Annotated in this window: 56 protein-coding genes; 33 read left to right on the plus strand and 23 right to left on the minus strand. The window is 38.9% G+C overall.

The genetic code is table 11. The features are described from left to right. Positions 1 to 43: 43 nt before the first annotated feature. Positions 44 to 220, minus strand: coding sequence for a hypothetical protein (locus IEX12_RS02985; RefSeq protein ID WP_188724631.1), 177 nt, complete (start codon positions 218 to 220; stop codon positions 44 to 46). A 317-nt stretch (positions 221 to 537) separates the two neighbouring features. Between IEX12_RS02985 and dsdA the strand changes: the two genes are divergently transcribed. Continuing rightward, positions 538 to 1,869, plus strand: coding sequence for a D-serine ammonia-lyase (gene dsdA / locus IEX12_RS02990; protein ID WP_088050329.1), 1,332 nt, complete (start codon positions 538 to 540; stop codon positions 1,867 to 1,869). Positions 1,870 to 1,948: 79 nt separating this feature from the next. On the opposite strand, the gene IEX12_RS02995 is transcribed toward dsdA, so the two are convergent. Both IEX12_RS02995 and IEX12_RS03000 read right to left on the minus strand, forming a co-directional pair. Continuing rightward, positions 1,949 to 2,110 (minus strand): hypothetical protein, encoded by a 162-nt coding sequence (locus IEX12_RS02995; RefSeq protein ID WP_188724632.1) that lies wholly within the window; start codon positions 2,108 to 2,110, stop codon positions 1,949 to 1,951. A gap of 221 nt (positions 2,111 to 2,331) precedes the next feature. Then, positions 2,332 to 3,075, minus strand: coding sequence for a hypothetical protein (locus IEX12_RS03000; protein WP_088050330.1), 744 nt, complete (start codon positions 3,073 to 3,075; stop codon positions 2,332 to 2,334). A 168-nt stretch (positions 3,076 to 3,243) separates the two neighbouring features. On the opposite strand from IEX12_RS03000, the gene IEX12_RS03005 reads away from it, so the two are divergent. Further along, a complete protein-coding gene (locus IEX12_RS03005; RefSeq protein ID WP_088050331.1) occupies positions 3,244 to 3,942 on the plus strand; it encodes a DUF421 domain-containing protein in 699 nt (232 codons plus the stop codon). Between the two features lie 93 nt (positions 3,943 to 4,035). Here the strand turns inward: IEX12_RS03005 and IEX12_RS03010 are convergent, their stop codons facing one another. Continuing rightward, the gene (locus tag IEX12_RS03010; RefSeq protein WP_308777255.1) at positions 4,036 to 4,329 is read right to left on the minus strand and encodes a phospholipase; all 294 of its coding nucleotides are present in this window, start codon (positions 4,327 to 4,329) and stop codon (positions 4,036 to 4,038) included. Between the two features lie 189 nt (positions 4,330 to 4,518). Between IEX12_RS03010 and IEX12_RS03015 the strand changes: the two genes are divergently transcribed. Beyond that, a complete protein-coding gene (locus IEX12_RS03015; RefSeq protein ID WP_102415209.1) occupies positions 4,519 to 5,133 on the plus strand; it encodes a YitT family protein in 615 nt (204 codons plus the stop codon). A 2-nt stretch (positions 5,134 to 5,135) separates the two neighbouring features. Here the strand turns inward: IEX12_RS03015 and IEX12_RS03020 are convergent, their stop codons facing one another. Together IEX12_RS03020 and IEX12_RS03025 are read right to left on the minus strand one after the other, a co-directional pair. Beyond that, positions 5,136 to 6,353 (minus strand): MFS transporter, encoded by a 1,218-nt coding sequence (locus IEX12_RS03020; protein ID WP_230856021.1) that lies wholly within the window; start codon positions 6,351 to 6,353, stop codon positions 5,136 to 5,138. Positions 6,354 to 6,524: 171 nt separating this feature from the next. Then, complete coding sequence (locus IEX12_RS03025; protein WP_088050335.1) at positions 6,525 to 7,025, minus strand: DUF3231 family protein; 501 nt, start codon at positions 7,023 to 7,025, stop codon at positions 6,525 to 6,527. A 148-nt stretch (positions 7,026 to 7,173) separates the two neighbouring features. On the opposite strand from IEX12_RS03025, the gene IEX12_RS03030 reads away from it, so the two are divergent. The 3 genes from IEX12_RS03030 to IEX12_RS03040 are packed head-to-tail and all read left to right on the plus strand — an operon-like array spanning position 7,174 to position 9,703. Beyond that, complete coding sequence (locus IEX12_RS03030; protein WP_088050336.1) at positions 7,174 to 8,139, plus strand: aliphatic sulfonate ABC transporter substrate-binding protein; 966 nt, start codon at positions 7,174 to 7,176, stop codon at positions 8,137 to 8,139. Positions 8,140 to 8,151: 12 nt separating this feature from the next. Next, positions 8,152 to 8,922, plus strand: a complete 771-nt coding sequence (locus IEX12_RS03035) for an ABC transporter permease subunit (protein ID WP_088050337.1) — start codon at positions 8,152 to 8,154, stop codon at positions 8,920 to 8,922. Positions 8,923 to 8,947: 25 nt separating this feature from the next. After that, positions 8,948 to 9,703: an ATP-binding cassette domain-containing protein gene (locus IEX12_RS03040; RefSeq protein ID WP_088050338.1), complete on the plus strand. Its 756-nt coding sequence runs from the start codon at positions 8,948 to 8,950 to the stop codon at positions 9,701 to 9,703. A gap of 35 nt (positions 9,704 to 9,738) precedes the next feature. Here IEX12_RS03040 and IEX12_RS03045 read toward each other — a convergent pair whose 3' ends face one another. Beyond that, on the minus strand, positions 9,739 to 10,014 hold the full coding sequence (locus IEX12_RS03045) for a YqhV family protein (protein WP_088050339.1): 276 nt from the start codon (positions 10,012 to 10,014) through the stop codon (positions 9,739 to 9,741). Positions 10,015 to 10,230: 216 nt separating this feature from the next. Between IEX12_RS03045 and IEX12_RS03050 the strand changes: the two genes are divergently transcribed. Both IEX12_RS03050 and IEX12_RS03055 read left to right on the plus strand, forming a co-directional pair. Continuing rightward, positions 10,231 to 10,629 (plus strand): VOC family protein, encoded by a 399-nt coding sequence (locus tag IEX12_RS03050; protein WP_088050340.1) that lies wholly within the window; start codon positions 10,231 to 10,233, stop codon positions 10,627 to 10,629. A gap of 178 nt (positions 10,630 to 10,807) precedes the next feature. Next, positions 10,808 to 10,960, plus strand: a complete 153-nt coding sequence (locus tag IEX12_RS03055; RefSeq protein WP_155554331.1) for a hypothetical protein — start codon at positions 10,808 to 10,810, stop codon at positions 10,958 to 10,960. A gap of 105 nt (positions 10,961 to 11,065) precedes the next feature. On the opposite strand, the gene IEX12_RS03060 is transcribed toward IEX12_RS03055, so the two are convergent. The 3 genes from IEX12_RS03060 to IEX12_RS03065 all read right to left on the minus strand — a co-directional run bounded on the left by IEX12_RS03060 (position 11,066) and on the right by IEX12_RS03065 (position 12,437). Continuing rightward, the gene (locus tag IEX12_RS03060) at positions 11,066 to 11,254 is read right to left on the minus strand and encodes a hypothetical protein (RefSeq protein WP_088050341.1); all 189 of its coding nucleotides are present in this window, start codon (positions 11,252 to 11,254) and stop codon (positions 11,066 to 11,068) included. A 330-nt stretch (positions 11,255 to 11,584) separates the two neighbouring features. Beyond that, positions 11,585 to 11,713: a hypothetical protein gene (locus tag IEX12_RS23240; RefSeq protein WP_268811313.1), complete on the minus strand. Its 129-nt coding sequence runs from the start codon at positions 11,711 to 11,713 to the stop codon at positions 11,585 to 11,587. A 16-nt stretch (positions 11,714 to 11,729) separates the two neighbouring features. Further along, positions 11,730 to 12,437, minus strand: coding sequence for a phosphoadenylyl-sulfate reductase (locus IEX12_RS03065; protein WP_088050342.1), 708 nt, complete (start codon positions 12,435 to 12,437; stop codon positions 11,730 to 11,732). Positions 12,438 to 12,870: 433 nt separating this feature from the next. Here IEX12_RS03065 and IEX12_RS03070 point away from each other — a divergent pair, with 433 nt between their 5' ends. Together IEX12_RS03070 and IEX12_RS03075 are read left to right on the plus strand one after the other, a co-directional pair. Further along, on the plus strand, positions 12,871 to 13,566 hold the full coding sequence (locus IEX12_RS03070) for a 2-phosphosulfolactate phosphatase (RefSeq protein ID WP_088050343.1): 696 nt from the start codon (positions 12,871 to 12,873) through the stop codon (positions 13,564 to 13,566). After that, positions 13,563 to 14,354, plus strand: coding sequence for a phosphosulfolactate synthase (locus IEX12_RS03075; protein ID WP_088050344.1), 792 nt, complete (start codon positions 13,563 to 13,565; stop codon positions 14,352 to 14,354). Before IEX12_RS03070 ends, IEX12_RS03075 begins: the two co-directional genes overlap by 4 nt. A 222-nt stretch (positions 14,355 to 14,576) precedes the next feature. On the opposite strand, the gene IEX12_RS03080 is transcribed toward IEX12_RS03075, so the two are convergent. The 7 genes from IEX12_RS03080 to IEX12_RS03110 all read right to left on the minus strand — a co-directional run bounded on the left by IEX12_RS03080 (position 14,577) and on the right by IEX12_RS03110 (position 19,360). Then, positions 14,577 to 15,086 (minus strand): DUF3231 family protein, encoded by a 510-nt coding sequence (locus IEX12_RS03080; RefSeq protein ID WP_155554330.1) that lies wholly within the window; start codon positions 15,084 to 15,086, stop codon positions 14,577 to 14,579. Between the two features lie 358 nt (positions 15,087 to 15,444). After that, on the minus strand, positions 15,445 to 15,651 hold the full coding sequence (locus IEX12_RS03085; RefSeq protein WP_088050346.1) for a heavy-metal-associated domain-containing protein: 207 nt from the start codon (positions 15,649 to 15,651) through the stop codon (positions 15,445 to 15,447). A 15-nt stretch (positions 15,652 to 15,666) separates the two neighbouring features. After that, entirely contained in the window at positions 15,667 to 16,041 is a 375-nt protein-coding gene (locus tag IEX12_RS03090) for a carboxymuconolactone decarboxylase family protein (RefSeq protein WP_088050347.1), read from the minus strand. 113 nt (positions 16,042 to 16,154) lie between these two features. Further along, a complete protein-coding gene (locus tag IEX12_RS03095; protein WP_188724633.1) occupies positions 16,155 to 17,279 on the minus strand; it encodes an SDR family oxidoreductase in 1,125 nt (374 codons plus the stop codon). A gap of 274 nt (positions 17,280 to 17,553) precedes the next feature. After that, positions 17,554 to 18,234, minus strand: coding sequence for a hypothetical protein (locus IEX12_RS03100; RefSeq protein WP_188724634.1), 681 nt, complete (start codon positions 18,232 to 18,234; stop codon positions 17,554 to 17,556). Between the two features lie 265 nt (positions 18,235 to 18,499). Further along, positions 18,500 to 18,949: a YndM family protein gene (locus IEX12_RS03105; RefSeq protein WP_088050349.1), complete on the minus strand. Its 450-nt coding sequence runs from the start codon at positions 18,947 to 18,949 to the stop codon at positions 18,500 to 18,502. Positions 18,950 to 19,264: 315 nt separating this feature from the next. After that, positions 19,265 to 19,360 (minus strand): YjcZ family sporulation protein, encoded by a 96-nt coding sequence (locus tag IEX12_RS03110; RefSeq protein ID WP_088050350.1) that lies wholly within the window; start codon positions 19,358 to 19,360, stop codon positions 19,265 to 19,267. A 212-nt stretch (positions 19,361 to 19,572) separates the two neighbouring features. Between IEX12_RS03110 and IEX12_RS03115 the strand changes: the two genes are divergently transcribed. From IEX12_RS03115 to IEX12_RS23740, 6 genes are all read left to right on the plus strand, one after another. Continuing rightward, positions 19,573 to 19,749: a YozQ family protein gene (locus IEX12_RS03115; protein WP_088050351.1), complete on the plus strand. Its 177-nt coding sequence runs from the start codon at positions 19,573 to 19,575 to the stop codon at positions 19,747 to 19,749. Between the two features lie 233 nt (positions 19,750 to 19,982). Then, positions 19,983 to 20,792, plus strand: a complete 810-nt coding sequence (locus tag IEX12_RS03120) for an Fpg/Nei family DNA glycosylase (RefSeq protein WP_088050352.1) — start codon at positions 19,983 to 19,985, stop codon at positions 20,790 to 20,792. 11 nt (positions 20,793 to 20,803) lie between these two features. Beyond that, positions 20,804 to 21,655, plus strand: a complete 852-nt coding sequence (locus IEX12_RS03125) for a deoxyribonuclease IV (protein WP_088050353.1) — start codon at positions 20,804 to 20,806, stop codon at positions 21,653 to 21,655. 265 nt (positions 21,656 to 21,920) lie between these two features. Further along, entirely contained in the window at positions 21,921 to 22,700 is a 780-nt protein-coding gene (locus IEX12_RS03130) for a DeoR/GlpR family DNA-binding transcription regulator (protein WP_088050354.1), read from the plus strand. 1 nt (position 22,701) lies between these two features. After that, the gene (locus IEX12_RS03135) at positions 22,702 to 23,595 is read left to right on the plus strand and encodes a Cof-type HAD-IIB family hydrolase (protein WP_188724635.1); all 894 of its coding nucleotides are present in this window, start codon (positions 22,702 to 22,704) and stop codon (positions 23,593 to 23,595) included. 126 nt (positions 23,596 to 23,721) lie between these two features. Next, positions 23,722 to 23,832, plus strand: coding sequence for a hypothetical protein (locus IEX12_RS23740; RefSeq protein ID WP_371871261.1), 111 nt, complete (start codon positions 23,722 to 23,724; stop codon positions 23,830 to 23,832). A 240-nt stretch (positions 23,833 to 24,072) separates the two neighbouring features. Here the strand turns inward: IEX12_RS23740 and IEX12_RS03140 are convergent, their stop codons facing one another. After that, positions 24,073 to 25,512 (minus strand): DDE-type integrase/transposase/recombinase, encoded by a 1,440-nt coding sequence (locus IEX12_RS03140; protein ID WP_188724636.1) that lies wholly within the window; start codon positions 25,510 to 25,512, stop codon positions 24,073 to 24,075. A gap of 174 nt (positions 25,513 to 25,686) precedes the next feature. Here IEX12_RS03140 and IEX12_RS03145 point away from each other — a divergent pair, with 174 nt between their 5' ends. Next, on the plus strand, positions 25,687 to 25,848 hold the full coding sequence (locus IEX12_RS03145) for a hypothetical protein (protein ID WP_188724637.1): 162 nt from the start codon (positions 25,687 to 25,689) through the stop codon (positions 25,846 to 25,848). Positions 25,849 to 25,908: 60 nt separating this feature from the next. On the opposite strand, the gene IEX12_RS03150 is transcribed toward IEX12_RS03145, so the two are convergent. The 4 genes from IEX12_RS03150 to IEX12_RS03165 all read right to left on the minus strand — a co-directional run bounded on the left by IEX12_RS03150 (position 25,909) and on the right by IEX12_RS03165 (position 29,333). Beyond that, positions 25,909 to 26,769 (minus strand): DUF3307 domain-containing protein, encoded by an 861-nt coding sequence (locus IEX12_RS03150; RefSeq protein ID WP_188724638.1) that lies wholly within the window; start codon positions 26,767 to 26,769, stop codon positions 25,909 to 25,911. Next, complete coding sequence (locus IEX12_RS03155) at positions 26,766 to 27,542, minus strand: hypothetical protein (protein ID WP_088050357.1); 777 nt, start codon at positions 27,540 to 27,542, stop codon at positions 26,766 to 26,768. The genes IEX12_RS03150 and IEX12_RS03155 overlap by 4 nt, the downstream gene beginning before the upstream one ends. A 456-nt stretch (positions 27,543 to 27,998) precedes the next feature. Continuing rightward, positions 27,999 to 28,577 carry a Uma2 family endonuclease gene (locus tag IEX12_RS03160; protein ID WP_088050359.1) on the minus strand — a complete coding sequence of 193 codons (579 nt, stop codon included), beginning with the start codon at positions 28,575 to 28,577 and terminating at the stop codon, positions 27,999 to 28,001. Between the two features lie 138 nt (positions 28,578 to 28,715). Then, positions 28,716 to 29,333 carry a LysE/ArgO family amino acid transporter gene (locus IEX12_RS03165; protein ID WP_088050360.1) on the minus strand — a complete coding sequence of 206 codons (618 nt, stop codon included), beginning with the start codon at positions 29,331 to 29,333 and terminating at the stop codon, positions 28,716 to 28,718. A gap of 124 nt (positions 29,334 to 29,457) precedes the next feature. Between IEX12_RS03165 and IEX12_RS03170 the strand changes: the two genes are divergently transcribed. Further along, the gene (locus IEX12_RS03170) at positions 29,458 to 30,915 is read left to right on the plus strand and encodes an aminotransferase-like domain-containing protein (protein WP_102415202.1); all 1,458 of its coding nucleotides are present in this window, start codon (positions 29,458 to 29,460) and stop codon (positions 30,913 to 30,915) included. A 158-nt stretch (positions 30,916 to 31,073) separates the two neighbouring features. Further along, the gene (locus IEX12_RS03175) at positions 31,074 to 31,649 is read left to right on the plus strand and encodes an MOSC domain-containing protein (protein WP_088050362.1); all 576 of its coding nucleotides are present in this window, start codon (positions 31,074 to 31,076) and stop codon (positions 31,647 to 31,649) included. 6 nt (positions 31,650 to 31,655) lie between these two features. Here the strand turns inward: IEX12_RS03175 and IEX12_RS03180 are convergent, their stop codons facing one another. Next, complete coding sequence (locus IEX12_RS03180) at positions 31,656 to 32,240, minus strand: Uma2 family endonuclease (protein ID WP_102415200.1); 585 nt, start codon at positions 32,238 to 32,240, stop codon at positions 31,656 to 31,658. Positions 32,241 to 32,397: 157 nt separating this feature from the next. Between IEX12_RS03180 and IEX12_RS03185 the strand changes: the two genes are divergently transcribed. The 14 genes from IEX12_RS03185 to IEX12_RS03250 all read left to right on the plus strand — a co-directional run bounded on the left by IEX12_RS03185 (position 32,398) and on the right by IEX12_RS03250 (position 43,904). Next, positions 32,398 to 33,333, plus strand: a complete 936-nt coding sequence (locus IEX12_RS03185; RefSeq protein WP_088050363.1) for a WD40/YVTN/BNR-like repeat-containing protein — start codon at positions 32,398 to 32,400, stop codon at positions 33,331 to 33,333. Next, positions 33,317 to 34,189, plus strand: coding sequence for a hypothetical protein (locus IEX12_RS03190; protein WP_088050364.1), 873 nt, complete (start codon positions 33,317 to 33,319; stop codon positions 34,187 to 34,189). The genes IEX12_RS03185 and IEX12_RS03190 overlap by 17 nt, the downstream gene beginning before the upstream one ends. Before the next feature lie 54 nt (positions 34,190 to 34,243). Beyond that, positions 34,244 to 34,657, plus strand: coding sequence for a hypothetical protein (locus IEX12_RS03195; RefSeq protein WP_088050365.1), 414 nt, complete (start codon positions 34,244 to 34,246; stop codon positions 34,655 to 34,657). 455 nt (positions 34,658 to 35,112) lie between these two features. Continuing rightward, complete coding sequence (locus tag IEX12_RS03200) at positions 35,113 to 36,660, plus strand: ABC-F family ATP-binding cassette domain-containing protein (protein WP_155554329.1); 1,548 nt, start codon at positions 35,113 to 35,115, stop codon at positions 36,658 to 36,660. 433 nt (positions 36,661 to 37,093) lie between these two features. Then, positions 37,094 to 37,429: a PadR family transcriptional regulator gene (locus IEX12_RS03205; protein WP_088050367.1), complete on the plus strand. Its 336-nt coding sequence runs from the start codon at positions 37,094 to 37,096 to the stop codon at positions 37,427 to 37,429. A gap of 3 nt (positions 37,430 to 37,432) precedes the next feature. Beyond that, complete coding sequence (locus IEX12_RS03210) at positions 37,433 to 38,305, plus strand: hypothetical protein (protein WP_088050368.1); 873 nt, start codon at positions 37,433 to 37,435, stop codon at positions 38,303 to 38,305. A 21-nt stretch (positions 38,306 to 38,326) separates the two neighbouring features. Continuing rightward, positions 38,327 to 39,298 (plus strand): ATP-binding cassette domain-containing protein, encoded by a 972-nt coding sequence (locus IEX12_RS03215; protein ID WP_088050369.1) that lies wholly within the window; start codon positions 38,327 to 38,329, stop codon positions 39,296 to 39,298. Then, entirely contained in the window at positions 39,295 to 40,056 is a 762-nt protein-coding gene (locus tag IEX12_RS03220) for an ABC transporter permease (RefSeq protein WP_230856015.1), read from the plus strand. The genes IEX12_RS03215 and IEX12_RS03220 overlap by 4 nt, the downstream gene beginning before the upstream one ends. 744 nt (positions 40,057 to 40,800) lie before the next feature. After that, entirely contained in the window at positions 40,801 to 41,277 is a 477-nt protein-coding gene (locus IEX12_RS03225) for a GNAT family N-acetyltransferase (RefSeq protein ID WP_088050370.1), read from the plus strand. A 46-nt stretch (positions 41,278 to 41,323) separates the two neighbouring features. Continuing rightward, complete coding sequence (locus IEX12_RS03230) at positions 41,324 to 42,043, plus strand: serine hydrolase domain-containing protein (RefSeq protein WP_235000395.1); 720 nt, start codon at positions 41,324 to 41,326, stop codon at positions 42,041 to 42,043. A gap of 487 nt (positions 42,044 to 42,530) precedes the next feature. Beyond that, on the plus strand, positions 42,531 to 42,869 hold the full coding sequence (locus tag IEX12_RS03235; RefSeq protein WP_088050371.1) for a PadR family transcriptional regulator: 339 nt from the start codon (positions 42,531 to 42,533) through the stop codon (positions 42,867 to 42,869). A gap of 1 nt (position 42,870) precedes the next feature. Beyond that, positions 42,871 to 43,203 (plus strand): DUF1048 domain-containing protein, encoded by a 333-nt coding sequence (locus IEX12_RS03240; protein WP_088050372.1) that lies wholly within the window; start codon positions 42,871 to 42,873, stop codon positions 43,201 to 43,203. A 42-nt stretch (positions 43,204 to 43,245) separates the two neighbouring features. Then, positions 43,246 to 43,599, plus strand: a complete 354-nt coding sequence (locus IEX12_RS03245) for a DUF1048 domain-containing protein (RefSeq protein WP_088050373.1) — start codon at positions 43,246 to 43,248, stop codon at positions 43,597 to 43,599. After that, a complete protein-coding gene (locus IEX12_RS03250; protein WP_088050374.1) occupies positions 43,596 to 43,904 on the plus strand; it encodes a DUF1048 domain-containing protein in 309 nt (102 codons plus the stop codon). The genes IEX12_RS03245 and IEX12_RS03250 overlap by 4 nt, the downstream gene beginning before the upstream one ends. Positions 43,905 to 43,993 lie beyond the last annotated feature (89 nt).

Raw genomic sequence — 43,993 nt, forward strand, 5'->3', positions numbered from 1 at the left:
GGTGATTCGTTATACAGGTTTCCATAGGAGAAAAACTAACTACCTATTTACGGTTATTTCGTCGGTCGTTATTGCGTTGTCTGTTATTATCGTCAAAGTCTCTCTCATCAAGGAACTCATTTTCATTCGCAAATTCAACATTATTTATATCCTGATTGCGATTGTTATCATTGTTACGGTTCTTTTGACGATCGCGATTGTTATTGTCACGGTTGTTCATTGGAGACCCTCCTGATTTTTTATGTGGTGAGATGTTTTATCTCACATAGGTAATTTGTCCCCTTTTGTAAAATTAACTCTTGATCTTTTTGGTAAAAATCTATTAAAATTTTCCTTTTATCACGTCAGGTTATTTTTAAAAATATGGTATATGTTAACATTAATAATAACAAATGCCCGATCGAACGCACAAAAATCCCGATCGAATGTGCAAAAGCCCCGATCGAGTGCACAAAATCCCGATCGAATGTGCAAAAGACCCGATCGAACTCGCAAAAATCCCGATCGATTGCATTTGAACAGAAAGGTTGAAATATAATGGCATTTACAGAGCAGGAGCTACAGTACTGGAAAAATCATTATCCTTTATTACATGATATTACCGCTTTACATCCAGTTTTTTGGTTAAACCCACAAATAAAACAGGTTCAGAATTTACCATCGTTAGCTGTGAATAAAACTGACATAGAAGAAGCGGAGCAGTTGTGGAGGCGCTTTATCCCCTTTTTGCAACAGGCGTTTCCGGAAACAAATGGTATAATCGAATCACCATTACGTGAAATCTCTTCCATGAAGGAAAAGCTTACCAATGATTTCGCTTTGCCTTTTGCAGGTGAACTATATCTGAAGTGCGATAATCAGCTGCCAATTGCTGGCTCGATTAAAGCTAGAGGTGGTATTTACGAGGTATTACAGCATGCGGAAAAATCGGCATTGGATGCAGGTCTTGTTACGAAAGAAACGAATTATGCGGTGTTTGCCAGTGAAAAATTAAAATCGTTCTTTCAAAAATATTCCATTGGTGTTGGCTCAACCGGAAATTTGGGATTGAGTATCGGGATAATCAGTGCAAAATTGGGGTTTCATGTATCTGTTTATATGTCCCGGGAGGCAAAGCAATGGAAAAAAGACTTGCTTCGGGAAAAAGGTGCAACGGTACTGGAATTTCCCGGTGATTTTAGTGAGGCAATTAGTAAAGGCCGACAAAAAACACAAGAAAATCCACTTGGATATTTTGTTGATGATGAGGATTCCAAACATCTGTTTTTAGGATATAGTGTAGCCGCACTGCATTTACAAAAACAGCTGGATGAAAAACAAATCAAAGTAGATCATGAACATCCGTTATTTGTTTATTTACCATGTGGTGTAGGTGGGTCACCAGGTGGTATTACCTTCGGGTTGAAACAAGTATTTGGTGATCATGTTCACTGTTTTTTTGTTGAACCAACCCATTCTCCATCTGTATTAATTGGGCTCTTAACAGGTGAGAAAGAAAAAGTATCAGTTCAGGACTTTGGAATTGACAACCGAACAGCTGCTGACGGATTAGCGGTTGGCAGGCCTTCCCGCTTTGCTACCTCGATAAGCGAACATTTAATAAGTGGTATTTATACGATAGAGGATGACGAATTGTATAAATTACTATTTACGCTTGCTGCCAGTGAGGACATTTACGTAGAACCGTCAGCCGCCGCAGGGCTGCCGGGTCCTGGTAAAATAGCACAAACAACATACATGGAAAAACATAACCTGAACGCTGAACAAGCAACCCACATTGCGTGGGCAACAGGCGGTGCGCTTGTACCGGAAACAGACCGGAAGCAGTTTTATGAGAAAGGGAGAGATCTTATGGAGAGTAGCCGATAGTTGGTTAATGAGTAATTTCCGTTCCGCAATTAGTATTTTTCCTTTTCAAAAAGCCTCAGGGTATCCCTGGGGCAAATGGTTATGCAGCCTTATTTCCGTCATCTTTGTCGTCATTGCCAATAACAGGATATGTCTGTTTCATTTCCCAATAGTGAATTTGCGGGAGTCCCCAAAAGATCCAATAATCATGGACGAGTGTCACTCCGGTAAAAAAAATCATATGCCAGTCAAGATACTTCATTAGCCAATCTCCTTTCCTTTATAACGCGTACTCAAAAAAATCGAGGTCGAGTAGAACACCACGTCCTGCTCGCCCCAACCCAACGAAGGGAATCGCCGCTTATCGTGATGTTGAACAGCATCTTATATTAGTTATATTAGAAAATTAACTTGTCTCAGAACTGTTTCCCCCATGTATTAAAAGATTTGGATGATTCACAGATGCTAAAAGTTCTGTTCACGTTAGCTAAAATAAACAGCTAATTTCTTTCTCATCCGCTCTTTATTTAGTGCAAATTGTCGGTGACGGTGGCCATTTGCACCTGATGGATGGGGAAATCCGGTAAGCAAGTATGTATCATCGAAAAGGCTTTTTGCAGCAAGATGGGACAAAACCTTTGCAACTGTTACACCCAATGGAATGATTACTGGCTTTTTAAGGCGGGCTGCATCGTTCACAAAACATTCCATCACATAGCGGCTGAGTATGTTATTCGCAAGCAAGTCAGGGGTGGAACCAGTATAATTTTTGTTCTTATAAAAGACAGGGTAAGGGATCAGCCCAGTTGTATGAAGCAAATGATTTGCATCACCAAACAATTCTGCCGCAGATGCTAATCCCAAATAATCAGGCAAACTTAATTCGTCAAGCATTTGAATCAAATTTTTCCGCATCGTGCCTTGATAACTTGAGGCAAGTTTCGCTTGATGAAGTATCGTTTCATTATTCAATCCCTCGACTTTCAGCTGTATCGCTTTCGTGTAAGCCTTTTGCATTTGATGAAAACCCGGTGTAATACCAACAATCAGGATGGCAGCATCATCATTTATATATTCAACCGGTGCGTAATATATTGACAGCTTCGCATCAGGAGATTGCTCCAGTAAAAATTTTTTCGCAACGATTTCTTCTTTTTGTAAAGGTAAGGTCAATGAAAAAACGGCATTCTTGTATAGTGAAAATTTTGCATAACTTGTTATTCCCATGATGTTCTCCTATTTTGACAAATTTTCTCCCATTAGACTTAACTATACCATAATTTCCGGACTGTTTATGATCCCAGCTGCTTACAGGTTGTTCACCTTTTAACAGATTACCGCTTAATAAAAATGGTTATGATCATAGTAGCTAGAAATGTTAGGAGTTGTAAACAAATGAACATTGGTTATTTAACCCTTGAATTAGTTGTAGGATTTGCTCTATTGTTTATTCTTATTAAGATCCTTGGTAAAAAAATTATTAATCAAATTACACCGTTTATGTTTATAGGTTCGATTGTCTTGGGTGAACTGTTGGGAAATGCGTTATACGATCAAAAAATAGGTGTTGGTTACATCATTTTTTCCATGACATTGTGGGCATTGTTGTTGTTCGTGGTAGAAGCATTAGGACAGAAATATTTAAAGATGAGAAAGCTATTTGAAGGGAAACCATCTGTATTAATTCGGAATGGGGTTATCAATCGGGATCAGTTAAAGAAAAACAAGATGAATCTTAATCAGCTTCAAAGTCTTCTGCGCCAGTCCGAGACTTTTTCAATACGTGAAGTGGCATACTGTTATCTGGAAGCTAACGGTTCGATCAGCATATTAAAAAAATCACCAAAACAAAAAGCTCAGCAACAGGATTTGAATCTTCCGGAAAAGCCTGTACATATTCCCATCACACTTATACGTGACGGGGAATTGTTACGAGATGAATTAAAAGAGTTTGGCCGGAACGAGGAATGGTTGAAATTGCAGCTTCAAGCACAAGGAATAAATCATTATCAAGATGTTTTTATTGCCGAATGGCTGGAAGGGGAGGGGTTGTTTGTGCAGTCGATTGAGCAGGTGTCAAATCAATCTACGTAATGTTTAGATTTGTCATACAACAAAAGGTTTGAACACTAACGGTTTAAACAAGCGAGGACACTTGTTAAATGTTCCCGCTTCGCATTACCATATTTAACACGTAAAAAGCGATTGCAGCCTCATGTACCGATAGAGGGTTCGGGCATGGCGTCCTTCTGGTGTATGAGGGTTTATCAGTGGACGCAGGCGATAAAGAAATTCTTGATCACATCCGCATGACGGGCCATATTTCCGGTAGCACAAATCATGCGCTTTACAAGCTGCGTCAACAGCGTTTACCGGTGCTCCCGGACCACTGCAGCCCGGTCCGCACCAATTGTAACCTGGAAACAAGCAAAACCGCGGACGAAATCCCCTATTTCTCCTTTCCACTAGCATGATTACCATCTCCTCCTCTTGTATACAAATCAATTGGAATACTCTTTATTATCATATGTCTGGGTAAAATCCATGGTTTGTTTATATACCCCAAATACGAAAACTTCCCAATCATTTTTCCCGGACTGGCTGAATAAGTATAGGAGGAAGAGTTGTCCACACCACAATCGAAACCTGTTCCTGATAAGGAGGAACCCCATGAAACAATTCATGATAAAAAATGCACTGGTATTAACAGGCGGAGCCATGCAAGGACTGGGGATGGGTCTGTTTTTATTTCCTAATTCGATACCATCAGGTGGGGCTGGCGGAATTGCCATCCTGCTGAACTACTGGTTTGGCATTAGTGACGGATTGGCACTTTGGATTGTCAATTTTTCCATGCTTCTCCTCGGTGTAAATTATTTTGGCAAACGATTCGTATTGTGGACAATTGTCGGTATCACGATGACATCTGTTTCGATCGAGTTTTTCGAGCAAAGTGTTTCCGTCCCAGATCGAAACCTGATGGTCGACCTGATACTTGGTTCTGTTTTCCTGGGAACCGGAATCGGGATGCTGATGCGCCAGGAGGTCTCCAATGGTGGAGTGGGAGTAGTTGCCCTGATTATTGCCTCTGGACGGGAGATCCTGCCTGGAAAGCCGCTATTTTATATCAATTGTCTTGTTTTTCTTATTACCGCAATGATTATTGACTGGAAAATAATTTTACTCGCTTTTGCCAGTCAATGGATTTCGACAAAATTAGTGGATTATGTGTGTAATTTGACGTTTCATCAAGCTTATACACTTGGCTGGAGAAAGAAACCATAACATTACATATAGTCGTAACGAAAGACAGTATTTTTGTTTTCCTTTCCATCTTTACCCTTTACATGAAGCAATGTGAGCACAAGCAAACCAACAAGCAGTGTGAACACTGCGATCGATAGGAACATGCCGGTTCTTGACCAGTCCATTAAACGGGAAAAGATCGGGGGACCTAGCGCGACACCGAGAAAGCGGACAGACCCATACAATGATGTGACAAATCCCCGGCGTTCTTTCCCAACAGCACCGGTAATAATACTGTTCACACATGGCAGAATAAGTCCTGCCCCAACACTGCTGATTGCAAGTACGAGCAGAAATGGGGTTAGTTTTTCCAGAAATACTAGTGATCCATAGGAAATCGTCATCAGGCAAAAGCCGATAACGGACAATTTCTTCATTCGTTCTAGGTTCTTGCCGATTCTATTTCCGGTAATATAAGATGTAGTTACCATAACAAGTAATGGAATTGCCAGGATAAGACCTTTCATAAAGCCGTCAATTTTATATACCTTTTCCAGAACATCCGATAAATAGAACAGGATCCCAAACAAGGTAAATAAACATGTTCCACCTGCAAGATATGTAGTGAAAATCCATCTTCCTTCATGCTTAAACACACTTAATAAACCCCGGACATATTTAGGGAAGGGTGGGGGTGCCTGCCGATTGCTCTTTTCTTTAATAAAAATCCATACAAGTAAAGCGGAAATCAAGCTTATTACCGGAAACACAAAAAAGACGGAAAACCATGTAATCAGGGCAAAGAGCGACCCAAGAACAGGGGATAAAACTTTTCCAAGTCCATTGGATGCTTCGAAAATTCCGAGTACACGGCTTTGTTCGCTCCCTTTAAATAAATCCCCTGTCAAGGCCATTGCGATTGGTGCTGTACCTGCTGCACCAATTCCTTGTATCGTCCTGCCAATCAGAATCCACATATAAGAATTTGCAAAAAAAGCAGCGCCAACTCCAGCAAGTAATCCGCCCAGTCCAAACAGAACGAGGGAAGGAACAATAATAATTTTTCGTGAAAACCGATCGGAAAGATACCCGATAATCGGAATAAGAATAGCTGCTGCGATCGAAAAAACGGTAATAGTCAAACTAACTTGCATTTGCGAAAGCTTTAAGGAAGCTTTCATTTCCGGGAGCATTGGTATTAACATCGAATTGCCCAACGTCATAATAAGTGGGATAGACCCGATGGCTATGATGGTCATGCCCTTATTTTTGGATTGCACTTTTTCGCCAACTCCTTGACATATAGATTTATCCCATCTAAGGCAGGCAGTAAACCCCCACATCAAGATTCAAAAAACATAAATGAGGGATGAACTGCCCGTAATCTGTTCGTTCAACGAACATTTAGCAGGGGAAAATAAAGCTACCCTTTATTTTAAATTGATTGGTGGAGAAACGATCCAGCCTTTTTCCTTGGTAATCCCCATAAGTTTCACTTCATATTCCTCTTTTTGGGTATGGAATTCGCCGAACATGGTCCTGATGTCTTCCCGAAAAGAAATCCCCATGATGTAGCTGCATAATATTTTTCCTGTTGTCAATTCTTTTTGCACAAGGCCAGCAATTTCCGGATCATTAAATCGAGCTCCTGCCGGGATATCCTGTACTTCTACATTGGGACGGTCTGGAGGGGCAGGCGGCAAGCGAATCCCAGTTTCCTTTATGATTGCTTCAACCTGCTGCTCCTCCTGGGTAAAGCCGCTTTCTACAAGATCCTCGAGAAACACCTTTAAATCATGATCACCTGTATGATTAATTAAAACCTGCATTGTCACCAGAACAGCCTTTGATCCGTATAGATATGACCATAGATGAAAAACTTCTCCAGAATGAAGCGGCTCCTCCTGTGGATTACCGTTTAATTTGCTCATTACATTACCCCCTCTATTTTTGTAAATTTAGTTTTCCTAAAAAGGAAAAAATTATCCCGTATCGAATTTATCCGGGACAGGAACCAGCGAATGATTTATACATAGGCTAAAAACAGATATAAATTAAAAAAGGATGAGGTTAAGGGATATGAGAAAGAAGATTTCATTGCTGCTAATTGGCTTATTATGTATGACTGCTGTTACAGGCTGTAGCATGAGTGATGATGCTTCTGCTAATACAGAACAAGATCATGTTATTCGCATTGGTTACCAAAAGAATGGCCCCCTTATCATTCTGAAATCACTTGGAACACTTGAAGAGCGGCTGGATTCGCTTGGATACACGGTGGAATGGAAAGAATTTCAGGCTGGTCCAGCTTTGGTTGAAGCATTAAATGCAGGAAGTATCGATTTTGGCAGAACTGGGAATTCTCCAGTAATTTTTGCTCAGGCGGCAGGTACACCGTTTGTAATTGTTGCTGCTGGAAAATCGAAATTTGCAGGAAGCGGCATCCTGGTTCCAAAGGATTCAGATATTAAAACCGTTGCCGACTTAAAAAATAAAACGGTAAGCTTTGCGAAAGGATCCAGCTCCCATTATTTAATTGCGAAGGCTTTGGAAAATTCAAGTTTACAGTACACAGATATAACGCCAGCCTTTTTAACTCCGGGAGATGCACGAATTGCGTTTGAGCAAGGAGATGTAGATGCCATGGTAGTTTGGGATCCATATACTGCCTCAACGGAACTTTTTTCCAATGCATCCCTGCTTGTTAATGGGGAAGGGATTACAACCGACCGGGATTTTTTTATTACGAATGACCAATTTGCTGAAAATCATGCGGATCTGATCGATGTTGTTATGGAAGAAATAAAAAACTCGTCTGATTGGTCGAACAACAATCATGAGGAATTAGTTGCGATGCTAGCTCCGATTTTAAATATTGAAGAAGAGGCGATCAAAAAAGCGGTCGAGCGACGCATCTATGGTGTTGATCCGATTAGTGAAGAAATCATCCAGGAGCAACAGGAAATTGCCGATACGTTTTATCGTTTGAACATTATTCCGAAAAAAATAAACGTAGCGGATGTCATGCAAGAACAATCGAAGTAAAGAAGGAGGATCATGCTTGTGAGACCCAAAGGAAAGGAAGCGGCTGTGAAAATCATCCCATGGTGTATTCCGCTGGTGTTACTATCGGGATGGCAACTTCTTTCATGGGCAGGAGCCCTTCCAGAAAGGATTTTACCAGCTCCGACAAAGGTATTTCAAGCTGCTATTGGGCTGGTATCAACAGGGGAATTATTCAGCCACGTCTCGATCAGTCTTACGAGAGCACTGGCCGGATTTCTCATTGGCGGGATTATCGGCTTTTTATTTGGTTTATTTAACGGTGTATTTCGATTTGCTGACCTCGTTTTTGATACCTCTATCCAAATGCTCAGAAACATACCGCATTTGGCATTAATCCCACTTGTCATCCTATGGTTTGGAATAGATGAAACATCGAAAATATTTTTAGTGGCTTTAGGGGTATTATTTCCAGTGTATATCAATACCTATCATGGTATTAAATCAGTTGACAAAAGTTTAATCGAAATGGGGAGGGCATATGGACTGAAAGGGGGAGCACTATTTTTCAACGTTATTCTCCCCGGGGCAATGTCCTCCATCCTCGTAGGGATTCGTTTTTCGCTGGGGGTCATGTGGTTAACATTGATTGTAGCGGAAACGATTTCAGCGCATTCCGGAATCGGGTATATGGCTATGAATGCCAGAGAATTTATGCAGATGGATGTCATTGTGCTTAGTATTGTACTATATGCCTTGTTCGGGAAATTATCGGATGTTATCGCCAGATATTTGGAACGGAGGTTACTTCAGTGGAATATGTAATGGCTGGTAAAGGAGATGGAGACAAGTGAAAGTAATTCCGGAACAAAAAGAACATGTACTGCTTAAAGATGTTCAGAAGGGTTACGGCGATCGAACTGTTTTAAATGGATTGGAACTTTCTATTCATAAAGGAGAATTTGTTGCCATTGTCGGGAAAAGCGGATGCGGCAAAAGTACATTGCTCCGATTAATTGCAGGTCTGGAAAGACTGAATGAAGGGGTAATCCGAATTAATGATAAGCCGCTGACACAATTAAATGAACATGCGCGAATCATGTTTCAGGATGGCCGCTTGCTGCCTTGGAAGCGGGTTATTGATAATGTTTGTATCGGCCTGGCAAAGGATGCAAAAGCAAAGGCAAAAATAGCTTTAAGGCAAGTCGGGCTTGAAGATCGGATGAAGGAATATCCGGCGAAACTATCTGGCGGACAAAAACAGCGGGTAGCACTGGCAAGGGCATTGGTTCATGATCCATCACTCCTGCTGCTTGATGAACCACTAGGTGCACTTGATGCACTTACCCGGATCGAAATGCAGGACCTGATTGCATCATTATGGCAAAAAAATAAGTTTACTTCCATTCTCGTAACACATGATGTGGAAGAAGCAGTCGCAATGGCAGATCGGGTTATCTTAATTGAAAACGGAAAGGTCAGTCTCAATCAGGTAATTAATTTACCAAGGCCGCGGCAGCGCACCCACCCAGCATTTTCCATGTATTTGGAAGAAATTCTGGGGCGAATAATGGATCGCCAGCAGAAGAAAAATTTCGTTATGTAGGTAAAGATTGATTTTTTTCACTCGATTAGAAACGATTAGTTGCTTTTTACACCGTAGAGAATGAAACCAACACCGATAATAATCCAAAAAAACTTTCCAAATGATAGCTTGTCGGCAATGCCAAATATGCCAATCGCAGTCGTAATTACCAAAATTAAAGGCCCGATCAAGGCAAGTGAAGTATTAATAATTAGCGCTTTTTCGACTTCATTAAAGCGGATCATCAGATAGGCGGCAAATATTTCGATACATCCTGATAATATCCGTAAAAGCGCCATGCCAATAATTGCTTTTTCCAATATGGTAAACATCTTTTTCCTCCTGTATTGTACTTCATTCATTATATGCACTACTTGTACACATAAGGACGGGAATTGGGAAAAAGATTTATATATTTTTTGACACGAAGCAAAACCGCTCGTATAAGGTTTAGCGAAAAAACAGCCGAATAACAGCCTGCAAAGGTGGAATTATGTAATTGCTGTTATCCAAGTATTTACAACTCAGTTAAAGCGGGAGGAATTAATATGAGAGAAACAAATAAAGTGTTTCATTTGGCGATACCATGTAAGGAGTTAGATGAGACAGTAGAATTTTATGAAAAGTTGGGGTGCAAGCTTGCAAGGAGGTATGCTGATCGCGTAACCTTTGATTTTTTCGGTGACCAGGTGGTATGTCATCTAAGTCCGAATCATGTAGACGAAAATCCGAAAATGTACCCGCGCCACTTTGGTATTACGTTTTTAGCCAAGGAAGAGTACGACAAGGCGTTGCAAATGGCAATTAAGGAAGACCTGCCCTTTTTTAAGGAGCCAATGGTACGGTTTGCAGGCAGACAGGAGGAACATCTGACCTTCTTTTTGCTTGATCCGGCAAATAATTTGTTGGAATTTAAGTATTATCATGATGCTAGCATGGCTTATTAAAGATGTTTAACAAGCTGCCAAATGAGAAGCGGTGAACTCTGGAGATGGCTTGCCGTGACTTTTTGAAAACACAGACCTTTTTAGCATAGAGGGTATAGTTGTTAGCCTTTCCGTTTGAAATGAGAAATTCTGGGTAAATTATACGTGCAATTAGTTTAACAAGAAAGGAATTTATCACATGATAAGGAATCGAAAAAGTAATCGGAACCAGGAAATGAAGTATGATAAAAGAGCTGAGGGACAACAGAATAGAGACGCAAACAATCACGAGGAAGATAGGATTGATTCGGAAAAATTGCGCTATAAAAATGCAGATGAGATATATGAATAGAGGTATAAAGGTACAATAAGGCAAACAAAAAGGATCATAATAAAAAATAGTGTCCATAAGAAATGGGAACAGGTGAATAGTAGAAATCCTGTTCCCTTTTTAGGATTAATTAATTATCAGTTTCAAAGTTGTAATCCGTTTGCCATTTGTTTCAAGTACATTGTCACCGAGAAGAATGGCGCCTAGCGCGACAAACCCGCCAACGAGGTTTCCCTGGTCAATCGTATTAGCCCTGCAGAAAACGTCTCCAAAAAGCCGGTTATGATGCCTAATAGACCCATAAACTTCAACCATTTACCTTTCAATCACTTCTTGTCGATAATTTAGATTACTTTATTTACGGAAAATGCCAGTAAAAGGGAAAGTAAGGGAAAGAGTAACCAATACATAATAATTACGGTCAATGTCTCAACAACAGTACATTAAAAGCAATACCGGCCCTAACCGTAACCAAAGGAATACCACTTAGATTGGCGATAAAAAGAGATATGGAGGCCGAAGTAAGGATGATGAGGTGCGACATGAATGGAGATAACATTCCCAGGGACAATCCCCGACCCCCAGTGTTTTTACAACCCTCTCCACCTCCCAGGATTGCACCGAAAAAGACGTCTACCTCACAAACTAGTAACGCAATTTTTGTTTGTTTATTGCACCAGTTCCATAGGCAATTCCCATGTATGCTACGGCACCGCTTGCACCAATATTGATAGCAAAAAAGGAAGCAACGATAAATAAAAGTATTGTTATCACTCAAAACAGCCCCTACTTATTGGTGCAGCCCACACTCGCTTTTTTGGAAGTTTGCCCATCTGCCCGATCGTGCGTCTCTTCCATCCTTAACTGGAAGTGTACACATTTCACAGCCGATACTTGGATAATTGTTGTCATGCAATTTATTGTAAGGGAGGTTATTTAATTTGATATATTCCCAAACATCATCCCATTTCCAATGAATTAACGGGCAAATTTTTATGCTTTTGAATCGATCATCCTTGTTAATATACGCTATATTCCTTCTGCCAATTGACTGCTCCCGTCTTAACCCGGAAATCCAGGCATCTACACGGGATAGCTCCCGCGCCAGTGGTTGAATTTTTCTGATATGACAGCATAGATTTGGATGACGCTCCCACAGTTTGTTACCATATTCAGCTGCCTGCTCCTCCACAGTCAACGACGGTTTAACCATTTTTATGTTAAGGTTGGGATATTTTTGTTTCACTTCTTCGATGAGGGAATAGGTTTCGGGAAAATGTAAACCTGTATCCAAAAAGACTATCGTTGCGCAGGGGTTAACCTTGGCAATCAGATCAATTAAAACAATTCCTTCTGCTCCAAAGCTGCAAGAATACAAGATTTTATCCTCATATACTTGAAAGGCCCACTTAATCACGTCCATGAAATCTTTTAAACGTGCGTTGAGCTTCGCTTGAACCTGGTCGTTCCAGTTATCATACGTTAATTTTTCCTCCATTTTTTACCACCTAACATTTAACTAACAATGAGATTCTTTCGTAATAATCCATTGCGTGGGTATCTGCCTGAAATAAATGTATTCAAATGGATCAAGGTTTGTTAAAGATAAAACGCCTATTTTGTTTAAAGTTACGTGTTCAAAAAGTCACTGAATGGTCGAGACGGCGTTGCTCCCGGAACTGGGCTTGAACAGGACGTACTGAATTTTGCTGTTGGTAATTGTCGTGGGACAGTTTTTAGCAGAAGATCCTCCGCTGCTAACGAAGAGATTCGCCGGTTAGTCATTTGGTGATTTTTTGAACATCCTCTTAAAGACTGGATTTAGAAATAATTGTAACGACTATATAATAGGCGAATATACTTAGTGTATGTGGTTCGGATAATTACACGAAATTTGTATCCAATTTTTTAGAGGTTAGTGGGGAAAACGAATGCAGATTATCATTTACCAAGGTAATGCGGCACCCCCTAAAGCTGCTGATATTACGATTGTTATTGATGTTATTCGTGCATTTACGGTAGCACATTATGCTTTTTTACAAGGGGTGCATTGTATTTTTCTTGCAGATTCAATAGAACAGGCGTTACAAATAAAAAAGGAAAATCCTGACTTCCTGCTGGCGGGGGAGGTAGATGGTTTAGCTATCGAAGGATTCGATTTGGATAACTCGCCATCTCATATTAAACAACTAAATCTTACAGGAAAAACACTTGTACAAAAGACAACGAATGGGGTACGGGCTGCTTTAAATTGTTTGGCATCCAAGCATGTCTTTGTTACCGGATTTTCAAATGCCAAACAAACGGCAGCTTTTATTAGAGAAAAAATGGCAGCCGTAAACGGGAAAATGATTCATATTATTGCCTCCCATCCGAGCGGGGACGATGATCTTGCTTGTGCAGAGTATATCAAAAGTATGCTGGAAGGTAGTTCAAATTTAATTTCAGCCCAGGAGGTAAAAGAAAGAATCAAACATTCCCATGTAGCAGAAAAATTTTTTGACGAAGAAAATCCGGTATTTTTACGTGAAGATATTAATAATTGTTTAAAAGAGATCAATACGGACTTCGTTATGAAGATGAATACGACTAGCGAAATTCCAAAGATTGAGAGGGTTAATGTATGACGGAATCGGGATTAATACTACCAACAAGGGAAGCAAAACCAAGAGAAAAAGGGTTAACGGTTATCATTGATAATGGAGTTCCCTTGAATTTGTTCAGGGATACCATTCGTAGCTCGGGTGAGTATATTGATTTTGTAAAGTTTGGTTGGGGTACATCCGTTGTGACCCATTTTTTGGAACGGAAAATAGCCTGTTTGCAGGATCATGGAATAGAATTCTTTTTTGGTGGTACGTTATTCGAAAAGTTTCTGAGTCAGGATAAGGTTGAATCGTTTTACAACTATTGCAAAACGTTTAACTGCAGTCATGTAGAAATTTCCAATGGTACAGTCGCTATATCCAACCGTGACAAAACCAGGTTCATCAAGGATTTTGCAGATGAATTTACGGTCTTTAGCGAAGTTGGTCATAAAGATTCTTTCATGGCTAATAATCAGGATTCCACTGAATGGATTGAAAGTATTTATGAGGATATAGAGGCTGGTGCATCAAAAGTCATCACTGAAGCGAGAGAAAGCGGAACAAGTGGAATATGTCGGGAGAATGGCGATATTCGAATTGATATTTTTGAACAAATTGCTGACTCGGGTATTCCATTAGAAAGACTAATCTTTGAAGCACCAAATAAAAAGATGCAAACTTTTTTTATTAAACATGTAGGGGCGAATGTCAACCTGGCCAATATTGCTTTATTAGACGTAATCTCACTGGAGACCTTACGTCTGGGATTACGTTCTGATACGTTTAACCAGTTTAGAAATCTGTTCTTTGTTAACAAGGAGGAATAGGGGAATAGGTAACACTGCAATAGATCGCTCAAATAGTTTAACAACTGAACCAACAACAGTTGAATCAATAATTCAGTAAAATTTGGCCGCTAAAAAATTGTTTCCTTGCAGAAGGATCTAAAATGACCCCGGTAATTTGTGCCGGGATCATTTTCCATGTCGATTACAAAAAATTTGATACCTTGAAACATAGACTAAATATGAACTCATAATCTCATCAAATCAATCTTTAGCTGTACCATGATGTAATGGAGGAGGAATCAACCAGCCTTTTTCTTTATTCAGCTTAAGAACTTTTGCTCCGAGCGATGCCTTTTGCGTATGAATTTGTTCAAACATCATTGCAATATCTTCTCGGATGGATTGACCAATCATCTTACTGCATGCAACTAATCCCGCAGCTATCTCCGTGGACAAAGCAGCCGCTATTTCCTGATCCATAAAACGAGCACCAACCGGAATATCTTCCAAGGAAGCTTTAGGTCGTTCCGGAGGGGTTGGTGGCATATCAACCCCATTATTTTTTAAGAGCGTTTCAATCTGATTAACTTCGTTTTGTCCTTCTTGAATAGTTTCTTCAAGTAATTTTCGCAGGTCTTCATCACCTGCATGATTTAAATGAGTCTGGTTGCCAGCGATTGATCCTTTAGCGGCAGTTAAAAAAGCCCAAGCTCCGTAAACCTCTCCATAGTGCATTGGCTCGTCGTTAGAATTTCCACTTAAAATTCCCATAGCAATCCTCCTGATTAATTTCATGTAATAAATCCCCTTGCATTTTTAAGGTTCCCTACTTTTTCCTGCGTATTCACGGGGATAAGAAATATTAAACAAATGGATCAAGCGTTGATAACAGTGCGTCTTCAAAGTTACAAAAATTTGGTCTTGAAGGGCGAGTCGGCATAGTGAGAGCACCAAGGAAAGCTTTCTTCAGTTCATATTGCACGTGGAAAAGTGCTGAATTCGCCAAGCAGGGAGAAACAAGTAAGTGACCCAAGTTTCGCATTATCATTTAATGAATTTTTGAACATCCTCTTAATCGAAAAAAATCTACGCTTGATAAAGAAGGAGTCAGACAAACAGATGACAATTGCTACATCAATAAGAAGTCGTGCTGCTGCAAGCTGTCAACAATCCGTTTCCCTGAGATTTTCTTATCATCATATTCAACCTTAACTTCGCCATCAGCTGTATCCACTAAAACTCTATCTATGCCATCCAATTGATTAAGGTAATGTTCGATTTCCTGGATAGCACTGCCGGATGTAGCTTCTTTTACAATAATAGTTACTTCAGCCACCAATATAACTCCTTTTTATTTGGAACTCTGGTTGTAATAATCAAACGCATCCATTGCAAGTGTTGCACCTTGGGAGAAAGCTGCACCTCCGCCTAGAGCTGCACTAATGGCGATTGACTCCATTACTTCCTGTTCAGTTGCTCCGTGTTCAACGGCGCCTTTTGTATGGTAGATAATACAATATTCGTCCTGTGCATAAATACTTATACTGAGCGCAGTCAGTTGCTTATGTTTTTTGCTGATTTCCCCTTCTTGAAAACAAGCTTCCGTAAAATCAAAGTATCCTTGGGTCATTTCCGGCAATTTTTTACTAAGACGACTACTGCCTTGTTTAAAATCCGAAATTGATTGATCAAAATAATTAACGATTTCCTCATCATTCATTTCCATTTGTTTTCACTCCAGTTCTTAAAATTCAAGATTATTTTGCCCAGTTTTTATGAATCAATCCTTCATTAAAGTAACCTAATGCGAGGGTGTCTTATTCAAAAAATGTAATTAATTTATTTTTTCCGTTTCATTGCTGCCCAGGCTGCTACTCCTATTCCAATTGCTGCTGTTGTTGAAAAGATGGGATGTTTAGCTGCTTTTACATACATACTGCCGGACCGGATCCAACCGATATTTGTTCCTCTCTCATGCAACCCATAACCTGCATGGTATAAAGCACTGTCTTCAGGTGGTTTGGAAGGTCTGTTAGCATGTTGGGTTCGATACATGATAAATTCCATTAGTTTATCCGTCAAGCGTGGACAAAGCGTTCCCACAAGGTATAAAGCTTTTGCTTGGGAACCGATAAACATGTCTCTTTTCGGGTTTTCAGCCGAGTAGAGTATGGCTTCAGCTACAGCTTCAGGTGGATAAATCATTCCCCTGTGTGCTGGTTGCTTATTCAAATAACTTCTTGCATGTTCATTATAAGGCGTGTCTATTCTGCCGGGATGGATAAGCGTAACGGAAACCGGCACTTTTTCTTTTTCCAATTCCATTCTTATGCTTTCCGTCCATCCGTGTACAGAAAATTTGGCAGCTGCATAAGTCGATTGAATCACCGTCCCTCTGTCTCCAAACAGACTTCCAACATTAATCAGAGCACTTGGGACACCTCTTTCTTTAAAATGTTTCACAGCGGCTTTGCTTCCGTAGACAACACCCCAAAAGTTTGTGGCAAACATACGCTTTATGTCGTCTATGCTTACTTCCATAGCGTGTCCAAAGATGGATATCCCGGCATTATTAACCCATGTATCAAAATGCCCAAACTCTTTTATAGCCGTCTCTGCAATTTTGTTTACATCTTCTTCGCGTCCCACATCTGCCTGTACCAGGGTTGCAGAATGGCCCTTTTCTCGCAATTCATTAACCAGTTCCATTAATGCCTTTTCATTTCTTGCAGCAACAACAACTTTTGCCCCCTTTGCAGCAGCCATTCTTGCTGTTACCAAACCGATTCCACTTGATGCCCCTGTAATCACAATGACCTGGTCTTTTAATTTCTTTAAGGTTAAATTGTTCAATTTACTGAAAACGTGATCCCTCGACTGGTTCACCTTCCTTGTGTCAGCTTCTTTTAAGGCAATGACCTTATCTGAGTTTTGACCGTCTTGGTCAATCTGTTGGTGTTTCATGGTAAAGACCTCCTTGCAAAATAGTTTTTCTGCTTTATAAGGTTTCGAGCAGGTTTACGAATCCTTCTTTAGTCTTGCTTTAGACCATAATAAGAGGCTACATATAACACAGCATACCATTTAAAATTTCCCATATTTCCATTTGAATGTCGGTAAATTAAATAAATATGGGAAGAGTAGGAGTAATTAATGCGCGCCAAAAGACTAAATAGAGGTAAGTTTTTTTCTTTAAAAACCGATTACCTTACAAAAAGCAGGTTAATTTAAAACTTCACTAAATATTCGAATCATTACTAAGAACATCCTCAACTTTTTCAGTTACTTGATTTGACATCTCATTAACGATCATGACCTTATCTGTATCAAACGTTTTACCTTTTGGTACTGCGAATTGAAGTCTTTCTGCATATGGTGTTGAATTGTTCATCATAAATGCTGTTATAATTTCGCAATAGACTTTCCGTGCTTTTTCAGCATTTAACTTACCTGTAACAATATCATTCATTAAATTAAGTGCGAGAATATTGGCAGCCTCCATATCACATCGGGAAGACACTTCTCCTCTAGTCCGTTCAACTATTATGCTTCCATCAAATTTTGCGAGCTCATTAAACATGTCCAGTGGAACAGAGTAGTTGATAAAATTCTCTATAACATCAGTGTGAGGTTGAGGGAAATCATGTGGTATTTCATCTCGATATACAATCGTCCGTTTCCATGGTCCATTGTTATACCAGATGAGTCGACTGAAAATAGCCTCGTTTGGAGGGCCATATTGTTCGATTGTAAGGATTGCTGCCTTTTTGGGCATAGCGTTCCAATCATGCAAAATGCTATTTACATAGTCCATATCCATAACAGTATTGTTCGTTTTTTCTGCACCGCCAACAGTCTGTACCTTTAGATCACTAGCCATTGCCATAGCTGCAGTTTTTAATTTTTCTATTTGTTCCATAGTTGAACATCCTCTTTTACATATTTACTGTTTATTATCCAAAAAAACACTTAAATTATTCGTAATTTTACCTTTCCGCCTAATGAAAGAATTGAGCAAAGGAAAATTCACTTTTTGAAATAGTTGATAATATAATAGTAAAGATTGATAAAAATATTCATTAACTTGTCAATAGGGCGTATAGGTAGTTAGCTCGTAAAAGAAAAGCCTGTATCAGTTCAAAAGATACAGGTAATTATTGTTTGCGTATTAATTTATAGAAGAATTAGCTATCATGTTTTTCCTTATTGGTAATTGTTTGTCCGTCTGTTTCCTCAGCGAATTCGGTTTGTAATTGGCTCATTTTAGGTGAATCAGTCCGTCCATCATCTGAAAGTTGGTTTTCGATGATGTAGGTATGAATGAAAGGCTCACAAAAGGTAATAAAGAAAGCTGCCATTAAAGAAAGCATAACAATCGGAATACTACTTTCAATTAATAAAGTACCCAACACCCAGAGTGAAAGAAATGCTAATGGAAAATCCGCAATGGAAGCAGCTATATTACCAAATCTCCGCAGCATAAATAAATCGCCAATAAGATAAGAAATTCCTGTAACAAATAAACTAATCCAAAACAAATTTATTAACGTAGCATTAAAAAAAATCCCGAATATCGAGAAAACGCTTATAGAAATAGTAATGAATTTTATCCCTAATACTTTTAGATGATCCATTGTACCAAACCCTTCCTTTTTATTCTCGCTGCACGCTATATCTAAATTGTTAGTTCTGTAATAAGCATATCTTGTCCACTTTTTTATAATTAATCCGACTTTTATGTCCTATTATTACTATGCGTTTTTCATAGTCGGTGTAAAATTTAACAGGAAAAAGGAAGCCATTCGTGATGACTCAAAGAAGGAATTAATATAAGCGTGTGTCTCTTGTTCAAATCCATTTTTTAGAGAATAGGGAGAACCCTGGCAAGGCTCTCCCACTTTTTGTGTAATAAAACACGCTGAAAGGGGCTATTACTTAAATTTCAGATCTTAATAACCGCCTCCTACATAGCTTGCTCCGACAATAATCAACAAGATAAAGAGAACGACAATTAACGCGAATCCATTGTTGCCGCCATAACTCATTTAAAATTACCTCCTTTTCAAATCGGATCACTACTATCATATGGTTGTTAATTAAATTCGTATTGGCATATATAGTGTGCATACGCAAAATGTGCAGAAATACTATCGGCTTATAAGAAATTATTAACGATAATTGGAATGAAAAGATTGGATTGATGAAAAATAACGGGTGATCGTCGGAGGGAAAGTTAAATAAAAATGGAGGTTTTCAAATGCCAAAAAATCAAAAGAACAAGGTCGACCTGGAAGACAGCCGTAAAATTGCTGAAAAAAATTATCACCCTTCGTTTTATCAGGGAAAAAACCAGTTTGAGCAAGGATTGGCAGAAACCCATGAACAAGTTTCAGATGATTATGCTGAAGGAACGATTGACCAAAAGTCAGATTGAAAAAATCGGGTAGGGAGACATTCAGGTCTTCTTGCCCGATTTTTTCTTCTGATTGGATCTTTCTTTTTAATAGGTTCACCCTTAGAACTGTATAGGATCTGCAAAAGGCCTCCATACTATTCTAAGACTGTTTATGGAATGTAAGGATGACCAGTGAGTTAATTAAGACTTGCAGATGGCAGGTGTAAGAATTATTGAGGAGCAATCATTAACATTTTTTTGGGGGTTACAAAATGCCTGAACTGCCGGAAATGGAAACTTATAAAACGTTACTTACCCAAAAGATCGGCGGAAACACGATAGCGGGAGTAATCATTAATCGGGAAAAATCAATTAATGTAGAGCCAGAAACCTTTAAACATATGGTGCAAAATCAGAAGATCGAAGCTATAGAGAGAAGGGCCAAACATTTACTCTTTCACCTTGAAAATGGCTCTTGTTTACTATTACACCTCATGCTAGGTGGCTGGATGTTTTATGGAACAACAGAAGAAAAGCCGGATCGTACCGTGCAAGTGCAGTTATCCTTTGGTGACTACCATCTCTATTTTATTGGATTAAGGTTAGGATATCTTCATCTTTTTACAAAAGAAGAGGCAAAGCAAGAATTAATGGATTTAGGACCGGAGCCACTGGATGTAAATTTTTCACCTAATTCTTTTTTGAAGCTTGTCAAAAACCGAAGAGGCAGGGTTAAAACGACACTTGTTGACCAGGAATTCCTGTCGGGGATTGGCAATCGTTATTCCGATGAAATTGCCTGGCATGCCCAGCTGTTGCCGAAACGGAAATTGGACGACTTGACTGACAATGAGAAGGTTCAATTGTATCAATCCATCCGTTTTATCCTGCAGCGAGCAATCCAATACGGAGGTTATATGGATCAGCCATTGTTTGTAGGGGACACCAAAACAGGTGGTTATAATCGGAATACCTATGTTTATGGCCGTGATGGAGAGACATGTAACCGTTGTGGTGGAACCATTATCAGGGATGAAATTTCTTCTCGGAAAACGTTCTATTGTCAAGGATGTCAGCGTTAGGTGGGGGTTTCATGAAATTTGGCAGTCATGTTTCCATAAGGGATGGTTATTTTGGGGCAGCAAAACTTGCCTTATCAATGAATGCTTCAGCTTTTCAATATTTTCCAAAGAACCCAAGAAGTTTGTCTGTGAAAGAATTTAACAGGGATGACGCGATGTTATGTAAAAATTTTTGCTTAGTGCATGGCCTTGAATCTATCGCGCACATGCCATATCCCACGAGTTTGACACCTAAAAGCGCTAAGAAAAGGGATGATGTTATTCAATCGTTGCGAAATGATTTGGAGATTGCGAATGCCTGTGGTTCGATTGGTGTAGTAGTACACTTCGGGAATCAGATCAGCCATGACGATCCGCTGGTAAGTTATCGGTTAATGATTGATATGTTAGATGAAGTTCTCAGTGAGTGGGAAGGCAGTTGCAAAATACTGCTGGAAAATAATTCTGGAAAACCTGGATCAATTGGAACGACATTAGAAGAGCTTGTCCAGGTCCGCAACTTATCTAACCGACCGGAAAAAATAGGATTTTGCCTGGATACATGTCACGCCTTTGCAAGTGGACTATGGAATGGTGAAAATTGGGATGAAGTGCTGGAGAAAGGAATGGAACTCGGGTACTTTGATCGGTTAAAGGCAATCCATTTTAATAACTCTAAATATGATACCGGTTCAGGGAAAGACCGTCATGCCAACATTTTCGGCCATGGTTATATATCCGAATCACAATTTGATGAACTAGTTAAAACACCACAATTAAAGGATATTCCGTTTATTTTGGAAACGCCAAAAGAGGAGATTACACATAAGGAAGAAATAAGGCAATTGCAGGAAAGGTGGGGAGGGAAAGGAGAAGAAAAATAATTTTTAAGAACTGCTACCACTGACGGAATACCAAATCACTTATCATAATAATCCCCGAAAGGTAACACCGTTTTCTGGTCAAGGCTAATTAAGATTTTAATAGTTACTTTTTCGCCATTTTGAAGCTCAAATAATTACTTATAAATGCTTAAGTAATTATGCGTGATAAAATAATATATGCATTAAAATGCTTAATAATAATTGCAAAAACATAATTTATCTGTATAATTACTTACAAATGCTTAATTTAAAGTAGGTGTATTTTTTGTATCAAGAAGAGCGGTTAGTTTCAATTTTGGAATTTCTTAAGAAGAACAATCGGATTTCCGTTGAACAAATATGTTCGCTTTTTCATGTTTCAAGGGATACAGCAAGAAGGGATATTGTCAGACTCGAAGAAGAGAAAGCGATTATACGCACGCGAGGTGGCGCTATCCTGCCATCAGTCAGTCATGAAGTAAAAAACTATTCCAGTCGTCTTCAAATGGTATCGGAAGAGAAAAAAATTATTGGAAAAAAAGCAAGCTCTTTGATTTATCGTAATGATCGGGTTATTTTGGATGCCTCGACAACCGTTCAAGCTTGTGCTGAACAGATAGCAAATATTTCTTGTACGGTTATTACAAATTCTATTAACCAGGCAGAAGTATTATCCTCCAAACCAGAAGTAAATATCCAGCTTTTAGGTGGAACACTGCAAAAAGAGCACCGTTTTTTATACGGGGCCTCTGTCGTTGAAAAACTCTCAGAATACCATGTTGATAAAGTATTTATCGGTGTCGTCGGTATATCGGATAGGGGGCTGACGATTGCCCATGAAGAGGATGGCGTAGTAAAACGCAAAATGATCGAGCAGGCTAAACAGGTTATTGTGTTGGCTGACCATACAAAATTAGGGATTACAGACTTCTATGGATTTGCTGATCTTCAGCAGGTCGATATATTAATTACAGATAAAACACCAACTAAACCCTTTCAGTATCTATTAGACAAATATAATGTTGAACTACTGACAGCTGATCAAGACCGGGAAGGAGTTTCATAACATGATAAGATTAATAGCTATTGATTTGGATGGCACTTTGTTGAATAAAGAAAACCGAATTAGTCAAAACAATTTACAGGCAATCAAAGACGCACAATCGAGTGGGGTAGAAGTGGTCGTTGCTACTGGACGTGCCCATTTTGATGTGAAAGAAATCTTTAAGGGGACAGGAATCAATACGTGGATCATTGGCGCTAATGGAGCCACCATCCATAAACCAGATGGGAATCTCTTTCATTCTGTACCAATCCATAAGGAAGTTGTAATGGAAATCCTAAGGTGGCTGGAACAAGAGGATTTCTATTATGAGGTTTTCAGCAAATATTCCATTTTCACTCCCCATAATGGACGGGAACTGCTAGCTATAGAAATGGACAGGGTAAAAAGTGCTAACCCGGACACTAATATGCAGGAACTGCATGAAGCGGCGCGGAAACAATTCAGCCAAACAGGATTTTCATATATTCAATCATTTACAGACCTGTTACAAATGGATACGGAATTTTATAATATCCTTGCATTTTCATTTGATGCAGAAAAGCTGAAAAAAGGATGGACCAAATTTGCCCCGCGGAAAGAGTTGTCGATTGTCAAATCTGCTAAACATAATTTTGAATTGGAAAACGTCAATGCTTCAAAAGGGTTTGCGTTAAAACGTCTTGCAAATAAGTTAAATATCCCACTAGCAGATACGGCCGCAGTCGGCGACAGTTTTAACGATTTATCCATGTTAAAGATAGCAGGGAGTAGCGCAGCCATGGGAAACGCCCATCCGGAAATTAAAAACGCCTGTCATGAAATTACGCTTTCAAACGATGAAGATGGCGTTGCCCATTTCATTCATTCGTTAAGCTTGGTGAGCAAAAAATTATCCAGTAGTAAGGCGAAATTTTGATCATGAAAAATAATATTCACCCAATGCGTTATAATAGAAGTAACATATTAATAAGCTAAAACAAAACGGAAGGGCTTATTGTGACAATACTCCCAATTACAAGATAAGCGGGAACAAATATCTGAAATTGCTGGTAATCACGGAATTTACGATGTGAAAGTTTTTGGCTCTGTTGCAAGGCTTGAGGACGACACAAATAGCGATGTCGATTTCATTGTTTCATTTGAGGTAGTGTAAAAAGTTCTATGAAAACAACCTCAAAATAAAACTTCCAAATTTTTGAGAGGAGAAAAACTACCGCCATCGCTCTTGACAAACACGACAATGGTTTACATGTGAGGTGTCAAGGGCGAAGGGAACAAAAGAGGGCATGACAAATAAGCCCTTGACTTTTACCATTTTAAACCATTGTCCAGTTCGGTTTGTCAAGAGTTCGCTGCGCCGATGGCTAGTTCGTCGGGCTCAGCTAAACAAAAGCTAGGCCGATTGCTGCTCTATCAAGAAGTCCTGAGCCATGGAGATTAGCTTTGTCCATCTTTCCGGCATATTTGGCATTTTTTCAAGTTCTGGGATAACTACAGGCACATTATATTCTAGTGACGCATGTGGCCGTAAAAAGTTAAAATACGCCACAAACAACGTCACGTAGGAAACAGATCCTTCCTGGGAACCAAACCCAGTTGTAGCCCTGTAGTTGCCTTTAAACGAGCGATTCAACCGTTCAATGATTTGTTTCAAGGGACGGTATTCCTTGGAAACAGGGTCGTCGTTGGTAAGCCCAATTACCTTATGTATATCGAAGTGAATGCCATGTTGTGCAAAGTAATGCTGGGCTAGAATATAGATTGGGTTGCCATCAACGACAAACATTAAGTCATCAGGAATTGTCTTGAACTTTTGCAGGACTTCATCCAATGCCTTGATTGCGGATTGTGTATCACGATTTGGTGAAACCGGATAAGACAGGATAATTTTCTTCACCGCATCAAAGAAAAAGAATAAATAATGCCAACGTCCTTTCACGCGGATATAGGTTTCATCACCACAGAAGCTGTTAGATAGTTCATACGGATAGTGATCAACATATGGCTTTGTGATGAGTGCGACACTGTTCATGTAATTCAATATCGTCTGGTGCGAGATTTTAATTTGATGAACATCGTACATCAGTGCAGCTGTTTTTCGGGCAGAGAGACCATAGTTCACATGATACGTTAAAATAAGTCCTAATGTATGTGGTGAAGCATAGATCCGTGAAAGATCCACTTTAGGATTCACTGGTGATTCCTTGGATAAAGGTTTGAAATCAAAGTAAAATTCACGAAAGATATACCGAACCTTAAACGCCTGTGGATCTTGTTTAAAACGTTCTTTTTCTTCTTCGGTCATCTGGTTCAGCTTCTTTTGGTAAAAGGAACAATTATTGTTTTTACACTTGAAAACGTAGAAATCCTTACGTTCTTTGATTCTTTCTAGTGTTTTCAAGCAGTGAGGGCATTTGATAATAGCCTCTTTCAAAAAGCGATTCTGTTTATTAAACAGACAACCACACACTTTACATTGGTATTGCCCTTTGTCACCGTTGTTGGCATATAAATACGAAGCAGGGGCCGAACACTTTGGGCATGTTAACGTCGCTGGCACCTTAACCACACTATTTTTACGGCGAGCGACAGGTTTTAATACTTTACCATGTTTAGCTTGGTATTTCAGGATAAGTTCTTGAAAATCGAGTTTTTCCAGGGTTTCGATGACAGGCATTTCATCGACTTCCAATTTTCTGTAAGGCTTATTAACAGGCTCATCAAATTGAGCTTTAGCGACCGATTTACCTAAAATAATTCCTAAGAGCCCAAAAATAATCTTTTCTTGGTACTTGATATATTGAAGCAAATAGGCTATAAATTGAGGTAACAACTTGTCACTTCCTTTTTGGGTGTTTATGGGTGTGTGGTTACCTCATTAATACCCTAAATTTAAGGGGGTGGCAAGTTTTTTTGTATAAAAACGCATGAAATCGGGAAAGACAATAGTTTTTACTAAGAAACATTTGACAATACGTCATTTGAGAAAGGGAGAAGTTTATTCGATTTGATCGGATTTAAGGATGTAGTTGAAGAATTGCTGAATAAATCAGTTGATGTTGTTACGGAACAATCAGTGCATGAATCAATATTTCTTAGCTTAGCTGGAATTGAAGACCCATTGTCAGACAAGGGGAGCTTTCGGCATGTCCCTTGTCCGATAATGTAGCTGATACTTATCAAGCTGTCTTTACAGCCATGGATTAATAGAGCCGAAAATCACTAATCTTCACAAAATCGCTTGTACCACGAGCCCGAGCACTAAACCAAGCAAGATAGAAGATAAGGTGCCTAACAAGAAATATTCTGCCCAGTTTCGATCATCTAGCTGTTTGAATCGAGCAATCGACTTGGCCGCGATAATTAACGCAATCGCCTGGTAAGCGCTAATTGCCGTTAATAGAATAACCAGCAATCTTTCAATATAGCCAATCCATTTTCCATGTGAACGCAGCGGAGTGGAGTAAGTATAATAATGATATTCCTCTGTGAAACTATTTTCTTTCTGAGGCTGCTTTGTTTCTGGTACATGGTTCATTTGATTGCGTAATGTCAGCGCCCCTTCAAAGTTTGCAAGTTCTGACGGAAAGGAACCAATGATATGCTTTACGATATGACCGCTAACACTTGTCGCCAATATATAAATGATTATCATCAATAACATTGTATCGAACAGGGTTAAACGACCTTCTCCATACAAGTCTAATAGTTTTTCTGCCATTGCTGGATCCTGCATATGGAAAAACAGGATACAGGTTATGAGTATCATCAGCACATGTAATGCTTGGTCTAACAAGAAATATCCCAGCCTGGCCAGATTCCTGCTTTTCATGGCGTTTACTAGTTTTATTTTCAACCAATCGATCAGCAGATGCGTGACGATTATAAAGACGAAAGGCAGTATAAAATAACGGATCACATGTTGAAAACTGTATTGATAGCCCCAGATAATTGCCAGTGTGATCCCTGTTGTCAACAGATGATGAAGCATGTGTTTTTTTAAGTATTTGATTTTTTGTTTCACCATTTGGTCTGATTGCAGCCAAAAGTCGGCGATGAAATGAGCAAGAAGCAGCAATAGAATAGTCATGATGAACTCCTTTCTACAGGAAAATAATCGCCTAGATGATGGTTGATATGTCGTCTAATATTGCTTTGCAGCTTATCCGCTAGAAATGCCTCATCCGGTGCTCCTAATGAACCCAGCACCTTCACCATATCATCAAAGGCTTGTAAGATAACTTGTGTTTTACCCTGTTTGATATGATGAGAAATAGTAGCTGTCGTTCGTCCAAGATATTGGCTTACTTTATTTTGCTGGCCGAGTATGAGATAGAGAGAACAGACGAGAGATTGAATGTCGGTTTGTTCGTTCATATGCTCCTGCTTTAGCGTTAAATCGGTATTGATCAATGCTTCAAACTGCTCGCTATAAGCGGTGTAGCCTTGTTCTCTTTGTGAACGTGGTAATGCAAAACGAAAAAGGCTTCTGTTCGATTGATTTTTCAGGTAATCATTGGCCTGTCTCGCTTGTTTCATTAATGGATGAATCCAGGTTTCTAAGTTTAAGGTATTTACATCCGCTTGAATATCACCAAATGATAGACCGAAATAAGGTAGGTGGTCGGTGAACTTCCAAATACGGCTGATATAGAAAGCAAGTACATATGCGGTGGCATAACCCTTGCATACAACGACCAGTTCATCGCCCGCGCGGTGACTAATCCTTGTCGCCACTCTATTTTGTGTCCATTTCGTCATGCTATTTTTTAATTGTGCTAGATATTCACTGACTTCATTCCCAATATGTTCTTCCGACGAATTACTAACATCCATGATGAAAACGGAGACTTGATTGGACATATTGAAACAACCCCTTCCACAACCAAAGTATAGGTGAATTCGATTATATGATCTAATATAACAAAAGTTAGATGAAATAGTCAAACTTTATAGAAGTTAGATGATTTAGACTGATATATGCATCGTCCAAAAAGAGGAAAACATTTGATTCGTAAAGGCAGACTGATAGAATAAAAGAAGAGAGCGTCTTCAGTCAACATTATTGGTTCGTCGCTATTTAGTGTTGATTTCCACTTGTTCCGTCCACTCTAGAGCAGGGGCAATTAGTTGAGTTACAAGTGGAGAATGTTGAGCGAGCAATTGAACCCCATTCCCTTGTCCGGTTTGGCCTTGTTCATGTCGTGACCAATAGTAGATATAAGGTGAAATGAACATAATTAATGGCGAAAGTTCAATCCTAGAAATTTGTTGTATCCACACTAGATAGCGAAGAGCCATTTTTTGTTACTTATTAATTTAATCTAAAAAAGAAAATATATCTTCAATAGAAAAGGCTATATCTGGAAAGCGTGTTGAACTGAAAGATTGATTTTCGCTGGAATAAATATCTTCAAGAGTGTATGCATCTTTATGAAGTACATATTTTTCGATAGCCTGATTTTGATGGTCAACAATTAAATACTCCCCCACACCGGCTATTTCATAATAGTTACGTTTAAGCAATCGATCGTTTCTGGATGTACTAGGGGAGAGTACTTCCACAATCATTTCAGGTGCCCCATAGCAACGTTTATTACGAAGTTTACTTTTATCACAAACAATGGATATATCGGGTAGCACTGTGACATCATTTTTTCCTTTTTGCTCGTCTTTAAATGGAAAGATTACTTGAAGATTACTCCCATACACTTGACATGTGTTTCCTTTAAGAGCGCTACCGATTTCTTGAATCAGGTTGGCAACTACACCCTCATGTTCAAATGATGCCGGAGCCATAAAAATAGGAACACCCTCGTATAGTTCTGCACGTTCTTCCTTAACATATAGTAAAAATTCATTCAGTGAGTACGTTTTGTTTTTATCCAACTGGGTCATTTTACAATCCTCCTTTATAAAAATTAGTGTATTTTACTTAAATATAGCAAGCATTCCTTGTTGAAGCAATGGAAGTATAATATTATTCTGAAAATGGCTCATTCACTTGATTTTCCTCCTACATTAATTGCATTATTTTTACCAGATCAGATCGACCAATTCTTTTCCTATATAAGCAGCCACAAGCCAAATAATGATTGCAGATAGTTTATTTAGCCGGATCATCCATTTACCAGCTGTTTCCACCCGGCCAATCATTCGCCCAACGATTGCTAAACCGAAAAACCACAGCCAGGATACCATGATACAGCTTAATGTAAATGCTAGTTTTTCAAAACCTGTGTAATTTATTGCATTGGTACCAATCACTCCAACCGTATCCAGGATTGCATGCGGATTTAACAAGGAAACGGAAAGAGCAAAGGTGATTTGTTTCTTTGCTGACAGCTGACTTGTCTCCTCACTCGTGGATAATGTACTGTTCCATATCGACCATCCCATATAGCTTAGGAAGATAAATCCGATACCAAAAATAACGATTTGCAGCCACGCAAGGCTTAATACGATTAATGATACTCCTAAAACAGCCAGCGTTATCAGGAATGTGTCACAAATGGACGCTGTGATAATAACCGGCAGCGCCTTTGTGAATGTTGGCTGCAGGGCTCCCTGATTAAAGACAAAAATATTTTGGGCACCTAAGGCAAGAATAAGCCCTAATGCTAGTATAAACCCATGGATAATTGCTTCACTCATTTGTATTCTTCCTCCCCATAAAATCTGCTATTATTTTAGAGGAACATAAACGATTTGTCTCCAACCATTTGGATGGATATTGAGCCAACCAAATTATATAATGCCTTTAGGGGGAGAGAATGAAATGAACCATTTCGGATGGCAGCCAGATCGGCAGGCAGCAACACCTATACATAAACAGATTGAGGAATATTTAAAGGAAAAAATCATCCATGGGGAATGGACGATTGGAACCAAAATTCCCTCACAAAGGACATTGGCTGAAGTTTTTCATGTCAACCGAAGCACGATTGTAACGGCATTAGATGAATTAACAGCAGCAGGTTTAATTGCGGGGCGAAGGGGAGGCGGGACAAAAGTTGTTAATAATACATGGAGTCTCATGGCCTCCAGTCCACCACCCAATTGGAATGCTTATGTAGAAGCAGGGATTCACCGGCCAAATTTGCCAACTATTAAGGAGATTAACGATGCTGAGTTCCGTACCGATATGATTCGGCTAGGGACAGGGGAACTTTCACCTGAGCTTTTACCAAATAAACAAATGCAAACTATTTTTCAACAACTTGCAGTCAGGAAAATGTCACTAGGATATGAAGAAGCAAAAGGTGATCTCTATTTACGTCAGCAACTAACAAAACATTTAAAGAAATTGGGGATCCATACATCTCCTTCATCGATTTTAATTGTCTCAGGATCACTACAAGCTTTACAGTTAATTTCCCTTGGCCTGTTACATCCGGGGTCATCTGTATTGCTTGAAAGACCATCCTATTTGTATTCTGTTCATGTCTTTCAGTCTGCTGGCATTCGATTATTTGGAATTCCGATGGATGAACAGGGTATTCAAACATCGATAATGCAGAAATACAAAAAACAGTACAATGGAGCTTTGTTGTATACGATACCATCATTTCATAATCCCACAGGTACGCTTATGACGGAAGAAAGAAGAAAGGATCTCATGGCATTATGCGAAAAATTAAGCCTACCCCTAATTGAAGATGATGTTTACCGGGATTTATGGATCGATTCTGCTGCTCCGAGACCGTTAAAGGCGCGTGACAAAAATGGAATGGTTCTTTACCTTGGAAGTATGTCCAAATCGGTTAGCCCGGGACTTAGAATTGGCTGGGTTATTGGTCCTGAGCCTGTTGTCGAACGACTCTCCGATATAAAAATGCAGACTGATTATGGTTCTAGCGCATTATCGCAATGGGCCGCGGCTGAATGGCTCTCAAGTGGATTATATGAAGAGCACTTAGTTGAAATCAGGAACCAACTTAAAATTCGCCGGGACACTGTTATTGAACTGCTTGATAAACATTTTGCAGATATTGCTTCGTGGGAAATTCCAACAGGGGGATTTTATATATGGGTACGCATACTTCCACCACTATCGATCCGGGACCTCTTTGAACAAGCTTTAAAAGAGGGGATATTACTTAATCCAGGACACCTGTACGATCGTGATGCAACCCAATATATACGGATATCCTATTCTTATGCGTCGTTAGCCGAGCTTGAAAAGGGTATTGTAAGGTTAGCAAAAATAGCAAAGCGCTTAATTACAGCAAAGTAAACCGTTCAATAATTAAAATATTTTTGAAGTGAATCGTATTTTATCCCGATAAATAAGGAGGAGGGGAGCTAGTGAGTGTGGTAAGTAATCAAGGAGAATCAGTAAGAGTAGTATTTGTTTTTCAAAAGGTAGTTATATATTCGAAATGAGGTACTAAAATGTGGAAAGATCATGAGGTTCAAGTTGATTCTATATTGATCGCTAATCAGTCCGATACTTTTGTAACCAATAAGGTTTTAGAAGCGAACCTGGAATATGGCGGAATTCCCGGGGATCTACATTTTGGTTTAACCAAATTAGCTGGAGCAAGGGAAACGATGTATAAACGTGGCACGGAAATTTTCAATCGAAGACAGATTTCCATTGTTTCAGCAGAAGAATGTGATCTAGTTGCAGAAAAACTTGGTGTAGAGCGGATATTGCCAGAATGGTTAGGTGCAAATATTGTACTACGCGGGTTCCAAGATCTAACGAGGTTAACGCCAGGTAGTCGAATTGTTTTTCCGAGCGGAGCAGGGATTTTGTGTGAAGGGGAAAATCTGCCGTGCACGCAACCCGGAATGGTCATTCAGGAACAATATCCGGACAAGCCTAAAATGGCAGCACGCTTTGTGAAATTAGCATTGGGATGTAGGGGGATTGTCGGGATTGTTGAACGCCCCGGGAAAATTTTCACAGGTAATAAGGCTAAAGTTGTTGTTTATAATCCGCCGGGGCAACCTTGTGGTGTATAGATATATTCAATCGTTTTCCTGGAAAGAAAATATATCTTCAGGAGAAAAAGTAATGTCCGGAAAACATGTGGAACAGAAAGGTTGATTTTCACTGGTATAGATTTCTTCTAACTTGAGTGTATTTTCATGGAGAACGTATTTTTCAATGTATTGATTTTGACCATCAATGATTAAGTACTCTTTTACACCGGCTTTTTCATAGTAATTTCGTTTTAGCAAGCGGTCGTTACGTCCTGTACTTGGAGATAGTACTTCTACAACTAAATCTGGCGCCCCATAACAACGCTTATTACGCAGTTTGCTCGTGTCACAAATAACGGAAATGTCGGGTAATACAACTACATCGTCCTTTCCTTTTTTTTCGTTTTTAAACGGAAAAACAACTTGCAGATTGCTGCCAAATACATAACATGTTTTACCATGTAGTGCGTTCCCGAATTGTCTACTCAAATTCGCAATGATGTTCTCATGTTGGAAAGAAGCGGGTGCCATAAAAACAGGAGTGCCTTCATATAACTCTGCGCGCTCTTCCTTCACATATAGTAAAAATTCTTCTAGTGTATAGGTTTTGTTTTTATCCAAGTAGGTCATTTTCCATAACCTCCTTATTGTGTTGGTAATTATCTAAATTTTAACAAGAAAAACTTGGTAGAGCAAGCAGATTAAAGCGAATACAAATCAATATATTTCGAAATCTATTTCTGCTATTCTTATAGAGGAAAATCATTTTTATAAGGGAGTCTTATTGGTGAAAAATTTTATCCTTGCCATGACCGGTGTAATGGTGATTGGCTTAGTTATAGCTTCATTCTTTTACCAAAACCATAGTAAAACGTTATCTATGCCGTGGTATACAGCAATAGAGGAGCAAGCTGCACAGCAAGAACAAACGGAGGAGCCGGTACAACAATTGTATGCCGAACATACCATTGATTACTCATTACAAAACGATCAGCTAAACATTACTTTCGACAAAGGCAAGAACTGGATTAACGTACCCATTGACAAAGATAAATTATTTGCAGGGGATTACAATGGAAGCGAGCAGGAACTGATTGATGATAGCTATATACTGACGAAAAATCGAGTTGCCTTTTTGTATTCGGAAGGTGCCAACTGGGAGAGCCAAAAAATAGTCTTAACTTATTCACTTGACCAAGGTAACACATGGGAAGATTCCGTTGTGACAGATCCTTATCCATCGATTCGTTTTCGAAAAGTCGCATTTTTAAATGATGACTTCGGCTATGTTATTGTTTCCGGCGATCGTACGATGTCACAGGAGGGATTGAGTGTATTTTTAACCCATGATGGTGGGAAAAGCTGGGAGAAAACCAATGGGCCGGACACTACAAGATTAATTGCAGATGGTGGTTTTGTCGACAAGGATACAGGTTTTTTATCTTTTGGAACGATTAATCCGGAAGATCCAGATGTTTATGTTACACAAGATGCCGGAAATTCGTGGGAGAAAGCAACCTTTAACGTGCCAGAAAAATATGATCTCATTTTTGTTAGTGCGGAAGTCCCTATGAAAGAAGGGGACCATTTAGCAGTTTTGGTTAACCAAGGACCTAACGGGGACTATCTAGGTGGAAAAGTAAAAGGCAAATTTATTTCAAAGGATAATGGCCAGACATGGGATTTTTCTAAGGAGGTGGAGTCGAATGAAACAGACGAATAAATTAACGCAGATTATCGGCTGGCTCCTTTTCGTGTTCGCCATTGGATTTTTCTGTTTGCAAATGGGTTATTTCTTCATCCATGCCAAATTTCAAGCTGAGTATATCGATAACCGGATCTTTTATATCATTAATATTTTGTGTGTCATCTGTGTAGCTCTGGCTATTTTGCTGCTGCTTAAAACGACGAAAAGGTGGAAACAGATTGGTGCTGGTGTGGTTGTCATTTTTATTATTGTTAATGGAGTATTGCTAGTGAAAAGTAACCAGCAAATCAAAAATATAACTAGTATTTCACCGGATTTTAAACATGTATTATCGATTAAAGAGGATACGGAGAGTGGGGAGGCGGTTTACTATCGATCCTATTTCGATATTCTGGCTCGTCCTAAAGAAAAATTGCCTTATAAAACGGATGGGGACTATAAAGTGAAATGGTTAGCGAACGATGTTGCAGCAGTTACATACAAAGCAGCCGACAATTCGATTCACCAATTCATTGGCACCTATGGTTACCGCGGCAATGGTATATCTTATTATTATGTCGGAGCGGAAATGCATGGCCGGTATCAAGGGGATAATGCAGAGGTGATCAACAATACAGAGGGTATCACAGTTACGGAAAATGGAAAAACAGAATTGTTTGATTGGGATCATATCCAGCAGTTTGGCACACTTGCTATTGTGCTGATGAAAGATGACCATGCAGCTTGGACAATCGCATTAGATGAAAACTTTGAGATGTATTCCGATGCTTCCATCCCACCTTCAGGTAACATTGTACTTTATAAAGCTACGATGGAAAAGAATGAGCCAGTAACGCTTCGACGCATAGCGGACAACAAAAGCAATGAATAGAACTATGGGGATGGCAGTTAGTTTTAACTAGTTATATATAAATGGGGGAACTCGATGGAAAGTTTGTTTCAACAGGAGATCCAAAAAATTCGCGAGCACGAGTGGAGTCTAAGTTATGATCAAGATTCTCACACTGCAAACATGATTAATGAATTCGGTGAGTTAATGGACTTGAAAACATTTAATTTTTGTTTAGAAGTCCAAAAAAATACTTTTTATGTTAGGTATAAAACGCAATATGGCAAGAAAGACAAAGAACCCTTGGATGAAGTTACAAAAAAGCGATTTGGAATCAAGGATTATCAATTAATTCAAAATGAAGCAAACGGAAAATCCAGAGATGTATTTGAAGTATTTAGTGATGATCATGATATCTTTACACTAGACAGTTACCATGTTAATGACAAAAGGAAGTTCTATAAAGATGGGCCAATTTACCTGAACAGATTTGAAGCGAAAAGGTTTTGAAATCTTTCGGGTATTTCTGGAAAGATACTAAAAAAGCAATGATGGTAAATGTTTTTATAAGATTCAGTCGTATTTACCATCACACACATAGTAGCATTTTTTATTTAATAGCATATATTTTTTGAAAATGGATAAATTAACTGTTAAAATAGTGATATTACATGAGGTTATGGTGAAGGAGGGAGCTTTATCAATGTTTTTATCTGCTGTGCTTCAACTTGTTTTTGCTTAACAACGGGATACGTATGCCCTTTTTTAATGAGCCAAACACAAGTTGTAAACAGCGGATAAAACACCTGAAAGCTTTCTTTATCTAACGATGAAAGCCGTCTCCACTTGACGGTATTGTTTGATACTGACAGGGCACTATCTCGCTCTGTCATTTTTTTATGCAAAAGTGATCTTCGCTTTCTTTTCTCTTGTGTTTGGAAATACCAAATAAGGAGAGAGAAATGATGAGTATTTTGGAAGTTAATGGATTGATTCATAGCTACGGTGAAAAAAGTGTTTTACATGATATATCTTTCCGCATGCTGAAAGGTGAGCATATTGGCCTTGTCGGTGCAAACGGTGCTGGAAAATCAACATTGTTCAAGATCATCACAGGCCAATTGCTGCCTGATGCCGGAAATATTGTTTGGCATCCAGCAGCGCGGTCCGGAAATTTAGAACAACATATTGAATTAACCGCTGGGCAAAGCCTGCGAGCATATTTGCAGGGGGCGTTTCAGGAATTGTATGATGCCGAAAAAGAAATGCTTTCGCTTACAGAACAAATGGCAAACAACACGGAGAAACAGCTTGAGAGACTATTGAACAGATATAGCACATTGCAGATGAAATTGGAGCAGCATGATTTTTATGGGGTTGATGCACAAATTGAAGCAGTTGCTGATGGCTTGGGACTGACCCAGTTGGGATTGGATACAGATGTAGAAGAATTAAGTGGCGGTCAGCGGACCAAATTACTGCTGGCAAAACTGCTTTTGCAACAGCCAGACGTGCTCTTGCTTGATGAGCCGACAAACTATTTGGATACAGCGCACATTACATGGTTGCGGGATTATTTACAAAACTATCCACACGCATTTATGCTTATTACTCATGATACTACATTTATGAATGCCGTGGTGAATGTTATTTACCATCTGGAACATAAACAGCTCAACCGCTATCCAGGGACCTATCTCGATTTCACAAAGGCCTATGAACTGCGAAAGAAACAAATTCATCAGCAATACGAACGGCAGCAAGAAGAAATTCAAAAACTGGAGACCTATGTACAGAAAAATAAAGCAAGGGCATCCACAGCGAAACAAGCGAAAAGCCGGGAGAAAAAGCTGCAAAAAATAGTGCGCATTGAAAAACCAATTAACAACCCAATACCTGCCTTTTCATTCACGGTGTCTGAGCAGCCGACAAGGGTCATTCTAGAAGCAAAGGATCTAGACATTGGCTATGGAAAGCCATTATTTTCCGGTATTAATTTAAAGCTTGAGCGTGGAGAAAAAGTTGCAATCACCGGCCAAAATGGAATTGGAAAAACAACGACATTGAAAACCTTATTAGGTGAATTACCAGAGCTCGGGGGTTCTGTTTCAATCGGTGATCGCGTGATACCAGCCTATTTTTCCCAGGAAGCACAGGAAACAGGAAACCAAACCGCATTGGAAGAAGTATGGTCCGCTTTTCCGGACTTGACACAAAAAGAGGTCCGAACCAAATTGGCTAAATGCGGGTTAACGACGGAACACATTTTTCAGCCTCTAACTACTTTAAGCGGGGGCGAGCAGACAAAGGTGCGGTTATGCAAACTACAGTTGGCAGATAGCAATTTACTTTTATTGGATGAGCCGACAAACCATTTGGATAAGATTACGAAAGAAGCACTACAGCAGGCGTTGCGTGATTATAAGGGTACACTCATCCTTGTGTCACACGAACCAGCATTTTATGAGGACTGGGTTAGTCAAGTGTGGGATATGGAAACTTTGCGGGAGTAATTTTAACAGGGCATTAGTCCGCCAACCAACAAATAATATTACTCAAATCTAATAAATAGACTTTTAATCAGACAGGTACTATTCTTGAAAAAAATAGTACCTGAAAACACTAATAGGTACTAAAGAGTCAAAAATGAATTATTATTTGATTTAATGATGAGTAATTTTTGGTTTAGATTTTTTTGTATTTGTACAAAAAAAACCGAAAAAATGGTAAAAAACAGGTAGGAAGCCCGAAAACACGGACATTTTTGATTCGAAAATCCTTCAAAATGGAGGTCACTACATAATTTAATTTTTATACTTGACAGTCGTAGTAATACGACATACAATTATGTTGAAAGGAGGTGGGGAAAAGAAGTCCTCGCCTAAAAAAATAATTCAATACACGACAGTCGTAGTATTCCGATGAACAAAAAGAGATGGTGAAAATATGAGTGGAAAATTATCAAGTGATATTTTGCGCGGACATACGGATACAATCGTTTTAGCGAGTTTGCTGGATCGCGACCGCTATGGATTTGAAATTTATAACCGTGTGTTGCAAAAAACGGAAAAATTGTATGAATTAAAGGAAACAACGCTTTATTCCAGTTATAAACGTCTTGAAAAGGATGGTTTTATTGAATCTTATTGGGGTGATGAAACGCAAGGTGGTCGTAGAAAGTACTATCGCATCACTGAACAAGGTCGTGCGTTGTATCACCAAAAACTTGAAGATTATGAATTTACAAAGAAGATTTTGGAACGATTATTTACGGAGGTATAATGCATGGAACTAAAAGAATTTATTGACAACGCATTTGAAAAATATGAAGAATCACCTGAACTTATTGATTTTAAGGAGGAATTATTAACGAATCTTCAAGACCGTTTGAACAGCTTAGAAGCAACTGGTTTGAAACGTGCTGAAGCTTTAAAAAAAATTGAAATAGAGTTTGCCGACATCAATAAAATCGCTGACCAAATGAGTTTAGCGAAAAAGAAAGAAGTGTTTGAAATTCAGTATATGTCATTACGACATTTTGTTACAAAACCACGTGCCGCTATTTATACTATTTTAGGCGTTCTTGCCGCATTTGGATTGATTAGTGCAGGTTTAAGTTATCTTGCATCTGGTAAAGTTGAAGCCTTAACAGGTGTATTGATGGTGTTCTTAGCCATTCCATTAGCAGGATTTGTTTATATGGGCTTAACGCAAGAAACGGTAACGCGTAACCCAATGCGTCCATTACGTGCATCAATCTACGCCATTGCGGTATTCGTTTTCTTATTCGGCGCCTTACTTGTGCCATTGTTGGTATTCGGTGAAGCCAAGTCATTAGAAGGTGCGCTTGCGATTTTAATCCCTTTTGCCTTACCGAGCATTGGTGTGATTGCGTTCTTAATAATTACGGAATCTGACTATCGTAAATCCTGGGTATTAAAAGAAGCTGAAAAACATAATGAATGGGCAAAAAACTTTGAAGCTTCAGGTAATGCACAAACATTTGGTTTGATGACAGCAGCGGTTTGGATTTTAGCAATTGGTGCATTTGTTTTCCTGCTATTTTTAAAACTATGGATCTTCAGTTGGATCCCATTAGTTGTGGCACTAGCCGTGATGATGTTATTACTCGCACATTACATGAAAAAAAGTTTATAAAGAAAGGTGGGTCTGACTATTATGGTCAAGGCAATTAGTGTGGAAAATTTAAGTATGACCTATGGGAATAAAAAAGAAAAAATTATTGCCGTTGATAATATTAGCTTTACAGTCTATCAAGGTGAAATCTTTAGTTTTCTTGGACCAAGTGGAGCAGGCAAGACCACAACGCAACGAATACTAACAACATTGTTACCAATTAGTGGCGGAACGGCTGATGTAGCTGGATGTAATGTTTTAACCGATGCCAAAAAGGTTCGTACGAAAATAGGCTATGTTAGTCAACTTGGTGGTGCTGATCCAAACGCAACAGTACATGAAAATCTAGAATTATCAGGGAAATTATATGGACTCTCAAAAGATGTTACAGCGCAAAGAATTGACAAATTGAGTAAGTTGCTTGATTTTCATGAATTGCTTTCGCGCTTTGTTCGCACATTGTCCGGGGGGCAAAAACGTCGTGTTGAGATTGCTCAAGGAATTTTACATGAACCAAAAGTATTATTTCTAGATGAACCAACGACAGGACTTGATCCACAAAACCGTGCTAATTTATGGCAACATATTAAAAAATTACGAGACAATGGAATGACAATTTTCCTTACCACTCACTATTTAGAGGAAGCTGACGCCTTAAGTGACCGTTTAATTATTCTAGATCACGGCAAGATCATTGCTGAGGGAACACCAACAGAATTAAAGAAAAAGATTTCAGGGGAAGCTATTTCGATAGAACTGAAAAATTCACGAGACGCTGAAAAAATGAAACAGCTCTTTAATCAATTAGCAATTGGTAATGTGATAGAAACGGGTATGAATTTTACCATTTACACTTCCAAAGGCGAAGAATTAGTTGCTCACATTTTTGAATACACGAAAGAACATCATATCGAATTGGCAAATATATCATTATCAATGCCATCTTTAAATGATGTCTTCTTAGCCTTAACTGGACAGGAATTACGTGATGGCGGAAAGGAAGGAGAACAATGATGCAAGTAGTACGGGAAACGAATATTTTCTTTGTTCGTAAATTAAAAGAGTCAGCTCGTCAAATTGCTTGGGTAATCTCTGGGTTGATGACTCCGTTGTTGTATATACTGTTGTTTAGTCCATTATTAAAAAATATAACGCATCCTGCCATGAATACAGCCCAGGTCTTGGAAATGTTTGTGCCGGGAATTCTAGTTCTCTTAGCATTTAGCTCAGGGACGGGTACAGGATGGACAATGGTTTTTGACCTAAAGAGCGGGATTATTGAACGTTTACGTGTAACCCCTGCAAGTCGATTCGCCATGTTAATGGGTGGGGTATTAAAAGATGTCGTAGCGTTTCTTATTCCAGCAACTATCGTTTTAGTAATCTCAAGTTTATTTGGGTATGAAGTTCACTTAGTAGGTATTTTACTACAATTACTATTACTTTCAATTATTACGATGATGTTTTCAGCATGGTCTGGAAGTCTAGGTTTGATTTTCCAAGACGTGGGTGGAGTTGCTGCTGTAATAACAAGTTTACAATTGCCGTTAACTTTACTCGCAGGAATTTTATTACCAATATCATTTGGTCCAAAATGGTTACAAGTACTCGCTCATATCAATCCACTTTATTATGGAGTGGAAGCATCTAAAAAATTAGCGGAAGGATCAATCGTGAACCAATCTGTTTTCGTAGGGTTTATTGTCATTGTGGTTATTACAATCATCACATTGATTTGGTCAACTCGCGTTTACAACAAAGCCATTGCATAATAACTTAGAGGGGTAGGAGTTATAAATTATTAGGAACTTACTGTCAGGCGGCACGAATATGCCATAAGAACAAAGGCGCAAGCGCTGGGCGCTGGAGCCGGACGTGGCTTATCCGGTTATTAAGTTATCCACAGCCGCAAAATTTTATAATTTCCTAGACGATAAAAAAACACTAAAATGTTTATAAATCTACATTATCATTTAAATTAATATTGGGAAGTTTGTATCTAATTAAAACGACACAAACTTCCCTTTTAAAACTGTTTGTGACACGAAAACTTCGCCAAGTCATTTGATTAGTGGACAGGGTTGTTTTAATACAATAGAGTTAATGCTGGTTTTAATCAGATAATATTAACGAGGGAGAAAATGTTAGCTTCATAATAATTGACTTCTTGGAATTTAGTTGGTATAATTTTCGTAATATTATGGAAGGGAGTGAGGTTACGCAATGTCAAATTTCATGAAGATAACCTTGGAAGTTAAATTTATTGCCTCTCACTCATACGGATTAATTTAGTTAGATAATGATTGATTTGGATCTATGATTAGAGCTTGGCAATTAGCACAGGCAATTTTTATGAATTTATCAATTTGAGCCACAGGGTTATTTATATAATTCTGTGGCTTTTTGTTGAATTTATATAATAAAAGGTCTTAGCTAATTTAAGTTTGGTTTCCAGTTGGTGTTTTCAAAATTATCTTGAGGACAAAGGATTCAAGCATTATAAAAGCTTGTACTGGATGAATTACAAAGTATCTGAATCTGTTCCTCGAATAGGTATAAAAATACCCGGTGTAACCATAAAACATTGGTACATTGACACAAAGGAAGAAAAAAGTAAATATTTAAAGGCGGAAAGTGAAATCTGGCCAGATGACCCTACTGGAGTGGAGAAATTGCGCGAGTATAAAAATAATCCATTTTGGAAAGCAATTACAGCTTTTTACAACGATGAGATGATTATTGGCAGCATACTAGTTTGGAAAGTAAAAAATGAGAACATAGGCACGATTGAAGATGTGTTCGTTAAGCCCTATTGGAGAAGACATGGACTTGCAAAACATTTAATAACGGAAGGGATAAGACATTTAAGAAACTGCAATTTAGAATATGCACAACTTCTGGTTGAAACGAAAAATCAATCAGCTTTAAAACTTTATAAATTCCTAGGGTTTGAGGTTAAGAAAGAAGAGAGAAGATATTGGGTTGATCTATAATGATGGATGTTATGCCAACCCGTTGTATAGGAGGATTCTTAACAGTATGAATGAGGACCTAATAAAAAATTTTGAAAGAAAAATTAAGAAAGATAAGATTGATAGTTGCCTTGTCCATCACCGCAAGTCTGTGGTATTTGAATATTTTAGAAATCGAAAAATGAAAGAAAGACAACATAAAATATATTCCGTTACGAAAAGTATCTTATCTATCCTTATTGGTATTGCCATAAATAAGGGATACATCGAACATGTCAACACACCTATCATTCATTATTTTCCAGAATTTAAAAAAGATACAGCGGATCAAAAAATTACTATAAAACACTTATTAACAATGACTTCAGGTTTGCACTGGCCAGGTAACAATGCCATGATACCAAGTAAAAATTGGGTTGAATTTATACTTGATCAACCAGTTGATTACCCGCCGGGGCAAAGAATGATCTATAGTTGTGGTTCTTCTCATTTGTTGAGTGCGATTTTACAAAAAGCGACGGGATTAAATACTGAAGCCTTTGCGAAAAAACATTTATTTATACCCCTTGGAATCACAAATTATAGGTGGAACTTTGATGCACAGGGCGTAGCTATTGCCGGGTTCGGTTTGAACATGATGACTGTTGATTTGCTAAAGATCGGTGTATTATACATGGACAAAGGGAGATGGAATTCCAATCAGATCGTTCCAAGTCACTGGATTGAAGAGTCTACATCGGCTAAGTTCAAGGTAAATGATAGTAGTGCGTATGGTTATCACTGGTAGATTAATAAACAGCAAGGTAATGAGCCCAGGTTCTTTCTTGCATCTGGGTTTAAGGGACAGTATATCCTTGTTGTTCCAGATTATCAACTTGTAGTGATATATACCAGCAATATAGTTGACGATGCTTCCAGACTAATACATTACTTTAAGGATTACCTACTGCCTTCTGCCATTAATAAATAGCAGGAGGTCGGTTTTAACCTCACCGGTTCCCAATGCAAAATTGTATCAATAATTGATTCAACATCTTTAAAATTGTTTGCGACACAAAACCCCTACCATACAATTATGAGCTATCAAATTTGATTAAAACACCTATGAAGATCGTAATAATGGGATTTTTTGACGAAATATTTTATTCTTGACAAGTGATACTATTCTGCGTTACTATATACCAGTAATAAGTAATACTTAATATCTGTATTACAAAATACCTGTGTTACAGAGTACTGAAAAAAATATAGTGAAATACAAATGGGGGAGAAATTTGGAAAATATCACAGAAATGCTGAAAGGAGTGCTTGAGGGTTGTGTGCTTGAGATCATCAGCCGTGGCGAAACTTACGGCTATGAAATCACGCAACAGCTGCGAGAACTTGGTTTCACTGATGTAGTTGAAGGCACAGTTTATACGATTACTATAAGGCTTGAGAAAAACAATCTGGTGGACATCGAGAAAAAGCGATCCACTGTGGGACCGCCGAGAAAATTTTACAAACTCAACGCAGCAGGTCAAAAGCAACTTGAAATTTTTTGGAGAAAATGGGATTTTATCTCAAGCAAAATGAACGAACTCAAAACTAAAGAAATCAAAAGGAGAAGGTAAAATGAGTTTTATTGAAAAAATTATCGGAAGTCTGGATGACAAGCGGGAATGGAAGGCGATGGAGGCGCGTGCGAAGGCACTTCCAAGTGAGTACCATAACGCTTACAAAGCTATCCAAAAATATATGTGGACCGCTGGTGGCCTCACCGACTGGAAGGACATGAGCCGTATTTTTGGCGGCATTCTCGACCTTTTTGAGGAAGGTGCAGCGGCAGGCAGGAAAATTACTGACCTTACGGGTGAGGACGTGGGCTCTTTTTGCGAAGAACTAGTGAAGGATGCGAAGACTTGGAAGGACAAATATCGCGCGAAGTTGAACGATACGATTAAATAATAGAACTTTGCTGAACAGCTTAGCATCTTAAAGGAGACTACAATGAACTTTTTAGAAAAAATAACCGGCAGCGATATGACTAAAGAAATGAAAGGTTTTGAAGCACGAGTAAAAGTCTTGCCAGCTGAATATCAAACAGCTTGGAAAGAAATTATAAGTAATCTGTGGGTTCGTGGGGATTTCACCGGTCGTAATCTGATGCCTATTCTTGACAGTGCTCTTGAACTGCTTGAAGTTACATCAGCAGACGGTCAGAGCGTCGAAGAAGTACTAGGAGATGATATCATAGGCTTCTGCACAGCGCTTGTTGGTGACGAAGGCGCAAAAATTTATAGAGATAAATGGCGAGACCAACTCAACAAGAACGTAGTAAGAAAATTAGGAGGACTGAAATGAGTATCAAAAAAATCATCCAAGACAAAAAAGAATGGAGAGCACATGTTTCGCGTGTCAAAGCACTTCCACAAGATTACCAAATTGTCTATAAAGAGATTCAAAAATATCTCTTCAAAGTCGGTCCTGTTGAGCTAAACGAAGGTATCGGACTGCTCTCGGAAATTCTCAGCTTCTTTGAAGAAGGCGCAGTTGCTGGAAAAGGTGTGCTTGAAGTCACAGGGACAGACGTTGCTGCTTTCTGCGATGCACTGATTGAAGGTTCAAAAACTTACGCTGATCTCTATCAAGAATCGGTCAAGAAGTAGAGTAGAAAACAGGAGTTAGATATTGCCTTCTTGTCCTCGGGTTTCAGGGTTTTCCACCTTACTAAGCCAGACTTGAGGGCAATTCCTCT

Source organism: Lentibacillus populi, assembly GCA_014642895.1.
GTDB classification, from domain to species: Bacteria; Bacillota; Bacilli; order Bacillales; family Amphibacillaceae; genus Lentibacillus_C; species Lentibacillus_C populi.

Coding starts and splice junctions, on each gene's coding strand:
- IEX12_RS03160 (WP_088050359.1), bottom strand. CDS start 28,577: ATGACCCAGTTGGATAAAAACAAAACGTACTCACTGAATGAATTTTTA.
- IEX12_RS03095 (WP_188724633.1), bottom strand. CDS start 17,279: ATGAAACACCAACAGATTGACCAAGACGGTCAAAACTCAGATAAGGTC.
- IEX12_RS03010 (WP_308777255.1), bottom strand. CDS start 4,329: ATGGTAATCATGCTAGTGGAAAGGAGAAATAGGGGATTTCGTCCGCGG.
- IEX12_RS03250 (WP_088050374.1), top strand. CDS start 43,596: ATGAGTATCAAAAAAATCATCCAAGACAAAAAAGAATGGAGAGCACAT.
- IEX12_RS03030 (WP_088050336.1), top strand. CDS start 7,174: ATGAGAAAGAAGATTTCATTGCTGCTAATTGGCTTATTATGTATGACT.
- IEX12_RS03180 (WP_102415200.1), bottom strand. CDS start 32,240: ATGACCTACTTGGATAAAAACAAAACCTATACACTAGAAGAATTTTTA.
- IEX12_RS03150 (WP_188724638.1), bottom strand. CDS start 26,769: ATGACTATTCTATTGCTGCTTCTTGCTCATTTCATCGCCGACTTTTGG.
- IEX12_RS03090 (WP_088050347.1), bottom strand. CDS start 16,041: ATGGAAATGAATGATGAGGAAATCGTTAATTATTTTGATCAATCAATT.
- IEX12_RS03170 (WP_102415202.1), top strand. CDS start 29,458: ATGAACCATTTCGGATGGCAGCCAGATCGGCAGGCAGCAACACCTATA.
- IEX12_RS03050 (WP_088050340.1), top strand. CDS start 10,231: ATGAGAGAAACAAATAAAGTGTTTCATTTGGCGATACCATGTAAGGAG.
- IEX12_RS02985 (WP_188724631.1), bottom strand. CDS start 220: ATGAACAACCGTGACAATAACAATCGCGATCGTCAAAAGAACCGTAAC.
- IEX12_RS03155 (WP_088050357.1), bottom strand. CDS start 27,542: ATGTCCAATCAAGTCTCCGTTTTCATCATGGATGTTAGTAATTCGTCG.
- IEX12_RS03135 (WP_188724635.1), top strand. CDS start 22,702: ATGATAAGATTAATAGCTATTGATTTGGATGGCACTTTGTTGAATAAA.
- IEX12_RS03060 (WP_088050341.1), bottom strand. CDS start 11,254: ATGGTTGAAGTTTATGGGTCTATTAGGCATCATAACCGGCTTTTTGGA.
- IEX12_RS03240 (WP_088050372.1), top strand. CDS start 42,871: ATGAGTTTTATTGAAAAAATTATCGGAAGTCTGGATGACAAGCGGGAA.
- IEX12_RS03210 (WP_088050368.1), top strand. CDS start 37,433: ATGGAACTAAAAGAATTTATTGACAACGCATTTGAAAAATATGAAGAA.
- IEX12_RS02995 (WP_188724632.1), bottom strand. CDS start 2,110: ATGAAGTATCTTGACTGGCATATGATTTTTTTTACCGGAGTGACACTC.
- IEX12_RS03020 (WP_230856021.1), bottom strand. CDS start 6,353: ATGACCATCATAGCCATCGGGTCTATCCCACTTATTATGACGTTGGGC.
- dsdA (WP_088050329.1), top strand. CDS start 538: ATGGCATTTACAGAGCAGGAGCTACAGTACTGGAAAAATCATTATCCT.
- IEX12_RS03200 (WP_155554329.1), top strand. CDS start 35,113: ATGAGTATTTTGGAAGTTAATGGATTGATTCATAGCTACGGTGAAAAA.
- IEX12_RS03175 (WP_088050362.1), top strand. CDS start 31,074: ATGTGGAAAGATCATGAGGTTCAAGTTGATTCTATATTGATCGCTAAT.
- IEX12_RS03025 (WP_088050335.1), bottom strand. CDS start 7,025: ATGAGCAAATTAAACGGTAATCCACAGGAGGAGCCGCTTCATTCTGGA.
- IEX12_RS03105 (WP_088050349.1), bottom strand. CDS start 18,949: ATGGATCATCTAAAAGTATTAGGGATAAAATTCATTACTATTTCTATA.
- IEX12_RS03205 (WP_088050367.1), top strand. CDS start 37,094: ATGAGTGGAAAATTATCAAGTGATATTTTGCGCGGACATACGGATACA.
- IEX12_RS03070 (WP_088050343.1), top strand. CDS start 12,871: ATGCAGATTATCATTTACCAAGGTAATGCGGCACCCCCTAAAGCTGCT.
- IEX12_RS03220 (WP_230856015.1), top strand. CDS start 39,295: ATGATGCAAGTAGTACGGGAAACGAATATTTTCTTTGTTCGTAAATTA.
- IEX12_RS03215 (WP_088050369.1), top strand. CDS start 38,327: ATGGTCAAGGCAATTAGTGTGGAAAATTTAAGTATGACCTATGGGAAT.
- IEX12_RS03005 (WP_088050331.1), top strand. CDS start 3,244: ATGAACATTGGTTATTTAACCCTTGAATTAGTTGTAGGATTTGCTCTA.
- IEX12_RS03190 (WP_088050364.1), top strand. CDS start 33,317: ATGAAACAGACGAATAAATTAACGCAGATTATCGGCTGGCTCCTTTTC.
- IEX12_RS03225 (WP_088050370.1), top strand. CDS start 40,801: ATGAATTACAAAGTATCTGAATCTGTTCCTCGAATAGGTATAAAAATA.
- IEX12_RS03115 (WP_088050351.1), top strand. CDS start 19,573: ATGCCAAAAAATCAAAAGAACAAGGTCGACCTGGAAGACAGCCGTAAA.
- IEX12_RS03000 (WP_088050330.1), bottom strand. CDS start 3,075: ATGGGAATAACAAGTTATGCAAAATTTTCACTATACAAGAATGCCGTT.
- IEX12_RS03045 (WP_088050339.1), bottom strand. CDS start 10,014: ATGTTTACCATATTGGAAAAAGCAATTATTGGCATGGCGCTTTTACGG.
- IEX12_RS03035 (WP_088050337.1), top strand. CDS start 8,152: ATGCTTGTGAGACCCAAAGGAAAGGAAGCGGCTGTGAAAATCATCCCA.
- IEX12_RS03125 (WP_088050353.1), top strand. CDS start 20,804: ATGAAATTTGGCAGTCATGTTTCCATAAGGGATGGTTATTTTGGGGCA.
- IEX12_RS03230 (WP_235000395.1), top strand. CDS start 41,324: ATGAATGAGGACCTAATAAAAAATTTTGAAAGAAAAATTAAGAAAGAT.
- IEX12_RS03065 (WP_088050342.1), bottom strand. CDS start 12,437: ATGGAGGAAAAATTAACGTATGATAACTGGAACGACCAGGTTCAAGCG.
- IEX12_RS03080 (WP_155554330.1), bottom strand. CDS start 15,086: ATGGGAATTTTAAGTGGAAATTCTAACGACGAGCCAATGCACTATGGA.
- IEX12_RS03100 (WP_188724634.1), bottom strand. CDS start 18,234: ATGGAACAAATAGAAAAATTAAAAACTGCAGCTATGGCAATGGCTAGT.
- IEX12_RS03075 (WP_088050344.1), top strand. CDS start 13,563: ATGACGGAATCGGGATTAATACTACCAACAAGGGAAGCAAAACCAAGA.
- IEX12_RS03015 (WP_102415209.1), top strand. CDS start 4,519: ATGAAACAATTCATGATAAAAAATGCACTGGTATTAACAGGCGGAGCC.
- IEX12_RS03120 (WP_088050352.1), top strand. CDS start 19,983: ATGCCTGAACTGCCGGAAATGGAAACTTATAAAACGTTACTTACCCAA.
- IEX12_RS03195 (WP_088050365.1), top strand. CDS start 34,244: ATGGAAAGTTTGTTTCAACAGGAGATCCAAAAAATTCGCGAGCACGAG.
- IEX12_RS03055 (WP_155554331.1), top strand. CDS start 10,808: ATGATAAGGAATCGAAAAAGTAATCGGAACCAGGAAATGAAGTATGAT.
- IEX12_RS03165 (WP_088050360.1), bottom strand. CDS start 29,333: ATGAGTGAAGCAATTATCCATGGGTTTATACTAGCATTAGGGCTTATT.
- IEX12_RS03110 (WP_088050350.1), bottom strand. CDS start 19,360: ATGAGTTATGGCGGCAACAATGGATTCGCGTTAATTGTCGTTCTCTTT.
- IEX12_RS03245 (WP_088050373.1), top strand. CDS start 43,246: ATGAACTTTTTAGAAAAAATAACCGGCAGCGATATGACTAAAGAAATG.